The sequence below is a fragment of the Caulobacter endophyticus genome, from assembly GCF_003116815.1.
Taxonomy (GTDB): domain Bacteria; phylum Pseudomonadota; class Alphaproteobacteria; order Caulobacterales; family Caulobacteraceae; genus Caulobacter; species Caulobacter endophyticus.
This window is the reverse complement of sequence record NZ_QDKQ01000034.1, coordinates 56,618-113,928: the sequence shown is the minus strand read 5'-3', so window position 1 is coordinate 113,928 and position 57,311 is coordinate 56,618. Positions and strand designations below refer to the sequence as shown.

The following is a 57,311-nucleotide window of genomic DNA, read 5'->3' as shown; positions in this document are numbered from 1 at the left end:
TTCCTCGGAGGCGTTCGAGTCGACAGCTTAGGGCGGGTCGGCGGCGCGACCAAACACGGGTTTCCCGCTACCGTTGACTTACCCCGGGTCACGACGAAAACCATGTTATCCGAGCGGCCGCGAAGACGGTGCGCAGGGAGGATCGGATGACTGAAGCCGCCGCCGTCGACTTCGCCCGCATGCCCACGCTGGGGGACGTCGCCCGCTATCACGCGCAGGAGCGGCCTGACGCCGTGGCCTTCGCGTTCGAGGGCCGCGAGACCCGCTTCGAAGAGCTCGACCGTCACACCAACCAGGTGGCGCGGGCCCTGATCGCCGAAGGGCTGAAGCCGGGCGACCGCATCGCCTATGTCGGCAAGAACAGCGACCTCTATTTCGAGATGCTGCTGGGGGCGGCCAAGGCCGGGGTGGTCACCGCCCCGATCGGCTGGCGCCTGGCGCCGGCCGAGATCGCCTACATCGTCGCCGACACCGAGGCGAAGATGGTGTTCGTCGGCCCCGAGCTGGTCGATCACGTGGGCGAGGTGTCCAAGTTGCTGGACGGCCCGCGCCCGCCGGTGGTGGCCATGGAGGCGGGCGGCCCGGCCGACCTGCCGCTGTTCACCGCCTGGCGCGACGCGCAGGACGATGCCGACCCCGCCACGCCGCTGAAGTCGTCGGACGTGGTTTTGCAGCTCTACACCTCGGGCACCACCGGCAAGCCCAAGGGCGCGATGCTTACCCACGACAACCTGCTGGCCATGCGCAAGGCCGCCGCCGAGCGCGAGCCGATGGACTGGAACGTCTGGGGTCCCGACGACGTCAGCCTGGTGGCCATGCCCGTGGCCCATATCGGCGGCACCGGCTGGGGCCTCGTGGGCCTGTTCAACGGGGCCAAGGGCGTGGTGGCGCGCGAATTCGATCCGACCAAGGTGCTGGACTTCATCGAGCACGACCGGGTGTCGAAGATGTTCCTCGTGCCCGCCGCCCTGCAGATCGTCGTGCGGCTGCCGAGGGCGCGGCAGATCGACTATTCGCGCCTTAGCTACATCCTCTATGGCGCCGCGCCCATTCCTCTGGACCTGCTGCGCGAGAGCATCGAGGTGTTCGGCTGCGGCTTCGTCCAGCAGTACGGCATGACCGAGACCACGGGTACGGTGGTCTACCTGCCGCCCGAGGACCACGACCCGGCTGGCAACAAGCGCATGCGATCGGCCGGCCTGCCGATGCCGGGCGTCGAACTGCGCATCCTCGACGAGGCCGGCGGCGTTCTACCCGCGAACACCGTCGGAGAGATCGCCGTGCGCAGCGGTTCCAACATGGCCGGCTACTGGAAGCTGGACGCGGCCACCGCCGCGACCATCGACGCCGACGGCTGGCTGCGCACCGGCGACGCCGGCTATCTCGACGAGGACGGCTATCTCTTCATCCACGACCGGGTGAAGGACATGATCGTCTCCGGCGGCGAGAACATCTATCCGGCCGAGGTGGAGAGCGCCGTCTACGGCCATCCGCACGTGGCCGAGGTGGCGGTGATCGGCGTGCCCGACGACAAGTGGGGCGAGGCGGTCAAGGCGGTGGTCGCGCCCCGGCCCGGCGTCACGCCCGATCCCGACGACATCATCGCCTTCGCCCGTACGCGGATCGCGCACTTCAAGGCTCCCAAGAGCGTGGACTTCGTCGAGGCCTTGCCGCGCAACGCCTCGGGCAAGATCCTGCGCCGCCAGCTGCGCGAGCCCTATTGGGTCGGGCGCGAACGACGGGTGAACTGATGGCCGATCCCCTCTCGCGCGCCGCCGCGCGACTGCTGACGCCGGACGGGGGACCGGCGATCGACTTCTCCGCCCCCGCGGGCGCCCCGGCCCTGACCTCGCCGGACTCGGTGTCGTGGCGGGTGTTCAAGAACCCGGTGTCGCTGTTCGTCGGCGGCGTCACCGCGGTGATCCTCGAGCTGGCCGAACCGCGGGTGCGCTCTGGCGTCTGGGATCATTCCAGCTTCAAAGCGCAGCCGCTCAAGCGCCTCAAGCGCACGGGGCTGGCGGCGATGGTCACGGTCTACGGCCCGCGCGAGACGGCCGAGAAGATGATCGCCGGCGTGGTGCGGATGCACGGCCACGTGACGGGAGAGACCCCGGCGGGCGTCGCCTACCAGGCCAACGACCCGGTGCTGCTCGACTGGGTGCAGGCGACGGCCAGCTTCGGTTTCATCGAGGCCTATCACGCCTACGCCCACGCCCTGACCCCGGCCGAGCGCGACGCCGCCTTCGCCGAGGCCGCGCCGGGGGCCAGGCTCTATGGGGCGACCGGCGCGCCGACTTCGCAGGCCGAGTGGAAGCGGCAGCTGACCCTGATGCTGCCCAGCCTGGAGCCGTCGGAGATCGTCTTCGAGTTCCTGGAGATCATGAGGGCCACGCCGCTGCTGCCGGGGCCGCTGCGCCTGATCCAGAAGCCGCTGGTGCGGGCGGCGGTCGAGATCGTGCCGATCGAGGTGCGGGCGCGGCTGGGCCTGGGCGAGGCCTGGGCGCTGAACGGCGTCGAACGAGGGCTGGTGCGGCTGGCCGGCGCCGCCGCCGACAAGGCGCCGATCAAGGGCTCGCCGGCCGTGGAGGCCACGCGCCGCATGGGCCTGCCGGCCGACTATCTCTATCGGCGAAGGGCGGTCTGAGATGGCGCCCTTTAGGCGAGTTTCCTTGTATGTGCTCGTTTAAGGTGTATTCTGGTTCGGCGAAACCCAGAGAGGGCGCGATGGCCGAACGCAGGGCGATCTACAGAGTCGATGAAGCGCGTATCTGGACGGTGAAGACCAATCCGCTGGGCCTGAGCATCGCCGTGGCCGGCGCGGCGTCGACGCCGAAATGGAGCGAGTTCGAGCTCACGCCGGCGGTGTACGTAATGCCGCCCGCCGACGGCATCTACGACATCTTCTGGACCGGCCTGCCGCCGGACGAGATCGTGCCCGAAGTCCTCACGCCGGTGGAGTTCGCGTGGACCTGGATCGGTTTCCCCGAGACCCATCTCAAGGGGGTGCGGGTGCACAGCGACACGAACGTCGTCGAGGCGCTGCTGGACCATTCGCGCGAGCCGGCCTGAAAGGGCGCGGCGATCCCATCGGATCGCCTCTGACCCAGATCGAAGGGACCTCGTCCGTCGGACGGGGTCCTTTTGCGTTGACCGGTGTAGGATCACGTCGGGGCCGGGCGTCCTTGGGGGGAACCGCGAGGAGGAAGAGCCATGAGGAAACTGATCGTCGGGGCGTTCGTCAGCCTGGACGGGGTGATGCAGGCGCCGGGCGGACCCGAGGAGGATCCCACGGGCGGCTTTCGGTTCGGCGGCTGGATCGTGCCCTATTCCGACCCGGTGCTGGGCGGGGCGATCATGGCGCAGTTCGAAAAGCCCTTCGACCTGCTGCTGGGCCGCAGGACCTACGACATCTTCGCCGCCCACTGGCCCTACCAGGACCCGGAAGACCCGATCGCCAAGCGCTTCGGCGCGGCGACCAAGCATGTGGCCACCCGCTATCCCGAGCGGACGCTGCCCTGGGAGAACAGCCGCATCCTGGGTCCCGACGCGGTCGAGGGCGTGCGGCGGATGAAGGATGAGGATGGTCCCGACCTTCTGACCCAGGGTTCGACCAACCTGCTGCACGCCCTGCTGGCCGCCGGCCTGGTCGACGAGATGAACCTGTTCGTCTTCCCGGTGGTGCTGGGCGGCGGCAAGCGCCTGTTCGCCACCGCCGGTGCGCCCGGGGCCTGGACCCTGACCGGCTCGATCCTCACCGATCCCGGGGTGGTGGCCAACCGCTACGTTCGCGCGGGCGAGGTGGAGACCGGCTCGTTCCTGCTGCCCGATCCCAGCGAGGCCGAGCTGAAACGCCGCGCCGAATGGGCGGCCGAGGGCTAGGCGCCGCTCAGGCCAAGCCGACGGGCGTCAGGATGGCGGCGGCGGGATCGCGTCCCTTGCCCGAAGCAGCGATCGTAAAGGCGCCGCGAAGGCGGATATCGGCCGAGGACGAGCCGACCATCACCTCGACCTTGCCCGCCTCGATCCGCCAGCCGTCCGGGCTCCAGATCGCCAGCTGGGCGGCGGACAGGGTGAAGGTCACGCGCCGCTTCTCGCCGGGCTTCAGGGTCACGCGGACGAAGCCGCGCAGCTCCTTCACAGGCCGGGCGACGCTGGCGAGCGGATCGCGCACATAGAGCTGGACCACCTCGTCGGCCTCGAGCGCGCCTGTATTGGTCAGCGTCATCGACACCTTCACCGCGCCGGTCGGGGCGATGCTCTCGCGGTCCAGAGCCAGGTCCGAGTAGGCGAAGGCCGCGTAGCTGAGGCCATGGCCGAAGGGAAACAGCGGGCCGATGTCGACGTCGTGGTAGCGGACGGTGTCCTTGGCGAGATCCGGATCGGCCGGGCGTCCGGTGGGGACATGAGCGTAGTAGGTCGGCGACTGGCCCGTGGCGCGCGGAAAGCCGACGGGCAGGCGGCCGCCGGGCGCTGACTTGCCGAACAGGATGTCGGCCAGGGCTGGACCGGCCTCGACGCCGAGGAACCAGGTGGCCAGCACCGCGGGGGCCTTTTCCAGCACCTCCGGCGCGACCAGCGGGCGGCCCGACGGCAGCAGCACGACCACTGGCTTTCCGGTCGCCAGCACCGCGCGGGCCAGGGCGCCCTGCGCGCCGGGCAGGGAAAGGTCGGAGCGGCTGCGGGACTCGCCGCTGTGGTCGAAATCTTCGCCGACCATCAGCAGCACGAGGTCGGCGGCCCTGGCGGCCTCGACGGCGGCGGGGATCCCCGTCTCGTCGTCGCTGCGCGGGCCGGCGCCGGCGACATGGACGATCTCGGTCCCGGCCGGGGCCGCGGCCTTCAGCGCCGGCAGCAGAGGGGCGACGTCGGCGACCTGGCCGCGCGCCTTCCACGAGCCGAGCTGCGAGAGGCTGTCGGTCGCCAGGGCGCCGACGACGGCGATCTTCCTGGCGGTCGGCGCGATGGGCAGCAGGCCGCCATCGTTCTTCAGCAGCACCACGGCCTTGCGCGCGGCCTCGCGGGCGATGGCGCGATGCTCGGGGCCGGCGAAGATGGTCTTCTCGCGCTCGGGGTCGCCGAAGCGATACGGATCGTCGAATAGGCCAAGCCGCATCTTGGCGGTCAGGATCCGGGTCACCGCCTGGTCGAGCAGCGGCAGCAGGGACGGATCCTGCGCGATCGCGGTCTTCAGGTGAGCGGCGTAGACGCCGCTGGCCATATCCATGTCGACCCCGGCCTTCAGCGCCAAGGCGGCGGCCTGGACCGGGGTTTCGGCGACGCCGTGATTGATCAGTTCCAGGATGGCGTTCCAGTCGCTGACCACCAGGCCCGGCCAGGTCCACTGGGTCTTGAGCACGCCGCGCACGAGGGCGGCGTTGGCGGTGGTGGGCTCGCCGTTGAGGTCGTTGAAGGCGGTCATCATCGTGCCGGCGCCCGCTTTGGCGGCAGCATGAAAGGGCGGCAGATAGACCTCGTTCAGCGTACGGTCCGACAGCTCGGCGCTGTCGTAGTCGCGCCCGCCGGCCGCCGCGCCATAAGCCCCGAAGTGCTTGGCGCAGGCCAGGATGGAGTCTTTTCCGGCCAGCCCCTCGCCCTGGAAGCCGCGCACCTGGGCCGCAGCCATGACCGATCCGAGATAGGGATCCTCGCCGGCCCCCTCGACGATGCGGCCCCAGCGTGGGTCGCGGGCTATGTCGACCATCGGCGCGAAGGTCCAGTGCAGGCCGCTGACGGCGGTCTCCACGGCCGCCATGCGGGCGGTGGCGCGGACAATCTCCGGATCGAAGGTCGCGGCCATGGCCAGGGGCACGGGGTAGAGGGTGCGGAAACCGTGCACCACGTCGATGGCGAACAGCAGCGGGATCTTCAGCCGCGACTCCTCGACGGCCGTGCGCTGCAGTTCGCGCAGGAAAGCCGCGCCGGCCACGTGCAGGTAGGAGCCGACGCCGCCCTTGCGGACGAGGTCGAGGGCGGTCGCGTCGATCTTGGAATTGAGCGCCTTCTGGCGGCCGCCGGCCGGCTGGTGGGTCTGGCCGATCTTCTCGTCCAGGGTCATTTGCCTGAGGAGGTCGCGAACGCGGGCGTCCTGGCCGGCGGCGAGCGCAGGCAGGACGGGGGCCAGGCCAAGGGCGGCTCCGGCGGCCAGTAGCGCGCGGCGGTCGATCAGCGGTCCCTGGCCCATGGCATCCTTCTCCCTTCGATCGTCGTGCGCGGTCGTTAGGCGGGGAGAGCACTATGGTTTGACAACGCTGTCAACGCTTGGTTGTCCAAACCGTCCTCGCGAGCGAAAGTCCTCCTTAACCGGCCGGGCCGAGGGTGCGGCCGATAGAACGAGGCATGCGGACCATGAAAGCGATGTTCCAGGATGGCGCGCAGTGATCGTCGCCGTGCTGCAGGCCCGGATGAGCTCGACCCGCCTGCCGGGGAAGGTGCTGGCCGACGTCGCCGGGGCGCCGATGGTGCTGCGCCAGGTCGAGCGCCTGCGCCGCGCAGCCTCGATCGACCGGCTGATCATGGCGACCTCTAACGAGGCCAGCGACGATCCCCTGGCCCGGGCGGTGGAGGCGGCGGGCGTGGAGGTGTTTCGCGGCGCGCTCAACGACGTGCTGGGCCGGTTCGCCGGCGCGGTGGCGGGTCTGGCGGACGAGGACCTGATGCTGCGGCTGACGGCCGACTGCCCGCTGGCCGATCCGGTGCTGATCGAGGCGCTGATCGCCAGGCACAAGGCCGGCGGCGTCGACTACTCGGCCACCACCCTGCCGCACCGGACCTATCCGATCGGGCTGGACGCCGAGATTCTGAGCGCCGGCCTGCTGCGGTTGATGGCGCGGGAGGCGAACGATCCCTACGAGCGCGAGCATGTCACGCCCTTCGTCTATCGCCGGCCTGAACGCTTCGGCCTTGGCGGCCTGACCCAGGACCGCGACGAGAGCCAGGTGCGATGGACGGTCGACCTGCCGTCGGATCTCGCATTCGTGCGGGCGGTCTATGAAGCGCTTTATCCGCGAAAGCCCGCCTTCACCTCGGGCGACATCCGGGCGCTGGTGCGCGGCCGGCCGGACCTCGCCGCCCTGGGCGACCTGCCGCGGATCTAGGCTGCGGGAACGCCCGACAGGTCGAAGCCCTTGGCGATCAGGCGCTCGCGGGCGGCGTCTCGGGCCGCCCCGCGCCATTCGCTTTCCAGCAGGCCCAGGCCGATCACGTCCAGCGGCTCGCCGCCCTTGACCACGTGGTTGCGGAACACCGCCTCACGCGTGAAGCCGAAGCCCTCGTGCAGGCGCCAGACGGCCTTGTTGCTCTCGATGACCTCGCACCACAGCTTGGTCAGGCCCAGCACGCCGAAGACGTGCTCGATCACCCAGTATTCGACGAAGCTGCCGACGCCCAGGCCGCGCACGGACGGATCGGCCAGGTAGTAGGCCCAGGCGCAGCGGCTGTTCTTCAGGTCGATGTCGGCGAGATTGGCCAGGCCCACCGGATGGCCGTCCAGCTCGATGATCCAGTAGCGTACGGCCGGATTGGTCCCCAGGCGGGAGAACCAGGCGGCATGCTCGCCCTCCGAGATCAGGTGGTCGCTGTACATGTAGGGAGCGACGGCGTCGGAGTTGCGCCATTCCAGCAGCCGCTCCTGATCGTGCGCCGCAACGGCGCGCAGAGTGACTATGGGCATGACAGGGAGGTCTCGACGCGTGGCTGGCTTACACGCGGGTCAGTGTCAGGTTGTCGTCGCGCGATTGTTTCCGAAACGAGGCGAAATCAGGGCGAGAAACCGATCGGCCGTGCGCTGGGCTCCTTGGCCGTCGCAGACCTTCGCGGCGGCGAGGGACATGGTCCGCCAGGCTCCGGGGGCGTCGGCCAGGGTCGCGAAGGCGTGTCGCAGGTCTTCTGGGGCCAGGGGCTCGGCGTTCAGCGACCGGTGGGCGCCCAGCGCCGACAGCGCCTGGGCCGCCTCGCGCTGGTTGTCGGCCAGCACCAGCGAGATGGCAGGCAGGGCCAGCACGCAGCGCTCCCAGCTGCTGGAGCCGGCCGCGCCGATGGCGAGGTCCGCCCGGGCGGTCAGGGCCGGCATGTCGCGGCTGTCGACGTGCAGGGTCAGGCGCGGATCGACCGCGGCGATTTCACGCAAGGCCGACAGGCTGGGCGCCTGGCCGCCGACCACGACCTCGAGGCGCCGCTCGCCGAGCACCGGCAGCAGCGCGCGGACGGTCGCGGCGGTGATCCCGCCGACGTCGGTCAGGCCCAGAGAGACCAGCACCCGCTCGATCCGCGTCGTGGCCGCGCGGCGGACCAGGGCCTTGTCGCGCAGTGCGGCGAAGGCGGGCGACAGGGCGGCGTTGTCCGGACCGAGCAGCAACTCGGTGTGCGGCGGAAGCAAACCGTCGTAGTCGCTGGCCTGGCGGGCGACGCCGGCGTCGAGCAGAAGGTCCGCGGCCAGCGGCCGGTCGGCCAGGTCGTCGACGACGAGGGCGGGGCGGCCGGCGGCGATCTGGCGATGATCCTCGGCGTCGAGATCGTAGTGGTCGAACACCAGGGCGTCGTAGTCGGTTGCGAGAGCGGCCGCGCCAGCGATCAGGTCGTCGGCTTCGAAGGTCCCGGCGCAGATGGCGCGAGAGGCGAAGGTCTCGGAAAGGGTGGTTACGGCGGGCGGACCGGCGAAGGCGAACCCTACGCCCCTGGCCTCAAGCGCCCGCGCCAGATTGAGGCTGCGCATGAAGTGGCCGCCGCCGACGCTGGGGCCGGCGTTGACGACGAAGAGGATGCGTTCTCCAGCCATGCACCGGGCCTAGCACAGGCCAGGATGGCGGGCGAGCGGCGGTCAGGCCTGGGCCTGGTGCTCCACGTGGCCGTCCAGGACCTCTGTGCGCGAGAACACCTCTTCCTGGCCGTCGAGCAGCAGCTCCTCGGCGGCGACATGGTCGCGTTCGGCGTCGGCCAGCACCTGCCGCAGGGCCTCGACTTCGGTGTCGGCCTCGACGAGCACGCTGCGCAACGGGGCGTGGCTCTCGCCCAGCCGGATTTCGATGCGCCATTGAGCGGACATGGTCGGGTCTCCCTTCAGCCAGACTGATAACGCAAGCGGCCGTCACAGGTTCGCCCGATGAGGGGCGAGGCGTTGCGCGATGCGCCCCGGTCGGCGAGGTTGCCGGCCGCGACAAAGTCGGAAGGGATTCTATGGATCGGCGCGAAGCTTCGCTTGAAGGGATCAGCCGTCGCGGACTGATGGCCGGGGCGGCGGGCCTGGCCGGGCTGGCGGTGGCCGGCCGGTCGGCGGCGCAGGTGCGAGGGTCCGAGCGGGTCGAGGCGCTGATCGCCAGGATGACCATCGACGAGAAGGCCGGCCAGCTGTCGTGCTACGCCGACATGATCCGCCCGCCGGTGGGCGACATGAACCCGGCGATCAACCTGCGCAACACCCAGCAACTGCTGGCCGAGACGCGCGCGGGCAAGATCGGCACGCTGATGAACGGCGTCGGCGTCGAGGGGGCCTTGCTGGCCCAGACGGCGGCGGTGGAGCATTCGCGCCTGGGCATCCCGCTGCTGCTGGCCGCCGACGTCATCCACGGCTTCAAGACCGTCTACCCGATCCCGCTGGCCGAGGCCGCCAGCTTCGACCCGCCGCTGGCCTATCGCACCGCTCGCGCGGCGGCCGAGGAGGCCACGGCCCACGGCCTGCACTGGACCTTCGCGCCGATGGTCGACGTGGCCCGCGACGAGCGCTGGGGCCGGGTGGCCGAGGGCTCGGGCGAGGACGTGTTCCTGGGGGAAGCATTGGCCCAGGCCCGGGTGCGCGGCTTCCAGGGCCCGAACCTGAAGGCGGCGGACTCGATGCTGGCCTGCGCCAAGCACTTCGCCGCCTACGGCGCGGTGGCGGCCGGCATGGACTACAACACCGTCGAGCTGTCGGAAGCTACGCTGCGCGAGGTGCACCTGCCCCCGTTCCAGGCCGCTTTCGAGGCCGGATGCCTGACGGTCATGTCGGCCTTCAACGACATCAACGGCGTGCCGGCCACGGCCAACAGGCGCCTGCTGACCGACCTGCTGCGCACAGAGTGGGGCTTCAGGGGCGTGGTCATCTCCGACTACACCGCCGACCAGGAACTGGTGGCCCACGGCTACGCCGCCGACGATCGCGACGCCGCGCGCCTGGCGATCCTGGCGGGCGTCGACATCAGCATGCAGAGCGGGCTCTACAGCCGCTACCTGCCCGAACTGGTCAAGAGCGGCGCGGTGCCGATGACGGTGGTCGACCAGGCCGTGCGCCGGGTGCTGATGCTGAAGGAGGCCATCGGCCTGTTCGACCAGCCGTTCCGCTCGATCGACCCCAAGGTCCAGGCCGCCCGCACGGCGACGCCGGCCATGCGCGCGCTCTCCCGTGAGGCCGGCGCGGCCTCGATCGTGCTGCTGAAGAACGACGGCGCCCTGCTGCCGCTGCCGCGCGCGGGCAAGCGCATCGCCCTGATCGGGCCGTTCGCCGACGACCGCGACAACATCCTGGGGCCTTGGGCCTTCTTCGGCGACAAGGGCCTGGGCGTGGATCTGGCCACCGGCTTCCGCCAGGCCATGGCCGATCCCAACCTGCTGCAGACCGTCAAGGGCAGCGATGTCGAGAGCTCGATCCCCGGCGGCATCGAGGCCGCCGTCGCCGCCGCCAGGGCCGCCGACATCGTCGTGCTGGCGATCGGCGAGGGCCAGAACATGTCGGGCGAGGCGCAGTCGCGCACCGAGATCGGCATTCCCAAGCCGCAGATGATGCTGGCCGAGGCGGTGGCCGCCGTCGGTCGTCCCACCGTCGCGCTGCTGCGCCACGGCCGCGCCCTCGTCCTGGACGGCGCGGTGAAGAACGCCCCGGCGATCCTGGCGACCTGGTTCCTGGGCACCGAGACCGGCCACGCGGTGGCCGACGTGGTGTTCGGGGCGGTGAACCCGTCGGGGCGCCTGCCGGTCAGCTTTCCCTATGAGAGCGGCCAGCAACCCTATGCCTACAATCACCGCACCACGGGCCGCCCCGCCCCGGCCGACAGCGAGATCCAGGAATACAAGGCTCGCTGGCGCACGGTGAAGAACGAGGCGCTGTATCCGTTCGGCTACGGCCTGGCCTACACCACCTTTTCCCTGTCGAACCTGAAGCTGTCGTCGCCGACCCTGGCCTGGAACGGCAAGCTGCAGGTCAGCGCCCGGGTGACCAACACCGGCAAGCGCGAGGGGGTGCACGTGGTGCAGCTCTACACCCGCGACCGGGTGGCCAGCCGCACGCGGCCGGTGCGCGAGCTCAAGCGCTTCCTGCGGGTCGGCCTGAAGCCCGGCGAGAGCCGCGACATCACCTTCGAACTGGAGCGCGGCAGCCTGACCTTCTTCGGCGAGGGCGATCGCTGGACCGCCGAGCCGGGCGTGTTCGACGTCTGGGTGGCGAGCAGCGCCGTGGGCGGGCTGAACGCGCAGTTCACGCTGCTGGGGGCGTAGGCCGCGCGTCCTTCTCCCCTTGCGGGAGAAGGTGTCGGCGAAAGCCGACGGATGAGGGGTCTCTCAGATGCCGGACGCCGCGTCTGCTCGATCCGCCTTCGCGGCGGCGCCGGTCATCGACCCCTCACCCGACCTCGCTGCGCGAGGCCACCCTCTCCGGCAAGGGGAGAGGGGGATCGGTTTCGAACAACCCCCGCACCCAGTCGTTGACGTAGCCGTCGATCACCAGGTGCACGCGGTCTTCCATCCCGTGGTTGGCGACGCTGTGGGGGTCGGTGAGCTTGAGGTACCAGGCGCTGCCGGCCTCCATGACCACGCGAACGCCGTTGAGGCGGAAATCGACGTCCGGATTGGTCACCACCGGCACGTGGAAGCGCACAAGCTGCGAGCCGGCGTCGAGGTCTTCGTCGTAGTGGGTCTTGATCACCGAGCCGGGGGCCAGCTTCATCAGCCGTACGCTGGTGGCCTGGAACGGGAAGGCGGCGATCACCTCGCGGAAATAGGGGCAAGGGGCCAGGAACGGCGTGTCCTCGAACACCGTCGCGCCGGGGTCGGAATAGATCATCATCACCGGATGGGTCGCGCCCGCCTGGGCGCGCAGGGGGATGACGCTCCAGTCGCCTTCGTAGTTCTGGGTGACGAAGTGGGCGATCCAGTCGGCTCCGGCGGTGAGGGCCGCAAGGTCGGCGCGCAGGCGGGCCGGGTCGAAGGCGAGCGGCAGCTTCAGGCGGTCTGGAAATCCCATCGCCTGAGCCTATTGTGCCGCCCTTCAACCGACAAGGGCCGGGGGCGGGCATGCAACTTCAGGCGGACGGGGCGCTGGATCTTGATAGGCTGCTGGCGCGCCTGGCCGACGACGCGCCGGCCTGCGCGGCCCTGGCCGATCACTTCCGCGACGAGGATTTCACGGTGGCCGCCGAGGCGGTCGCGGCGGGCTGGGGCCTGTCGCCGGACGGGCTGGGCGAGCGCCTGGCCGGGCGCCCGGTGCTGCGCCGCCAGGCCGCGCCGCCGGCCGGCTGGCTGCCGATCGCCGTCCTGCCCGCCGAGGACGCCGTCGACTGGGCCTTTTTCGGCGCGCGGCGGCTGACCGAATCGTTCTTCGCCGACAGCATCGAGGCCGTGCGCTTTTCGCCGCTGAACCGGCTGCTGCGCCTGCGCACGCCGCTGGCGGCGCTGGACGGGCTGGCGGGACCGACGCCGGACGGCCTGGTCTTCCACATGTCGCGCTGCGGCTCGACTCTGCTGGGCCGGATGCTGGGCGCGCCGACGGCAGCGACCGTGCTGTCGGAGGCCGCGCCGATCGACCAGGTGGTGCGCGCCGACCTGCCCCTGGCGAAGAAGGTCGCTCTGCTGCGCGGCGTGACAGCGGCGCTGGGCCGGGCGCGGGGCGCGGGCGACGAGCGATTGTTCCTCAAGCTCGACTGCTGGCACGCGATGGCCTTCGAACTCTTCCGCGAGGCGTTCGCCGATGCGCCCTGGATCCATCTCTACCGGGCGCCGGAGGAGGTGCTGGTCTCGCATGCCCGCTCGATCGGCATGCAGATGGTTCCGCAGGCGGTGGGGCCGGCCGTGTTCGGCCTGGCCGCGCCGCTGGTTCCCGACGCCGATTACCAGGCCGCGGTGCTGGCGGCGATCGGCGAGGCGATGCTGGCGGCGTTCGCGGCCGACGGCGGGGGGCTGCTGGTGAACTACGACGCCTTGCCGGGCGCGGCGGCCGGGCGGGTGCTGCCGCATTTCGGCTGGAGCCCGGATGCGACGGAGGCGCAGGCGATGGCGGCGGCGGCGCTGATCGACGCCAAGGCGCCGGGGCAGGCGTTCCGGCCGGACGGGGCGGGGAAGCGGGCGGCGGTCGATCCGGCGATCCGCGGGGCCTGCGAGGACCGGCTGGACGGCCTGCACCGGCGGCTGGAGGCGGCCGGGGCGGAACGAATCTGATTGTCGGGGAGATAAGGGTGGAAGGGGCGCATCTGGGATTGGGGGGTGATGCGCCCCTTCCGGTCGCGGCGTGTCCGGGGGGATGCCGCCGCGATCAGCCCCGCACCGTCGCGCGGGGATCGTAGAGGGGAGGGGGCTTGCCCCCTCCCCGATAGGTCAGGACCCCTTGCCGGGGGCTTGGGGAGCGCCGCCGCCGAGGACCTTGTAGAGGGTGACCAGGTTGCTGGCCCGGGCCAGGCGCGCGTTGATCAGGCCCTGCTGGGCCGAATACTGCGTGCGCTGGGCGTCGAGCAGGACGAGCGAGCTGTCCACGCCGCGGTCGTAGCGCAGCTTGGTCAGGCGCGTGGTGTCGGCGGCCGCGGCGGCCAGGCGTTCCTGGGCGGCCAGGCGGTCGCCGATGGTCGCCTGGGTGGCCAGGGCGTCGGCCACTTCGCGGAACGCCGTCTGCACGGCCTTCTCGTAGTTGGCCACGGCGATCTTCTGGCCGGCCTTGGCGCTGTCGAGCCCGGCCTTGTTGGCCCCGCCGGCGAAGATCGGCACGCTGATGCTCGGCGCGAAGCTCCAGGCCTTGGTGCCGCTCTTGAACAGGCCGTCCAGATCGGCGCTGGCGCTGCCGTACGAACCGGTCAGGCTGATGCGCGGGAAGAAGGCCGCGCGGGCCGAGCCGATGTTGGCGTTGGCGCCCATCAGCGTGTGCTCGGCCGCCAGCACGTCGGGACGACGGGTCAGCACGTCCGAGGCCACGCCCGCCGGCAGATCGGGAAGGATCTGGGCGGTGATCAGGCCGCCGGCCGGCAGCAGATCGGCCGGAACCTCGGCGCCGACCAGCAGGCGCAGAGCGTTCTTGTCGCGCTCGACCTGGGCCGAGTAGGTCGCGACGTCCGAACGGGCGGTCTCGGCCAGGGTCTGCGAGGTGCGCAGGTCCAGCTGCGAGGCCGCGCCGACGTCGAACTGGCGCTGGGCCAGGGCGAGGCTGTCTTCACGGCTCTTCAGCGTGTCCCTGGCCAGGGCCAGCAGGTCCTGGTCGGCGGCCAGGGTCAGCCAGGCGTTGGCGGTCTCGGCGATCAGGCTGATCTGGGTCGCCCGGGCGGTCTGCTCGGTGGCCAGGTAGCTGTTGAGCGCCTGGTCCTTCAGGCTGCGCACGCGGCCGAAGATGTCGAGCTCATACGAGGTGATCCCGACATTGGCGTTGTAGTTTTCGATCTCGAGCGCGCCGGTGCCGCCGATGGCCGAGCCGAAGCCCGAGGCCGCCGTCGGGGTCTCGCTCTTGGTGCCCGACAGCGTGCCATTGACGGTGGGCAGCAGGGCCGCGCGCTGGATGCGGTAGGTGGCGCGGGCCTGCTCGATGTTGAGCACCGCGACCCGAAGGTCGCGGTTGTTGGCCAGGGCCAGGTCGATGGTCCCCGCCAGGCGGGGGTCTTCGAACACCTGCTTCCAGGCGAGGTCGCCGGCCGAGGCCGTCTGGCCGTTGGCCGAAGCCGTGGGCCAGGTCGTGGCGACCGGCAGGGCCGGTCGCTCGTACTTGGGGGCCATGGTGCAGGCGGCCAAGGGGCCCGTGAGCGCGCTGGCCGCCAGCAGGGTGAGGGTGAGGTTACGAAGCATCTCAGTGGCTCTCGGCCGGAGCGGCGGGGGCCTCGTCGTGGTGACGGGGCTTGGGCTTGAAGATCCGTTCGACGATCACGAAGAACAGCGGGACGAAGAAGATCGCCAGGATGGTCGCCGACAGCATGCCGCCGATGACGCCCGTGCCGATCGCGTGCTGGCTGCCCGAACCAGCCCCGTTGGAGATCGCGAGCGGCAGAACGCCGAAGACGAAGGCCAGCGAGGTCATGATGATCGGACGCAGACGGATGCGGACGGCTTCCAGCGTGGCTTCCACAAGGTCGCCGGTGCGCTCGAAGATCTCCTTGGCGAACTCGACGATCAGGATGGCGTTCTTGGCCGCCAGGCCCATGGTCGTCAGCAGGCCCACCTGGAAGTAGATGTCGTTCGACAGGCCGCGCAGGGTGGTCGCCAGCAGGGCGCCGACGATGCCGAGCGGGATGACCATGATGACCGACAGCGGGATCGACCAGCTCTCGTAGAGGGCCGCCAGCAGCAGGAACACCACCAGGATCGAGATCGCGTAGAGAGCCGGAGCCTGGTTGCCCGCTTCACGTTCCTGGGCCGACAGGCCGGTCCATTCGAAGCCGATGCCGGCCGGCAACTGGGCGGCGATCTTCTCCATGGCCGCCATCGCGTCGCCCGAGCTCTTGCCCGGGGCCGGAGCGCCCTGGATGTTCATCGACGACAGGCCGTTGTAGCGCTCCAGGCGCGGCGAGCCGTAGACCCAGCGGGTCGTGGCGAAGGCCGAGAAGGGCACCATCTGGCCGCTGCTGTTGCGGACGTACCAGTTGTTCAGGTCTTCGGGCTTCATGCGGTAGGGCGCGTCGGCCTGCATGTAGACCTTCTTCACCCGGCCGCGATCGATGAAGTCGTTGACGTACGAACCGCCCCACGCGGCGCTGAGCGCGGCGTTGATGTCGGCCGTGGTCAGGCCCATCGAGCCGGCCTTGGCCTGGTCGATGTCGATCTTCAGCTGCGGGGTGTCTTCCTGGCCGTTGGGACGCACGCCGACCAGGTTGGGATCCTGGCCAGCCATGCCAAGGACCTGGTTGCGGGCCGCGGTGAGGGCGTCATGGCCCACGCCGCCGATGTCCTGCAGCTGGAAGTCGAAGCCCGACGAGGTGCCCAGTTCCGGCACGGCCGGCGGCACGACGGCGAACACCATCGCATCGCGGATCTGCAGGAACTTGCCCATGGCGCGGCCGGCGACGGCCGGGGCCTTCAGATTGGCGGCCTTGCGCTCGTCGAAGTCCTTCAGGCGGACGAAGGCGAGACCGGCGTTCTGGCCGGCGCCGCTGAAGCTGAAGCCCGAGACGGTGAACACCGACTGCACGGCTTCCTTCTCTTCGTCCATGAAGTGGCTGCGGACCTGGTCGAGGACGCCCAGGGTGCGTTCCTCGGTGGCGCCCGGCGGCAGCTGGACGAGGGTGATCATGATCCCCTGGTCTTCTTCCGGCAGGAAGGCGCTGGGCAGGCGGACGAACAGCAGGCCCATGACCAGGATGATGACGCCGTAGATGGCCATCCAGCGGACACTGCGGCCGAGGATCTTGCGGACCCCGCCCTGATAGCGTCCCGAGACGTCGTTGAAGCTGCGGTTGAACCAGTTGAAGAAGCGGTTGAAGAAGTTGATCACCGCACCGAGCGCGCCCGGATGATCGGTGCGCAGAGCCTCGCCGTGGGCGCGGTCATGCGGCTTCAGCATGGTGGCGCAGAGGGCCGGCGTCAGCACCAGGGCGACCACGACCGACAGCATCATCGCCGAGACGATGGTGATCGAGAATTGGCGGTAGATGACGCCTTGCGAGCCGCTGAAGAAGGCCATCGGCACGAACACCGCCGACAGCACCAGGGCGATGCCGATCAGGGCGCCGGTGATCTCGCCCATCGACTTGCGGGTGGCCTCGACCGGAGAGAGACCCTCTTCGCTCATCACCCGCTCGACGTTCTCGACCACGACGATGGCGTCGTCGACGAGCAGGCCGATGGCCAGCACGAGGCCGAACATGGTCAGGGTGTTGATGGAGTAGCCGAAGGCCGCGAGGATGCCGAAGGTGCCCAGGAGGACGACCGGGACGGCGATGGTCGGGATCAGGGTCGCGCGCCAGTTCTGCAGGAACAGGAACATGACGATGAAGACCAGGATGATGGCTTCCACCAGCGTCTTGATCACTTCGTGGATCGACAGCTCCACGAACGGCGTGGAGTCGTAGGGCACCACGTACTTGTAGCCGGCCGGGAAGCTCTTCTCGAGCGTGGCCATCTGCTCCTTGACCGCCTTGGCGGTGTCCAGGGCGTTGGCGCCCGGGGCCAGGCGGATGGCCAGACCCGCGGCCGGACGGCCGTTGAACTTCGCGGTCGAGACGTAGCTTTCGGCGCCCAGCTCGACGCGGGCGACGTCGCGCAGGCGGACCAGAGCCCCGCCCGTGCTGTTCTTGACGATGATGTTCTCGAACTCTTCAGGCGTCTGCAGGCGCGACTGGGCCGTGATCGTCGCGTTCAGGCCCGTGCCCGGCAGGTTGGGCGTGCCGCCCAGCTGGCCGGCCGAGACCTGGGCGTTCTGGGCCTGGATGGCCGCCGACACGTCCGAAGGCGTCAGGCTGTAGGACGACAGCTTGTTCGGGTCGAGCCAGATGCGCATGGCGTACTGGGCGCCGAACAGCTGCACTTCGCCGACGCCGTCGACACGGCTCAGCGGGTCCTGGATGTTGGACGCGATGTAGTCGGCCAGGTCGGTGTTGGTGGTCTTGTCGCTCTCCGAATAGAGGCCGACGACCATCATGAAGTTACGGGCCGACTTGGCGACCGTCAGGCCTTGCTGCTGCACTTCCTGCGGCAGCAGGGCGGTGGCGGTCTGCAGCTTGTTCTGGACCTGCACCTGGGCGATGTCGATGTCGGTGCCGGCCTTGAAGGTCAGGGTGACCGTGGCCGAGCCCGAGCTGTCGCTGGTCGACGACATGTAATCCAGGCCGTCGAGGCCCTTCATCTTCTGTTCGATGACCTGGGTGACGCTGTCCTCGACCGTCTTGGCCGAGGCGCCCGGATAGTTGGCGGAGACCGAGACCTGCGGCAGGGCGATCTCGGGATACTGGGCGATCGGCAGCGTGCGGATGGCCAGGGCCCCCGCCAGCATGATCACGATCGCGACGACCCATGCGAAGATGGGTCTGTCGATGAAGAAACGGGACAGCATTGTGGGCCGGCCTTAGCGTTGAGCGGTGATGACGGCGGCCTTCACGGGCGCGCCAGGACGGACCTTCTGCAGGCCTTCGACGATGACCTTGTCGCCGACCTTCAGGCCGGAGGTGACCAGCCACTTGTCGCCGACCGTCTGGCCGACGGTGATCGGACGGATCTCGGCCATGTCCTTGGCGCCGACGACGGTGACCGTGGCGTTGCCCTTCGGGTCGCGGCTGACGCCGGCCTGCGGGATCAGCACGCCGTTGGAGGCCACGCCCTTGCCGAGGGTGGCGCGGACGTACATGCCCGGCAGCAGCGTGCCGTTGGGGTTGTCGAAGGTGGCGCGCAGGCCGAACGAGCCGGTGGTCTGGTCGACGGTGACGTCGGCGAACTCCAGGCGGCCCTGGGTCGGGTAGGTCGAGCCGTCTTCCAGCTTCAGGCTGACCTGGGCCGAACCCGAGCGGCCCAGCTGGCCGCCGGCCAGGTCGCGCTGCAACTGCAGCAGCTCGGCCGACGACTGGGTCAGGTCGACATAGATCTTGTCGAGGTTCTGGATGGTGGCCAGGGCCGTGGTCTGGGTGGCGGTGACCAGGGCGCCGGGGGTGACCGAGCTCTTGCCGATGCGGCCCGAGATCGGGGCGACCACGCGGGTCCAGCCCAGGTTGATCCGGGCGGTCTCGACGGCGGCCTTCTGGGCGGCGACGTTCGCCTGGGCCTGCTGGGCGGCGGCCTGGGCGTCGTCGTTGTCCTGCTTGGAGACGGCGTTGACGGCGACCAGCTCCTTGTAGCGGTCGGCCTTCAGCTTGGCGGCGGTGTAGGTCGCCTGGGCCTGGGCCAGGCCCGCCTGGGCGCTGTTGACCGCCGCCTGGAAGGTCGCCGGCTCGATCTGGTAGAGCGGCTGGCCGGCGCGGACGTAGGAGCCTTCCTGGAACAGGCGGGCCTTGACGATGCCGCCGACCTGCGGACGCACTTCCGAGACCAGATAGGCCGAGGTGCGGCCCTGCAGTTCGCTGGTCAGGGTCACCGGCTCGGTCTTCACGACCACCACGCCCACGGGCGTGGGACCGCCCGCGCCCATGCCGCCAGCGGCTCCGCCCTTGCCTTGCCCGCAGGCGGCGAGGGTGAGCGAGACAGCCGCCAGAAGAACCGCCGAAGCGGCGAGCGGACGTTTGATAGCCATGGATATCCCCGGAGCGACAGGCTGCCGCAGGGGGGGAGGTCCCCTTGACGACGCGCCTATGATGAACAATTTGAGAATGAACGTTCATTCTCAATTGCGCTGGACATAGGCCCGGGGTAAGGCGAAGTCAACACCCCGTCCTGTCGGCGAAGTTGACCTGACGGAAATGTAATGGAGAACGGGACCGCTCGATGGTCGACGTGAGTTCAAGCGCCAAGCCGACGCCCGAGGCGCGGCGGCAACAGATTCTGGATGCGGCCTGCGACGTCGTGCGCCAGGCCGGCTTCCATGGCGCCAGCATGGCCGAGATCGCCAAGGCCGCGGGCCTCAGCGTGGGCCAGATCTATCGCTACTTCGAGAACAAGGAAGCCATGGTCGCGGCGATCGTCGCCCAGGACCTGGCCGAGATGCGCGAGAAGTTCGCCGAGCTGGAAAGCCGGCCGGGCACGCTGCTCGACGCCATGCTCGACCACATCGATGAGGCGGTCAGCAAGTGCTACGACCCGCGCCGCGCGCCGCTGGTGCTGGAGGTGATGGCCGAGGCCTCGCGCAATCCCAAGGTCGCCGCCATCGTCCGCGCCGCCGACGACCAGGAGCGCGCCCTGGCCAGCCAGATGCTGGCGCGCAGCCGCAAGCCCGAATGGAGCGAGGCCGAGTTCGCCGCCCGCACCGAGCTGATCGGCGCGATGTTCGACGGCCTGGTCATCCGCAGCGTCAACCACCCCGAGCAGGATCGCCAGGCCATGGCCACGGTGATGAAGTCGGTCCTGACCTGCCTTCTGGGGTAGGTGGCGTCCTAGGAGATCCAGAGGGACAGGTGGCCCGCGATCTTCCAGGCGCCATCGCGGCTCTTCCGCAGCAGCACCAAGCCGCCGGCAGCCGCCAAAGGCGCATGGCCTTCCGAAAAGTAGGCAAGCGCTTCAGTTCCGTCGGGCGACACGACCGGCCGACTGATCGTATGTAGCGCGCGGGTGAAGCGTCCAACGCCGTCGGCCGGGGCGACGGCGGCGTAGGAGGCGCCCAGCAAGGCGCCGCGTGCGCCAGCGTCCAGGCGGACTTCGTCGCACGCCGTCGCAGAGACGTGGCGTGCCGCCATGAAGGCCTTGATGGCCGCTGCCGAGGGCGGCTTCACGACCGCGCCGGTCTCTCGTGAGCGCCAGCCGTCCGTGGCGAAGCTGGCGCCGTGCCGTTCCGCGATCTGCCTGACGAACTGTCCGGCGCCCTTCCCGGCCGAGGCTTCGTCGAGGGCGGTCTTCTCCGGCGGTGAGCGGCTGAAGACGTCTTCCAGCAACACCCTGGCAGCGGCGCAGGCGCCCGACGACCGCTCGGCGGTATGGGCGGGCTGGGACAGGCCAAGGGTCAGTCCGGCGACAGCGACGGCAAGGGAGGAAGCAAGACGCATCATACGTGTAGATTACACGTGTAGCTCGATTGCGCCAGTCTCGGCTTATGGCACCAGGTACCGTCGCAGCGACGGCACGGCGACGGCCAGTTCGTCCGTCACGATCTTGGCGAAGTAGTCGGCGCCGTCGCGGCCCAGGTGGGTGTAGTCGAACGACAGCTTGGCCTGCCCCATCGGCTCGACGGCGGCGTTGTTTTGCTGGGCTGGGGCAGGGGTCGCGCCGGGCGCGGCCGGAACCGTCGGCTGGGCGCTGATAGTGGTTCCGGTTTTCGCGGCGGCCAGCACTTCGGGCGGCGGCGGCATCTGGGCGAAGCGCGTGGCCTGCGCCGCGCCCATGGCCTGGACGGCGGCGTAGGATTTCCCGTGCAGGTCGACCAGCGGCGTCCTGGTCTCGGCCGCGACCTTGCGGGTCGCCTCGGCCCAGGGGCCAAGATCGTCGATCAGCTTGCCGCCCTCGAACTGTCGGCGGGTCAGGGGCGTGACCAGCACCGGCTTGCCGCCGGCGGCGCGCACCTCCTCGACATAGCGTTTCAGGTTGGCCGGGTACTCGGTGGCCAGGTCGGTCGAGCGGCCCGGCTTGCCCGGCTGGTCGTTGTGGCCGAACTGGATCAGCACATAGGTGTCGGCAAAGCCGCCCGAGCCGATCTCCTTCATGGCCAGCCGCCACGAGCCCTCGGTGCGGTAGTTGCCGCTGGAGCGCCCGCCGCGCGCCAGGTTGATGCAGGCGACGAACGAGGTGACATGCTGGCCGCAGAAGCTGGGGCCCCAGCCGCCGATCACGGCCGTGGTCGAGTCGCCGATCAGCACGATCTTCACGGCCTTGAACATCGGCGGTTCGGCTTCGGGGGCGGCGGCCTGCGCGTGTGCGGCCATCGGGGCGGCGACGAGCGCGGCGGCGAGGAGGAGGGGTTTGAACACGGTCAAGGCTCCAGGCCATGAGGATGCTCCCCCTGTGGGGGAGCTGTCGCGGAGCGACTGAGGGGGGAGTGACTGCGAAGCTGGCCGGATCTGCGGAAGCTGAAAACGGCCCCCCTCCGGCGCTTCGCGCCACCTCCCCCCAGAGGGGGAGGATCTTTTTGTTAGCGCCTAGTCCAGCGCCCGGTACTTGAAGTTCCGGAACCGGGCCGAGCCCTTGCCGGCCGCGTAGATCCCCGGCTTCAGCATCAGGAAGCCCCCGCGCACGTTGTGGTGGTAGCCGCTGACCTCCATGCCGCGGTCGAACCGCTTCCAGGTCTTGCCGCCGTCTCCCGAGGTGTGGAAGGCGACGATGTGGCGGTTGTTGCGCAGGCGCATGAGCATCTTCGTCCCATGCGGATTGGCCGGCCGCCCACGCTCGATGCCGTACTGGTGGGTGACGAAGTTCTTAGCGTCGAACCCCAAGCCGCAATAGAGCTGGCGGTCGTAGAACAGGATCAGGCCAGCCCTCGTCTCAGGATCGATCTCGACCTCGCACTCGATCTCGTAGGCCTGGTCGCCGTTGACGAAGATCAGCGGCGAGCCCGTCGACGGGGCCTCACCGGCGCCCTTCAGCGTGAGCACGCCGTTCGCGCGGCTGATGCGGTCCTGCTCGCCCGGCTTGGGGTCGAAGAAGTTCCACTGCACGCCGTACTTGTCGGTCGAGAAGTCGTCCGACAGCGCCATGCCGTGCTGCACGGCCTTGCCGCCTTTCGGTTTCTTGATGGGCTTGGCCAGGTCGCCGCCGCCGATGTCGAACCAGCCGTCCTTGGTCCAGGTCACCGGGGCCAGCAGGGTCTGGCGGCCGAGCGTCCAGAAGCCGTTCTCGTAGCCGTGATAGACGGTCCACCATTCGCCGCCCGAGCCCTCGACCAGGGTGGCGTGGCCGCGCGACCACCACTTCTCGGCGTTGTCGACGGTGCGCACCAGCGGGTTCCTGGGATGGTTCTCCCACGGGCCGCCCAGCGACCTGGCGCGCGCGGCGATCACCATGTGGCCGGTCGGCGGGCCGGCCGTGCCGCCCACGGCGGTGATCATGTAGAACCAGTCCCCCTTCTTCATGACCTTGGGGCCTTCGGGCGAGAAGCCCTCGACGTCCCAGTCGTCCGGATAGCGCCAGGGGTCGTAGACGTGCTCGGGCTTGCCGACCGTCGACAGGCCGTCGGGCGCCAGCTTGATGCGGTCGCCGCCCGAGAGGAACAGCCAGCGCTCGCCGTTCTCGTCGACGATGTGGCCGGGATCGATGTAGCCGGGCAGCTTCAGGTCGATCGGCTCGGACCACGGGCCTTCGATCCTGTCGGCCCAGATCACGTAGCTGGTGTTGTTCCTGGGGAACTTGGCCGGGATGTAGAGGTAGTAGCGACCCTCGTGCTTGCACAGCTCAGGCGCCCAGACCGAGCCGATGTTGGTCTTCAGGGCCGGCCCCACCGGCGCCCAGTTCACGAGGTCCTTCGAATGCCAGATCAAGAGGCCCGGATAGGCGTCGAACGACGAATGGGTCATGTAGTAGTCGTCGCCGTCCTTGAGGATCGACGGGTCGGGCCGGTCGCCGGCCAGGATCGGATTGAGGAAGGTTCCGTCGCCCAGGTCGGCCTTGCGCTGGCCTTCGACGCCCTTGGTCCAGGTAGGCCCGGACTTGGGCTTGGCGGGCAGGGACCCGACGCCTTCGGCCGTAGCGGCTGAGGGCAGGGCGGCGGCGGCCGCTCCAGTCAGTAGGGAGCCCCCAGTCAGCAACAGGGCTCCGCGTCGGCTGAGGTCGGCCATCGATATTCCTTCCCGGGTACTGTCCGCGCGAACTGACGCCGCGTCGGCTTGTTACCGGTCACTTAAGCGACGGATCGCCGCCTTGTCTACCGGTGTCATCGCCCATTTTCCGACGATAACGCTGTCAGAAGCGTCGGCAAAAGAAAACGCCCGGGAGCGGGGCGCCCGGGCGTTTCCTGGATCTGGGAACCTCCCCCTGTGGGGGGAGGTGTCGCCGAAGGCGACGGTGGGGAGACGTTTTCAGCCGCCTAGGCGCTGGCCTTCTTCCCCCACCGACCGCTTCGTGGTCGCCTTCCCCACAGGGGGAGGTTCTTTGAGGGTCACCCCTCCATCGCTTCCAGTTCCTTGCCGCGGGTCTCGTGGATCAGCTTCTGGACGAGGAAGAACGAGACCACGGCGCTGGCCGCGTAGAAGCCGTAGGTCGCCGACAGGCTCATCTTGGCCATGGCCGGGAAGCTGAACGAGATCGCGAAATTGGCCATCCACTGGGCGAAGCCGGCGACAGCCAGGGCCGAACCGCGCATCTGGTTGGGGAACATCTCGCCCAGCATCACCCACATGACCGGACCCCAGGAGAGGTTGAAGAAGATCACGTAGAGGTTGGCGGCGACCAGGGCGATCGGGCCGACGCTGCCGTCCAGGTGCAGGGCGCCGTTGACGGTGGTGGCGGTCGAGAAGCACCAGGTCAGGATGCCCAGGGTCACGGCCATGCCGGCCGAGCCGATCAACAGCAGCGGCTTGCGGCCGATGCGGTCGATCAGGGCGATGGCGGCCAGGCACGCCAGGATCGACAGGGCGCCCGACAGGATGTTGATCTTCAGGCTGTCGTCCTCGGTGAAGCCCACCGACTGCCACAGCACCGAGCCGTAGTAGAAGACGATGTTGATGCCGACGAACTGCTGGAAGATGGCCAGGACCAGGCCGGCCCACAGGATCGGACGGATCTTCCTGGTCACCGGGTCGAGCAGGTCGGAGAACTTCGGCTTGTGGTCGGCGCTCAGCGAGGCGCGGATCTCGGCGACCTTGGCCGCGCCCGTGCCGGGGCCGAACAGGCGCGAGAGGATGGCCTCGGCCTTGGCGTCCTGACCCTTGGCCACGAGGTAGCGCGGGCTTTCCGGGATGGTCAGCAGGGCGAAGAAGAACACGCCGGCCGGGATCACCTGCATCCAGAACATCCAGCGCCAGGCTGGCAGGCCCAGCCAGAAGTCGGCGGTCGAGCTGCCGGCGGTGTGGGCCAGCACGTAGTTGGCCACGAACGCGCCGGTCAGGCCGGTGATGATCATGATCTGCTGCACCGACGACAGGCGGCCGCGGATGTTCGCCGGGGTCACTTCCGAGATGTAGACCGGGCACAGCACGCTCGCGGCGCCGACGCCCAGGCCGCCGATCAGGCGGAAGATCACGAAGATGGTCGAGGTGTGGGCCGCGCCCGTGCCCAGGGCGCTGATCACGAACAGCAGGGCCGAGATGATCATCACGGTGCGGCGGCCCCAGACGTCGGCCAGGCGGCCGGCGGCGAAGGCGCCGATGGCGCAGCCGATGAGGATGGCCGCCACGTTCAGGCCGGTGCCGAACTCGGTCAGCTTGAAAGCGCTGTTGAGGCCTTCCTGCGTGCCGTTGATGACGCCGCTGTCGTAGCCGAACATGAAGCCGCCGATGGTGGCCACGGCCACGATGGCGGCGACGAAGGCCATGTTCACCTTAGCGCCGTCGGCGCTCATGCCGGCGCTCGGCCCGGCGCTGGAAACTGATGCCACTGGAGTCCTCCCCGATGGCCCCCTTGGAGGGCCTGATTTGATCCCTAACGCGCCCCCGAAAGGGACCCTGTTGCCGGCGACCTTAATGTTACCGGTATCAGCGCGCAAGCGGCCGTTTTTGCGGGATTCCGCCATGACCGCCGTCGCTTCGTCGGGCCGATAGTGTCAGGTCCGGCGGCGCTCGCAAGAGGCGATGGCAACGTTGTCATCGGGTGGGCTAAGCACAGGGTGGGCGAGCGGGTTCACCCGTTGCGCCGGCGCCACGCTCGGCGGCGCCACTGCAACATTGCCGAAAAGAAATTTGCCCCGGAAAGCCGGCCGCGCTTTACCGCTGGAGGTCGAGACCAGCGCGGACCGTCCGCTCGCGGCGCCTCGACGAGCCTGCCTCGGGGGACGCGCCTTGCGCCTGAAGACCATCCTTTTCTCCGCCGCCGCCATCGTCGCGACGCCCTGCCTGGCCCTGGCCCAGACGGCCGCCCAGACGGCCGCCCAGACGACCGCTCAGGCGCCCGCCCAGGGCGGTCCGGCCGCCGCCCCGAAGACTGCGCCGGCCGCCGTCGAGGGCGTGACCGTCACCGGCGACAGCACGGCCATGCGCAGTTCGATCGACCGCCGCAGCTACAGCGTCTCAAACGACCTGTCGGCCCGCACCGGCTCGATCGCCGACGCCCTGCGCAACATCCCCTCGGTCGAGGTCGACGTGCAGGGCAATGTCAGCCTGCGTGGCGACAGCAACGTCACCATCCTCATCGACGGCAAGCCGTCGGGCATGTTCAACGGCGACGGCCGCGGCGACGCCCTGCAGGCCATGCCGGCCGACCAGATCGACCGCGTCGAGGTGATGACCAACCCGTCGGCCGCCTTCCGTCCCGACGGCACGGCCGGGATCATCAACCTGGTCACCAAGCAGACCCGCAAGCCGGGCGCCACCGGCACGCTGCGGGCCAACGCCAGCACCGACGGCCGCTACAACGGCGGCGTCAGCGGCAACTACGTCAACGGCAAGCTGACCCTGTCGGGCGACGCCGGCTTCCGCCACGAACAGCAGAAGGCCTGGCAGTCGATCGAGCGGCGGACCTACATCGGCGCCAGCAGCCAGGACGGCGCCTTCGAGAACGAAGGCGACATGGTCAACCTGCGGGGCGGCGTCGACTACGACCTCACGCCCAAGGACCGCCTGAGCGGCGAGGTTCGCCACCGCCGCATGCGGTTCGACACCACGGGCGAGGAAAGCTACGTCAACAGCGGCCTGGTCTACGACTATGTGCGATCCACCGACGCGGCGATGAAGCGCGACAACACCGGCGTCAGCGCCGACTGGCGTCACCAGTTCAAGGGCGCCGAGCACCAGCTGACCGCGCACCTGGAGTACGAGCAGACCGACTTCTCGCGCGACGCCGACGCCATCAACGATTACCCCGCCGGCAGCGACCTGTATGAGCGGTTCGGCTTTGGCGCCAAGCAGAAGCGCAGCAACTTCAAGACCGACTACGTCCGGCCGGGCGTCGCGGGCGGCACGCTGAAGACCGGTCTCGATTTCGAGTGGGTGCGGAACGACTACGACAACCACGCCGCCCGGGGCGACTCCTGGAGCACGCTGTCGGTCGATGTCGCGCGCACCAACCGCTTCCTGTTCGACCAGGACGTCTATGCCGGCTACGTCACCTACGAGAAGGCGTTCGGCGACTTCACCGCCCAGGGCGGCCTGCGCGCCGAGCAGGTGCAGATCAACGGCGACCAGGTTACCGGAGGCCAGACCTTCGAGAACGACTACTTCAAGGTCTATCCGAGCCTGCACCTGGGCTACACGATCAGCGAGAACAACAGCCTCAAGGGCAGCTACAGCCGCCGTGTCCAGCGCCCGCAGGTGCAGGACCTCAACCCCTATCCGGTGTATCAGGACCCTCAGAACTATCGGGCCGGCAACCCCTTCCTCAAGCCGCAGGTCACCGACTCGTTCGAGCTGGGCTGGCAGTACCGCAAGGGGCCGGCCTACTATCTGGCCACGGCCTACTACCGCACCAGCGACGGCGTGGTGACCGATGTGGTCCGTGACCAGGGCGGCGGCGTGCTGATGACCACGCGCGAAAACCTCGGCAACAGCCGCAACGGCGGCCTGGAACTGGTGGCCAACGGCCGCCTGACGCCGAAGATCACCTACAACGTCAGCGCCAACGCCTTCTGGAACGAGATCGACGCCACCAACCTCGGCTTCTCCGGCAAGCGTTCGGCCACCGCCCTGTCGGGCCGCGCCAACCTGAACTGGCAGGCCACCCCTAAGGACTTCTTCCAGATCAACGCCTTCACCTCGGGCAAGCGCCTGACGCCGCAGGGCCATCGCGAGCCGTTCCAGATGGTCAATCTGGGCTATCGCCGGAAGGTCAACGACAAGCTGTCGTTCGTCGTCACCGTGCAGGACGCCCTGGACAGCTTCGAGGACAAGGCTGTCACCGACACCGCGACCCTCAAGGACGTGACCCTGCGCACGGCCAATGTGCGGGCGGTGTTCTTCGGCTTCACCTGGAACTTCGGCGGCGGCAAGCCACGTCCGGAACAGTTCGACTTCGGCTCGGGCGCGGTCGGGGGGTGATCGCCTGAAGACCCTCCCCCTGAAGGGGGAGGTGGCCCGAAGGGCCGGAGGGGGAAGCGGCCTCTGAGCGCCGAAACAACTTCCCCTTCAGTCGCTCCGCGACAGCTCCCCCTTCAGGGGGAGCATCTCGTTAAAGCCACCCGGCCTTCTTGAACCGGTGGCGCAGCACCAGGCAGACCACCACGATCAAGCCCAGGACCAGCGGATAGCCGAACGTCCACTTCAGTTCCGGCATGTGCTCGAAGTTCATGCCGTAGACGCCGGCGACGGCGGTGGGCACGGCCAGGATGGCGGCCCAGGCGGCCAGCTGGCGGGTGATGACGCCCTGGCGCTGCTGCTCCAGCAGCGAGCTGACCTCAAACACCGAATTGAGCACCTCGCCCAGGCCCGCGATCAGCAGGTCGACGCGGGCGATGTGGTCGCGGATGTCGCGGAAATAGGGCTTCACCTCCGCGTCGATGCACGGCGTCTCGTGGTGCTCCAGATAGCCTGCGACCTGGGCCATGGGGCCGAGCAGCCGCAGGAACTTGGTCAGTTCGCGGCGCAGGGTGAACAGGCGCGTGATCTCGGCGCGGCTGAGGAAGGCGTCCAGCGCCCGCCGCTCCATTTCCGCCAGCTCCTCCTCGATGGCGTCGACCACCGGCAGGTAGCCGTCGACGATGAAGTCGAGCACCGCATGCAGCACGTAGTCGCCGCCGTGGGCCAGCAGGGCGGGCGAAGCCTCCAGGTGGGCGCGCAGCTCCAGGTGGGCCCGCGCCGAGCCGTGGCGCACGCTGATCAGGAAGCGGGGACCCACGAAGATGTCGGTCTCGCCGAAGACGATGCGGCCTTCGACCATCTGGGCGGTCTTGGCGACGACGAACAGCTGGCCGCCATAGACGTCGACCTTGGGCATCTGCCGCGCGTGCAGGGCGTCCTCGACGGCCAGCGGGTGCAGCTCGAACCGCTCCTGCAGGACGCGCAGTTCCGCCTCGCTGGGATCCACGAGGCCGATCCACAGAAACTCGCCGTCGCGCGGCGCCAGGCTTTCCGGATCGTCGAGCCGGATCTCCCGCGCACGCTTTCCGTCGACATAGGCATAGGCGGCGACGACGCTCATGAGCGCTCCTGAGTTGCAGGTCCGCAGATGGCGTGAAGGCGCGGTGAGAGCAAGGGAGCAACGCGGGGTCTAGAGCAGCGGCACGCCCCGTATCAGCGACAGCGTGTAGGTCTTGAACGGATCGTCCGGGCCGTCGGGCGCATGGAACAGCAGCATCTCGCCGGCGGGATTGCGGTAGGTGCGGACATAGCCGTCCTGGCTGTTTCGCGCGGTGCGCAGGGTGAAGCCAGGCGCCTTGGCCAGCAGGGCTGCGAGTTCGGGCTCGTGGAGTCCGTAGGTCGAGATCGAGCATTCTTCGGCCGGGCCGGTGGGAAGCTTGCCGGTGCGGGTCTTCAGCCGCCATTCGGGGGCCCCGGCGATGATCCAGCCGACACCCGTGACCTTGGGATTGGCGCGCGCGTTCGGCGTGCGGGCGACACGCTGGGCCGTCGCCTGCGGGCCCGCCGCCGGGCAATAGTCCCAGAGCCGCGACAGGAACAGCGCTTCGGGCGAGACGGCGGGCGGCGAGGGCGGGCCGGTCCGCACCACGTACTCGATGACCAGGGCCGGCGCCGAGCCAGGAGCGATCGGCGGCAGGTCGCGCCAAAGCACATAGTAGGCGTTGGCCGACCCCGCGATGCGGAAGACGTCGACCTTGACGCCGTCGGCCATCACGCGCTCCTGCGCGACCGAGCGGGCGGCGTGCTGCAGGACCCCGGCGAACAGCGCATGGTCCTCGTCCGAGGTCATCTGAACCTTACAGCGAATCTCGCGTCGGCCATCGCGCTCGGTGGTGCGGATATTGGCCAGGGCCACCCAGCCGTCCGGGCTCTCATAGACCCAGTGGGTGTCGCTCCTGGTCAGGGCGGCGGCGGGGACCAGGTCGTCGGGCGCGGCGTGAGACGCTTCCAGAAGCTTGATGGACAGGTTCGGTCGCCTGGCGCCCGTGGCCTCCAAGGCGCGGACGACGTCGGCCTCAGAGGCCGGATCGCGGGGGCAGATCCGATGAAGCTCGGCCGCGATCTTCGCGCTCTCGATGCCCAGGTTCTCCGGCTCGGCCGCGGCGCTGGACGCCATGCAGAGCAGCATGGCGCCCGCGATAGCTGATTTGAACGTCAAGGATCCCCCTCCAGTTGCCGTCGCATAGCATCCGGCGAGGGGCGGCGGAAGTTGCGGTAAAGGGTCAGGCCCGCTCCAGCGTCACCAGCACCAAGTCGTTCTGGCGCAGGGCGAAGTCGACCTTCGCCACGCCGTCCTTGCCGACGGTGATCGTGCGATCGATCTCGGGCTTGTCGGCGGTGAGGGCCTGGAGCTTGTCGATCTGGTCGGCGGTAAGCTTCTGCGGCATGCCTAGTTCGATATAGGCCGTGTAGGCATCGTTGGCGCGGAAGCCGGTGCGCCGGGTCTTCAGGCTATAGCGGCCGGGCTTCAGGCCGGCGACGCTCAGGGCCGCGCCGGGCGCGTCGGCTGCGGGCTGGACCTTGGTGAAGTAGGAGCGGTTGCTGGTCGGCTGCACAGGCTGGGTGAAGTCCCAGACCAGGGCCGCGATCTTGCCGCCGTCCACCGAGGCCAGGACGCTATTATCCGTAGACGGAACTTCCTTGCCACGCAGCGCCGCCAGGTACTTGTAGGCGAACCACGAGGGTTTGCGGACACCCTCCGGATTCATCAGGCCAAAGCCGCCCTGGAACGGCGCGGTGGGCGGGCCGGGCTCTTCGAAGAGATCGCTGTAGGTCCAGTAGCTCATGCCCTGCACGATGCCTTTGACGCCCTTCAGCTTGGCCAGGATGTAGGCGGCGCTGTGATAGCTGTCGTGCACCGGGTCGCGCGGCGTGTAGCTGGTGCTCCATTCGGTGAAGTAGAGCGGCAGGCCGGGGAAGGCCGAGGCCTCGATCTCGGCGCGCACCTTGCGCACGTCGCCGATGACGGCGTCGGGATTGGCCGACAGCTTGGTGTCTTCCTTGCCGTTCTCGTCGAGGAAGCCGCCCTCGACGCCGTAGGTGTGGGTGGTGACGAAGTCGACCGCCGCGCCCTTGGCCTTGCAATAGGCCAGGAATTCCGGAACCCAGGCCGCGCCGGCCGTGGCCGGACCGCCGACCCGCAAGGTGGGGTCGATCGCCTTGATGGTCTTGGACGTGAGGGCGTAGAGGTCGAAATAGACCTTTTGATCCGCCTTCTCCCAGAAGCCGTCGAGATTGGGCTCGTTCCAGACCTCGAAGAACCAGGTGCGCACCTCGGCCTCGCCGTAGCGCTTGCGCAGGTGCGTCACGAAGGCGTCGATCAGGTGCGCCCATGGCGTAAACTGCGGGTGGGAGGTGTTGCCCTTCCACCAGAAGATCGTCAGGTCCGAGGTCTTCATGGCCTCGGGCGTGAAACCCAGTTCGATGAAGGGCTTGAGGCCCATGGCCAGCAGGTGGTCGTAGAGCTGGTCGAGCTTCGTCCAGTCGTAGACAATCTTGCCGTCGGGACCCTTCTTCACCGTGCCCAGCACGTCGTGGAAGATGGCGTGGAAGCGGATGTAACGGAACTTCAGCTCGTCGGACGCCGTCTTCAGCTGGGCCAGGCTGTCCTCGCGCAGCAGGGTGCCGGGATAGTCCGAGCCGATGGAGAGGTCGAAGAAGCGGTCGACGGGCGCCGTCGCCTTGGCGAGGTCGAGCGCGATGACGCGCTTCTGCTCCGCGGCGAAGGCGGGCAGGGCAGGCAGCGCTGTCAGGCTGGCGATCGTGGCCATCAGGCGGCGGCGCGAGAACATCTGGGAGCTTCCTTTCCTTTCCCCTCGCGGAGGGGAGTGTGAGAACCTCGTCCTTCGACAAGCTCAGGATGAGGTTCGCGACCTGATCGGCGGTTCAGAAGGACCTCACCCTGAGCTCGTCGAAGGGCGAGGTCCGCAGCGCGGCTTCTAGTGATTGTGCCTGGGCAGCTTGGACGCCAGGTCCTGGTACTTCACCGCGAACTCCAGCACGCCGCCGGTATCGAGCTGGCCGGCATGGGCGCGGTAGATCTCCTGCCAGGGGGTCATGGTCGCCGGCACGGCGGGGATCCCCTCCTTGCGGCGCTCGGCGATCACGGCCTCGTCCACCAGGGCGTCGCAGCGACCGGTGTTGATGTCGATGCGGATCGTATCACCGGTGCGCAGCCATGAGAGGCCGCCGCCCACCGCGCTCTCGGGCGAGGCGTTGAGGATCGAGGGACTGTCGGCGGTGCCCGACTGGCGCCCGTCGCCCAGGGTGGGCAGGCTCATGATCCCCTTCTTCAGGAGGTGGTCCGGCGGCTGCATGTTGACCACCTCGGCCGAGCCGGGCCAGCCGATCGGACCCGCGCCGCGGATCACCAGGATGCAGCTCTCGTCGATGTCCAGGGCCGGGTCGTTGATGCGGGCGTGATAGTCGTCGGAGCCATCGAAGACGATGGCGCGGGCCTCGAACACGCCTTCCTGGCCCGGCTTGGACAGGTAGCGCTCGCGGAAGTCGGCGCCGATGACGCTGGCCTTCATGATCGCGAAGTCGAACAGGTTGCCGCGCAAAACGAGGAAACCCGCCTTTTCAGCCAGAGGCTCGGCATAGGGGAAGATCACCTCGCGATCGCTGGTTTCGCGGCCCTGCAGGTTCTCGCCCATGGTCTTGCCGGTGACGGTCAGCACGTCGCCGTGCAGGCGGCCCTGCTGCAGAAGCTCCCACAGCACCGCCGGCGCGCCGCCGGCCCGGTGGAAGCGCTCGCCCAGATACTTGCCGGCCGGCTGCATGTTGACGATCAGCGGAATGTCGTAGGCCGCCCGCCAGTCGTCGGCCGTGATCTCCAGGCCGGCATGCCGCGCCATGGCCGCGATATGGGGCTGGGCGTTGGTCGAGCCGCCGGCGGCCGCCACCAGGGCGATGGCGTTCTCGAAGGCCTTCTTCGTCAGAATATCGAGCGGTTTGACGTCCTCATAGGCGAGATCCACGATCCGCTGACCGGTGCGATAGGCCATCTGGCCGCGCTCGCGGTAGGGGGCGGGGATCGCCGCGCAGCCGGTCAGCGACAGGCCCAGGGCTTCTGCGACCGCGTTCATGGTCGAGGCCGTGCCCATGGTGTTGCAGTGGCCCGCCGAGGGGGCCGAGGAGGCCGCGCGCTCGATGAACTCGTTCTCGTCGATCTCGCCGGCCGCCAGCTTGCGGCGCGAGCGCCAGATCACCGTGCCCGAACCGACCAGCTCGCCCTCGTGCCAGCCGTCCAGCATGGGGCCGCCGGAGAGCACGATGGCGGGGATGTTGACCGTGGTGGCGGCCATGATGCCGGCCGGGGTGGTCTTGTCGCAGCCGGTGGTCAGGACGACGGCGTCGATCGGATAGCCGTGCAGGGTCTCCACCAGGCCCAGATAGGACAGGTTTCGGTCCAGCGCCGCGGTCGGGCGACGGCAGTTCTCGAAGATCGGGTGGACCGGGAACTCCATCGGAATGCCGCCGGCGTCGCGGATCCCGTCGCGGATCCGGGTGACCAGGTCCAGATGGATGCGGTTGCACGGCGATATGTCGCTGCCGGTCTGGGCGATGCCGATGATCGGCTTGCCGCTGCGCAGTTCCTCCGGGGTGATCCCGTAGTTCATGAAGCGCTCCAGATAGAGCGCGGTCATGTCGATGTGGTCGGGGTTGTCGAACCAGTCGCGCGAGCGGAACCGGCGGGGCGTTCTATTGGCCAAGGTCAAGGCGCACCTCGTATTGCGGCTGGCCGGCGACGTCGACGGGCAGGGCGAACAGGCCCCCGCACAGCGGCGCGGCGGCGAGCTGCTCGTCGCTCAGCCCCTTGCGGGCGGTGGTGAAGTAGAGGGTCTTCAGGTCCGGTCCGCCAAAACACGGCTTGGTGACGTTGATGGCCGGCAGCTCGACGCGCTGGACGATCTGGCCCTCCGGCGAGATGCGGACGGCGCCGCGGCCGCCCCACAGGGCCGTCCAGACGAAGCCTTCGGCGTCGACCACAGAGCCGTCGGGCCAGGCGTCGTCGATGGTCAGGCGGAAGAACTCGCGCTTGTTGGAAAGCGCGCCGTCGGCCCCGATGTCGAACGCCCAGATCACCTTTCCGAGCGTGTCGGTGTGGTAGAAGGTCTTGCCGTCGGGCGAGACGGCCGGGCCGTTGGTGATGCAGATGCCGGCGTCGTGCCGGGTCAGCGAGCCGTCGGCTTCCAGCCGGTAGAGCGCGCCGCTGTCGGCCTCTTCGGCGTCGTGCATGGTGCCGAGCCACAAGCGGCCCTGTGCATCGACCGTGGAGTCGTTGGGGCGGTTGTCGAGGCCCGCGTCCTCGATCTCGGAAATGAAGGTGAAGCCCAGCTCCGGCGTGAAGTGATGCAGGCCGCTCTTGAGGCCGGCGACGAAGCCGCCCCCGACGCGCGGGGCGACGAAGGTCACCTGGTCGGGCGCATCCCAGCTGGCGGTCTCGCCCGTGGCGGGGGCGTAGCGGTGGACCTTGTGGCCCTTGATGTCGACGAACCAGACGGCGTCGCCATGCCAGATCGGCCCCTCGCCGAGCGTGGCCTTCAGGTCCCAGACGCAGGTGGGTTGGACGGTCATGTTTCCTCCTCGAGCCCTCCCCCTTGATGGGGAGGGTTGGATGGGGGCGACCTACGCTGGTGGCGGCTGAACCGCCGCTTCACCCCCATCCCCGACCCTTCCCCCATCGAAAGGGAAGGGAGTGGTTCACGTCAACGCCAGCCGGCGTCGATCCAGTATTCGTGGCCGGTGCAGAGATTGCCGTCGTCCGAGGCCAGGAACAGCACCAGCGAGGCGACGTTGGCCGGCAGGATGCGGCCCTTCAGGCATTGGGCCTTGACGATCTCGGCCTCGCCCTCCGGCGTGTACCACTTCTCCTGGCGCTTGGTCTTGACGTTGCCGGGCACCACGCAGGTGACACGGATGTCGTCGGGGCCCAGCTCGCGGGCCAGGGCGCGGGTCATGCCCTCGATGCCGGCCTTGGCGGTTTCGTACAGCACCAGCTCTTCGAGACCCAGGTGCCAGCTGATCGAGCCGAAGTTGATGATCGCGCCGCCGCCGCGCTGCTTCATGCCCGGGGCCGCGGCCTGGGCGCAGAACAGCATGTGGCGCAGGTTCACGTTCATGCGGTTGTCCCAGTAGGCCGGGGTCACCTCGGCCAGGCTGTGACGGTCGTCGTTGCCGGCGTTGTTGACCAGCACGTCAATGGGGCCGATTTCGGCGAAGAAGGCCTTCACCGCGTCGAGGTCGGTCAGGTCGATCGGCTTGAACACCGGCTTGATGGCCGAGCCGGCGAGCTCGGCGACCAGGCTTTCCGAATCCTCGACGGCGATGTCGACGAAGATCACCTCGGCGCCCTGGTTGGCGAAGGCGGTGGTCAGGCCGGCGCCGATGCCGGAGCCGCCGCCGGTGACGACGACGCGCTTGCCCTTGAGGCTGGGATAGATGGCTGAGGACATGCGCTTACGCCTGGACTTGGAAGGTGAGGATCACAGCAGGCCGCGGCCGGCCAGATTGCGGATCAGGGCCGAGATGCCGAAGGTCCAGGGCCTGGCTTGGTCGCAGGTGGTCACTTCGTTCTCGAGCACGCCGAGCTTCGGGGTGGAGACGCGGACGCGGTCGCCGACCTTGTGGGTGAAGCCCTGGCCGGCGGTGTCGCGGTCCTGGATCGGCGCGAACATGGTGCCCAGGAACAGCACGAAGCCGTCCGGATACTGATGCTGCTTGCCGTAGGCCTGGCCGGCCAGAACGGCGGGATCGCGGCTGATCAGGCTCATGTTCGACTTGCCGTCGAGCACGAAGTTGTCGCGGCCGGTGATCTTCAGCTCGACCTCGGCGGTGCGCACGTCGTCCAGCGAGAACGAGGCGTCGAACAGGCGGAAGAACGGACCGATCGAGCAGGAGGCGTTGTTGTCCTTGGCCTTGCTGAGCAGCAGGGCCGAGCGGCCCTCGAAGTCGCGCAGGTTGACGTCGTTGCCCAGCGAAGCGCCGCGGATCTCGCCCTTGCCGTCGCACAGCAGCACGACCTCCGGCTCGGGGTTGTTCCAGTGGCTGTCGCTGCGGACGCCGACCTGGTCGCCCCAGCCCATCGACGACAGCGTCGGGCCCTTGGTGAAGATCTCGGCGTCGGGGCCGATAGCCACTTCCAGGTACTGCGACCACAGGCCGTCGGCGACCAGCGCGTCTTTCAGGCGCGCGGCGCCCTCCGAACCGGGTTCGACGCTCCTGAGATCGCCGCCCATGCGCTCGGACAGCTGCTGGCGGATTTCCAGGGCCTTGGCGGCGTCGCCGCGGGCGCGCTCCTCGATCACCCGCTCCAGGGTCGAGACGGCGAAGGTGACGCCGGCGGCCTTCAGGCACTGCAGGTCGACGGGGGCCAGCAGCTTGGCGGGCGCATTGCCCTGCGGATCATCCCAGACCGGTCGCAGGTCAAGCTGCTCGAGCGGACCCTTGTCCTCGCCGCGCGGGATCGCGTCGCCCGGGCCGTAGGCGTTCATCAGGTCGGCGAGCGTGGGGGCGATCTTGCTGAGGTCCTCGACGTGGCCGCCGCGGATCAGCACGGGGGTCGGACCCTGTCCGAAGTCGATGCGGCCCAGAAGGGTCGCTTCCCGCCAGTCCTCGGGAAGGTATTGCGTCACGCCCACCGCGTTTTCTCCCTTTCGCGCAGGCCGGATCAGTCGCCCCGCCGCCACGCTTCGTAACTCTCCGTCTTGTTAGCGCTAACATGTGGAGGGGCGCAAGGGAGTTGTCTGACAACTCGAAACTCACGTCTGCCAAGCCCAGGTTGCGCCGCGCGAGTTCGCCTCTTCCAAGGGGAAAGGCGTTTCTAGGGGGTGCAGCGCCTACTGCGGCGCGGGTCCGGTCGAATCTCGCACGATCAGCGTATGCGGGTGCATCAGCTGGCGTGGTTCGCCCGTGCCGTCGCGGTGGCGGCGGATCTCTTCCAGCACCAGGTCGACGGCGGCGCGGGCCATGGCGGCGATGGGCTGGTGAACGGTGGTCAGGGCCGGCCAGATGTTGGCGGCGATCGAGGTGTCGTCGAAGCCGACGATCGATACGTCGCCCGGCACGTCCAGGCCCAGGCGATGGGCCAGGCCCGCCGTGGCGGCGGCCATGTCGTCGTTGGCGGCGAAGATGGCGGTCGGCCGCTCCTTGACGTTCAGCAGCCGTTCGGCCGCCTCCAGGCCGGAGCGGTAGGTGAAGTAGCCCTGCTCGACGCGGACGTCCTCCTGGGGAATCCCCGCCGCCTTCAGGGCGGTCATGAAGCCGTCCATCCGCTGCTGGCTGACCGTCTGGTTGGGGTGGCCCTTGATGAAGCCGAAGCGCTTGTGGCCGAGCGCCAGCAGGTGCTGGGTCAGTTCGAAGGCGGCCGCTTCGTTGTCGATGCGGATGGTGGCCATGTCGCTGCTGGCCGTGCCGGGCGCGACGGCCACGGCGGCCGCGCCGGCGGCCTTCACCTCGGCCAGCACGGTCTGGGATTCGCACAGCGGCGGCGGCAGGATCAAACCATCGACGCCGGTCTTCAGCAGGCGGGCCAAGGTGGCGCCGGCCAGTTCCGGCTCGGCGCACTTCTCGATGACGATCTGCGAGCCGGTGCGGCTGCTCTCGTCCAGCGCCCCCACCAGGAACTCCGAAAGGTAGCCGGTCGAAGGGTTGTCGTAGAGCAGGCCGATGCGGAACGGGGCGCTGCCGGCCAGGCTGCGGGCGGCCGGGTTGGGAGCGTAGTTGAGTTCGGCGATCGCCTGCTCGACCAGCGCCCGGGTCTCTTCCTTGACGGTGGCCTCGCGGTTGATGACCCGCGAGACGGTCATCGGCGAGACGCCCGCGCGCGCGGCGACGTCGCGGATCGTGGCGCTCTGGCTGCTGCGCCGCCGCGTGCGCTCGGTGCGTTCGTTCATACTCGGAAGTCCGTCCCTTTTGGGCGAGTCTAGACCGTTTCTCGCGCCAGGGGGAAGCGGGGCCTTGGTCGAGGCGGCTCGTCGGGGGTAGGGAAGGGGGCATGAACAACCTGTCCACGCCCCTCGGCGCCGTCATTCTCTGCGGCGGCGGCTCGACCCGGATGGGCCAGGACAAGGCGTTGCTGGACTGGGGCGGCGTGCGCGCGGTCGATCGCGTGGCGGCGCTGGCGCGAGCGGCCGGGGCGGTCGAGGTGCTGACCGCCGGGCGCGACTACGGCCTGGATTGGGTTCCTGATCCCGAGGAGGGCGCGGGACCGGTCGGCGGCGTGCTGGCCGGGGCGGCGGCGCTGAGGGCGCGGGGATGCGTTCGGGCGCTGGTGCTGGCGGTCGATGCGCCGACCCTGACGGTGGACGACCTGGCGCCGCTGCTGGCGGCGGAGACGGGGGCGACCTTCGACGCCTCGCCGGCGCCTATGGTGCTGCCGTTGGATGCTCTGCCGGAAGGGGCGCTGCCCGGCTGGCCGCTGCGGCGGCTGGTCGAGCGGGCGGGGCTGGCGGTGCTGCCGTGCCCGGGCGAGGCGAAGGCGCGGATCCTGGGGGCCAATACGCCCGAGGAGCGTGATCGGCTCGATCCGCGTCCCAAGTCCCGAAAATAAAGTCATCGCCCGACTTGTTCGGGCGACCCAAGCGGGGCGTCAGGATGCGGCTGGTTCAGCTTGGAGCGCCCGCATGGAGCGGGCGATGACTCTTGAAAAAGGGGCTTGGATGAAGAGCATCCGCCTCAGTAGACGTCGCGCCGGTACCGCCCCTGGTCGGCCAGGTCCTCCAGCGCCCCCGCACCCAGGATCTCACCAAGCGCCGCGTGGACCTCGCGCGACATGCCTTCCAGCGAGCCGCAGACATAGATCGCCGCGCCGTTCGCCACCCAGGCGCGGACCTCGTCGGTCGCTGCTCGCAGGCGGTGCTGGACGTAGACCTTGTCGGCCTGGTCGCGGGAGAAGGCCAGATCCAGGCGCGCGAGCACGCCGGAAGCGACCCAGGCCTCGATCTCGTCCTGATGGAAGAAGTCGTGGGCCGAAGAGCGCTCGCCGAACACCAGCCAGTTCTGCTTGCGGGAGAGCGTCTCGCGGGCCTTCAGGTGGCTGCGCAGGCCCGCCAGGCCCGTGCCGGCGCCGATCAGGATCATCGGCCGGCCGTCTTCGGGAGCGTGGAAGCTGCGGTTGGAGCGCACCCGGCCGGCGATCTCGGCGCCGACGGCGGCGTGCTCGACCAGCCAGCCCGAGCCCAGGCCCGGCTTGCCGTCGGCGCGGCGCATCAGGCGCACGACCAGTTCTACCCCGCCGTCGGCCGGCAGGGAGGCGATCGAGTATTCGCGGTGCGGCAGGGCGGGCAGGGCGTCGACCAGCGCCTGGGGCGCGGTTCCGGCCAGCGCCTTGATGGCCGCGTCCTCGTGCGGCAGGCGTCGCCAGGACAGGACCTCGCCCAGGGTGGCGGCCTCGTCGGCCTTCACCGGCGCGTCGGCGCCCAGCGACAGGCGCGAGAGCAGGTCGGCCACCTCGGCCGGGGCGTTGCGCGGGCCGATCTCGACGATGTCGCCGGCCTGCCAGGTCGCGCCGCCGTCCAGTGGCTCGAGTCGAATGTGGAAGGCGCCTTCGCCGGCCGAGCCGGGGTTGAGCAGGCGGCGGTCGGTCAGTTTCCAGCGGCCGTAGGCGGGGCGACTCCAGTCGGGGGCGTCGGTGGAGCCGGTCAGCACCGAAAGCTGCGACTGCCAGTGGCGCAGGGCGGCGGATTCGCCGTCGTCGACCTCGACGGTGTCGAACAGGCGCGACCCGCCGTTGCGGGCGAGCCAGGCGTCCAGGCTGCGACCGAAGGCGCAGTACTGGGCGTAGGTGGAGTCGCCCAGCGCCAGCACGGCGTAGGACAGCTTCGCCAGGTCCGGTTCGGTCGCCATCACGTCGCGGATGAAGCGGCGGGCGTTGTCGGGCGCGTCGCCCTCGCCGGTGGTGCTGACGATGAAGAGGGCGCGGCCGCAAAGGTCGGCCGGCTCGACGGCGGCCAGTTCGCGCAGGCGCACCGGCAGATTGGCGGCCTGCAGCGCCTTGGCGGTGGCCATGGCCAGCTCCTCGGCGAAACCGGTCTGGCTGGCGAAGGCCACCAGCACCGGCTCGCCGGCGCCGGACGCCAGGGCGGCCTCCTCGCGGCGGGCCTTTCTCCTGCGCAGGGCGACCTTCAGGGCGATCCCGGCGCACAGCAGGACGTAGAGGCCGACGACGATGGCGGCCAGGGCCAGGCGACGCGCGTCCGGCGGCAGGCTGGAGAGCAGTTCGGTCATTCGTCGAGCATCGCCTGCAGGGCCGGCGACAAGCGTTCCTGCAAGCCGCCCGGTCCGCGCGTGACCACCAGGGCCGGCAGCTTCCGGGCCGTGGCGAACGCGATCGCCGCGTCGGGTCCCATCACGGTCAGGGCCGTGGCCAGGGCGTCGGCGGTCATGCATTCGGGATGGATGACGGTGACGCTGACCACGCCGGCGTCGCAAGGCGCGCCCAAGGCGGGATCCAGCGTATGGGCGTAGCGCTTGCCCGCGTGATCGAAGAAGCGGCGGTAGTCGCCCGAGGTGGCCACCGACAGGCCGTGCAGGGCCAGCAGCGTGCGCGGCGAGGTCTCGTCGTTGGCGCCGGCAAGCGGGGGGCGCTCCAGCTCGACCCACCAGGGCTGGCCATCGGGCTTGGCGCCCGTGCCGCGCAGTTCGCCGCCGACCTCGACGAGGTAGGAGCGCACGCCGGACCGGTCGAGGGCGCGCGCGGCCTCGTCGACGCCGAAGCCCTTGGCTATGCCGTTGAGATCGATCTGGAGCCCTCCCGGCTGAAAGAGCGCATCGCCGTCCAGCGTCACGCGGCGCCAGCCCATGGGCGTGCGGGCGGCGTCCAGCGCCTCGGCGCTGGGCGGTTCGCCCGAGAAGGGACGGGGGCCAAAGCCCCAGAGGTCTGTGACCGCGCCCAGGGTCGGATCGAAGGCGCCGTCGCTGCCTTCGGCCACCTCGAGCGCGCGGCGCAGCACGGCCGCGAAGCCGGCGGGCAGAACGGTCCAGCTGCCGGCCGCGGAGCGGTTGAAGCGGGAGAGCGCCGACATCGGCTCCCAGGCGCTCATTTCGGCGACCACCTTGTCGAGCGCGCGCTGGACCATGGCGGTCATGGCGGCAAGGTCGGTGGTGACGGGCAGCACCGCCTTGACCGACCAGGTGGTGCCCATGGTGTCGCCATCGAATTCGCGCACGACCCCGCCCGCCGGCCGGGCCGGCGGTTCGCTGAGCATGGGAACGAGGACGCGGGTCATGGGGGTCTTTCAAGCTCCTCCCCGTGAGCGGGGGAGGGGGACCGCGAAGCGGTTGGGGGGGGCGGCGGCGCGCAGCGCGCTCCGTCCCTCGCCCCCTCCGTCACGGCGCTGATAGCGCCGCGCCACCTCCCCCGTTGGCACGGGGGAGGAGCTGGGTCGTCAGATTACGGACGCTGGGCTTCCAGGGTCGCGGTGTAGCTGGCCGAGAAGCCGTTGCCGGCCAGGGCCGTCGGAGCCGGGGGCTGACCGCCCGGAGCGCCGCCGCCCGGACCACCTTGGCCGCCGGGGCCGCCCGGAGGGCCGCCCATGCCGCCGCGACCGGTTTCGCCGGTGCGGACGCTGGCGTTCAGCCAGTACATGCCGGCTTCCGGCAGGGTGAACTTCGCCGCGCCGTCCGGGCCGGTCTTGACCTTGATCTCGCCCGGCGAGGCGCGATAGCGCGAGGCGCCCGGCACGATCGTCACTTCCAGGCCGGCGGCGGGCTTGCCGTCGATCAGGAACTTGAAGGTCGCCGCTTCCGTGGCCACCACGTCGTTGGGGTGGGTGACGGGAACCAGCTCCAGGCCCTTGCCGGTCGGCTTCAGGACGGTGTCGGTCGGCGCGCCGCGCGTGACGAAGGTTTCGTTGCGGTTGAAGCTCTTGATCGTCTTCAGGTCGGCGGCGCCCGCCGGAACCTGCTTGGCGAAGTCGTCGGCCGAACCCCGGAAGCGCTTCACTTCGCCGTTCTCGGTCCAGCTGGCCATCACGCTGCTGGAGGCGGTGCCGATCTTGTAGGTGCCGGGCTTGGCCAGCTCGACGTCGAACACCGAGCGGTACTGGCCGGTCGAGGCGTTCTTCAGCGGCTCGGTCGTGCCGTCCGGGGTGGTGATGACCACGCCGTCCACGCGCATGGCGCGATGGTCGGGATAGAACAGCTCGTTGGAGATGGCAGCATCGACGGTCACCCACGAGCCTTCGCCCGACAGCACGGTGGCCGAGGGCACGAACCAGGCGCGGTGGGCGTGGGCCGCGAGCGGAAGGGTCAGGGCGACGGTGGCCGCCGTGAGGGCGAGAAGGCGCTTGCGAAGGGTCATGGCGTTTCTCTCTTGCTTATTTGACGGTGACCGAGACGGCGCCGAGCTCGGCCGTCCCCTTGGCGGAGGCGGTCTTGCCGGGCTTGCCCCAGGTGAAGGGAACGCGCACCGCCTCGTGGCCGCCGACTTCGCGGGCGGCTTCGACCACCAGGGTGTAGGCGCCCGGCTTCAGCTTCGACAGCTGGCTCTTGGCGCCGCTGAAGGTCAGCTTCTGCGGGCCCGGGGCGCGCGTGGCCGACGAGATGCCGTCGGCGGGGAAGCTCATGGTGCGGCCGGCCTTGCGCCACCACTGGCGCATGTCCTTCAGCCACTTCTCGCCCTTGTCCTCCTTGGAGTCCGGATCGTACCAGACGGCCAGGGTGGCGGCGGCGGTGGCGTCGGGCGCCTCGACCCAGATGGCCACATAGGGTTTGTGGTACTCGGCCACCGAAAGGCGCGGGATCTCGACGGTGACGTTGAGGTCGGCGGCCATCGCCGGAGCGCCGACGGCGGCGCCGGCGAAGGTCAGCAGGGAGACGGTGCGCTTCACGGAAGGCGGCCTTTCTCTAGAGGTGGACGAACAGGATGATGATCAGGAGCGGAATGGCCAGGCCCGCGGCGGTGAGCGGCCAGGTCATCGGCCGCCCGCGGGCGTGGAACTGAAGCAGGATCAGGCCGGTGACCGTGAAGATCACGCAGGCGCCGGCGAAGATGTCGATGAACCAGCTCCAGGCCTTGCCGGTGTTGCGGCCCTTGTGCAGGTCGTTGAGCAGGCTGATAGAGCCGCGGGTGGTCTTTTCGTGCTCGACGGCGCCGGTCTCGCGGTCGATGGCGATCCAGGCGTCGCCGCCGGGGCGGGTCAGGGCCAGGTAGACCTCGGCGTCGGACCATTCGCCGACGCGGCGGGCGATGTCGGCGTCGACGGCCTTGTCGAGCCAGGTCTCGACCTTGATCGGCAGGGGGCGCTTGCCCTCGGTCGGGCCCGAAGCCAGCTCGGCGATCAGCTCGGGCGGCAGGGTCGCCTTCCTGCTGACGACCTTGGGCTCGGCCTCGATCGAGCCGGCGTGGTTGAGGGTGAAGCCGGTGATGGCGAACAGGAGCATGCCCACCAGGCTGATCGCCGCGCTGATCCAGTGCCACTGGTGCAGCTGCTTCAGCCAGAAGGAGCGGCGGTTCTGTTCGGCGGCGGCTTTCACGGTGCTTTCGGTAAGGCGAGCTTCACTGCCGCCGTCCATACTTGAGAGCGACTTGCAATTACAAGAGCCGATCGCGATCCGGCCTCGCTTGGAAACATTTGGTCACGGATCGGTTCAGAGCGCATGGCCTATCAGCTGCATTATTGGCCGGGCATCCAGGGCCGCGGCGAATTCGTCCGCCTGGCGCTCGAAGCGGCCGGAGCGGACTATGTGGACGTCGCCCGCCAGGACCCGGACGAGGGCGGGGGCGAGGACGCCCTGATGGACGATCTGGCAGAGTTGGGCGGCCCGCGCGCGGCCTTCGCGCCGCCGTTCCTGGTCGACGGCGATCTGGTCATCGGCCAGACGGCCAGCATCCTGCTGTACCTGGGGCCAAGGCACGATCTCGCGCCAGCCGCCGAGAGCGGGCGGCTGTGGGTCAACCAACTGCAGCTGACCATCGCCGACCTGGTGACCGAGGCCCACGACACCCACCATCCGATCGGCATGGGTCTCTACTACGAGGACCAGAAGGACGAGGCCGCGCGGCGCAGCGAGGAGTTCCGCCAGCAGCGGATTCCCAAGTTCATGGGCTGGTTCGAGCGGGCCCTGGCCGGCGGCGACGCCTGGCTGGCCGGGGGCGCGGTCTCCTATGCCGACCTGTCGCTGTTCCAGGCGGTGGAGGGGCTGCGATACGCCTTCCCGCACGCCATGGCGCGGCTGGAGCCGGACATTCCAAAGGTCGTCGCCCTGCGCGACCGGGTGGCGGACCTGCCGAGGATCGCGGCCTATCTGGCTTCGGCGCGGCGGATCCCGTTCAACGAGATGGGCATCTTCCGGCGCTATCCGGAGCTGGATCCGGAGTAGGGCTCGCTCCTCCCTCCGTAAAATCCCCGCGAAAGCGGGGACCCAGGCTTTTTCTGAAACGTGTGGTGCTCGACGATAAAACTCCTGGGTCCCCGCTTTCGCGGGGATTTTACGGGTTGGGGAGAGGCGGAGGCGCGCCAAGCTGCTATGCCTCCCCTCCATGGCCAAGCTCGACGACACCTATGATCCGCTGACCCCCGTTCCGGCCGACCGCCGGGTGTTCGGGACGCGTGATGCGTTTTCGCTGTGGTTCAGCCTGGGCATCGGCCTCCTGGTGCTGCAGGCCGGGGCGTTCCTGGTTCCGGGTCTTAGTCTTGGCATGGCGCTGGCGACGATCGTCACCGGCTCGGTGCTGGGCGCGCTGCTGCTGGCGGCGGCCGGGGTGGTCGGGGCCGACACCGGGCTTTCTGCCATGGGCGCTCTGCGGCTGGCGCTGGGAGCGCGGGGGGCGGCGGTTCCGGCTGTGCTGAACGCGGTGCAACTGGTCGGCTGGGGCGCGTTCGAGATCATCGCCATGCGCGACGCCGCCGACGCCCTGGCCAGGCAGACCTTCGGCCTCTCGAATCCGCTGGCCTGGACGGTGCTGTTCGGCGTGCTGGCGACGTGGCTCGCCTTCATGGGGCCGGTGTCGTTCGTGCGGCGTTTTCTGCGCGCCTGGGGCCTGTGGCTGCTGCTGGGCGGAGCCGGATGGCTGACATGGCGGCTGCTGTCGCAGCACGACCTGGCGGCGCTATTCGCCAAGGCCGGGACGGGCGAGATGAGCTTCGGCGCGGGCGTCGACCTGGTCGTGGCCATGCCGCTGTCATGGCTGCCGCTGATCGCCGACTACACGCGCTTTGGCCGATCGCCGGGCCGCATGTTCCGAGGCAGCGCAGCCGGCTACCTGCTGGCCAACATCTGGTTCATGGGGCTGGGCGCCTGCTACGCCCTGGCCGCCGGAGGCGGGGAGGGGCTGCTGCTGACCGCCCTGGCGGCGGCGGGCGGCGGGATCGCCCTCTTGCTGATCGTCGTCGATGAGACCGACAACGCCTTCGCCGACATCCATTCGGCCGCCGTCTCGACGGCCACCCTGGCGCCGGTGCGGCCGGCCTACCTGGCCCTGGCCTTCGGGGTGCTGTGCACCCTGATCGCCCTTCTGGCGCCGCTTGCCCGCTACGAAGGCTTCCTGCTGCTGATCGGTTCGGTGTTCGCGCCGCTGTTCGGCGTACTGCTGACCGACCATTTCGTCGTGCGTCGCCGCCGCGCCGAAATCGCCGGCGCCTTCGCCTGGGGCCTGAACCTGCCGGGCCTGGTGGCCTGGGCGGCGGGTATCGGCGCCTATCAGGGCTTCAGCCGGCTGGCGCCGCAATGGGGCGCGACCCTGCCGGCGCTGGCGGTCGCGGCCCTGGCCTATCTTTGCCTGCGGTTGATCTGGCGGCCGGCGAGGGGCTGAACGACCGGCGTCGTGATAACGCTGTCCGGTCAAGTTGGTCTCGACAAGCTGGCCCTAACAAAAGAAACATCCAGGCTTCTCGCCGCGAGGGGACGTTCGCGGGCTGCATTGGGGTCGTTTCTTGAAAGCGCTTTTCTTCTCGGTCTCGCTTCTGTCGCTGGTCGGCGGCGCCGCTCTCGCCCAGGACTACCTGCCGCAACCGGCCGCCCCGACGCCGCCGATCATCGCCCCGCAGGACGTGGCCTATCCGGGCGTGCTGAAGCTCTACGTCGACGCCACCGACCTTGAGCGCAAGATCTTCGACATCAAGCTGACCCTTCCGGTCGCCAAGCCTGGCCCGATGACCCTGTACTATCCGCAGTGGGTTCCGGGCGGACACTCGCCGCGCAACGACATCGACAAGCTGGCGGGTCTCGTCATCACCGCGGGCGGCAGGACGATCCCGTGGAAGCGCGACGTGGTCGAGGTCAACGCCTTCCACATCGACGTGCCGGCCGGCGTGACCGAGCTGAACGTCGCCTACAAGTTCCTGTCGCCGGTCGAGACCAAGGTCGGCCGCATGGTCATGACCCCGGACATGCTGAACCTGCAGTGGCTGCAGATGACCATGTACCCGGCCGGTCACTTCACCCGCCGCATCACCATCGAGCCGACCGTCAGGCTGCCGGAAGGCTTCCAGTTCGCCTCGGCCCTGGAAGTGGCCAAGACCGAAGGCCAGGTCACCAGCTTCAAGCCCACCACGGTCGAGACCCTGGTCGACTCGCCGATGTTCGCCGGCCGTTACTTCAAGTCGGTCGAGCTGGATCCGGGCGGCCCTGCGCCCGTGCGCCTGAACATGGTCGCCGACAAGCCGGAACTGCTGGACTACAAGCCCGAGCAACTGCAGGCCCACAAGAACCTCGTGCAGCAGGCCTACAAGCTGTACGGCTCGCACCACTACGATCACTACGACTTCCTGGTCGCCCTGTCGGACCAGATCGGCGGCATCGGCCTAGAGCATCACCGGTCGAGCGAGAACCGCGTCGCGCCCAAGTACTTCACCGACTGGGACAAGTCGTACGTCGGCCGCGACCTGCTGCCCCACGAGTTCACCCACTCGTGGAACGGCAAGTTCCGCCGCGGCGCGGACCTGTGGACCCCGACCCTCAACACCCCGATGCGCGACAGCCTGATGTGGGTCTACGAAGGCCAGACCCAGTACTGGGGCTATGTGCTGTCGTCGCGCTCGGGCCTGCTCAACAAGGAGCAGACGCTCGACGCCATCGCCATGACGGCGGCCGCGTACGACAACCGTCGCGGCCGCGACTGGCGTCCGGTGCAGGACACCACCAACGACCCGATCATCGCCAACCGCAAGCCGCTGTCGTGGCTCTCCTACCAGCGTAGCGAGGACTATTACTCCGAAGGCCAGCTGGTGTGGCTCGACGCCGACACGCTGATCCGCGAGAAGACGAACGGCAAGAAGTCGCTCGACGACTTCGCCAAGGCCTTCTTCGGCATCGCCGACGGCTCCTACGTGTCGCACACCTACACCTTCGACGACGTGGTGGCGGCGCTGAACGGCGTGGTCGCCTACGACTGGGCCAGCTTCCTGAAGGACCGCATCGAGGGCGTGAACCCCAAGGCCCCGCTCGATGGCCTGACGCGCGGCGGCTACAAGCTGGTCTATACCGACACCCCGACCGACTACTTCAAGGTTTCCGAGACGCGGGCCAAGAACACCAACCTGGCCTATTCGATCGGCCTGACGGTGGGGTCGGACGCGGTGCTGACCGACGTGCAGTGGGACGGTCCCGCCTTCAGGGCCGGCCTGACCCAGGGCCTGACCATCGTGGCCGTCAACGGCGACACCTACGACGCCGAAAAGCTGAAGGCGGCCGTCAAGGCCACGGCCAAGGACGTTCCAGTCGAGCTGCTGGTCAAGGAAGGCACGCGCTACCGCACCGTGAAGCTCGATTACAGCGGCGGCCTGCGCTACCCGCGCCTGGAGCGCGTCGCCGGCACGCCGGCGCGCCTGGACGACATCCTGGCCGCCCGCAAGTAAGCATAGAGCCGTCCGGCGCCCGGGGCCGCGAGGCGCCGGACGGCTTTTCTTCGACATGCGGCCAAGTCTGCCTCTGGGGGCCGCATGTCCGATTCCACGAAGTTCGATCGTCGCCAGCTGTTGGTCGGCGCCACCGCCGCCGCCGTCTCGACGGCCCTGCCGGCCATCGCGGCCCCGAAAGGTGAGGCGACCAAGCTCTACGCTCTGTTCGACGCCTTCTTCGACGAAGACCTCACCGAAAGCCCCGAGCAGGCCACCAATCTGGGCCTCGACAACGGCGCTCACGCCGGCGCGCGCACGAAGCTGGGCGACCGCTCGATCGCCGCCTGGATCAAGGAGCGCCGCGAGCCGGCCCAGCGTCTGGCGCGGCTGAAGGCGATCGACCGCAAGGCGCTCTCGGGCGACGACGCCGTCAACTACGACACCGCCGCCTACTATTATGGCGCGCGCGACAAGGCCTCGGGCTTCGACTACGGCTCGGTGTCGCGGCCGTTCGTGGTGACCCAGTTCTACGGCGGCTATTCGTCGGTCCCCAGCTTCCTGGACAACAAGCACGAGGTGAAATCGGCCGCCGACGCCGACAGCTACCTGGCCCGCATGGCCGGTTTCGCCGGCGTGCTCGACCAGGAGAGCGAGCGGGTGCGGGCCGACGCGGCCAAGGGCGTGATCCCGTCGGACTTCATTCTCGACAAGGCCATCGGCCAGCTGAAGCAGTTCCGCGCCCTGCCGCCGGAAAAGAACGTCCTGGTCGCCTCGATGGCCCGCCGCGCCAAGGCCTATGGCGCCTACGACGCCAAGGCCGGCGCCCTGCTGGAAAGCGCGATCCATCCTGCGCTGGACCGCCAGATCGAGACCCTGACCGCCGTCCGCGCCAAGGCCGTGCACGAGGCGGGCATGAACCGCTTCAAGGACGGCGACGCCTTCTACGCCGCGCTGCTGCGCATCTACACCACCACCGAAAAGACCCCCGACGAGGTGCATCGCCTGGGCCTGGAGGAGGGCGCGCAGATCCAGGCGCGGATGGACGAGATCCTCAGGAAGCGCGGCTTCACCCAGGGCTCGGTCGGCCAGCGCATGGCGGCCCTGAAGGACCTGCCGGGCGAGAGCTATCCGAACACCGACGAGGGCCGGGCCCAAATCCTGGCCTACTGCAACCGCCTGATCGCAGAGATGCAGCCCAAGCTCCCCCAATGGTTCGGCATCACGCCGAAGATCCCGGTCGAGGTGCGCCGCATCCCGCCCTATACCGAGAACGGCTCATCGGGCGGCTATTACGAGCGGCCGCCGCTGGACGGCTCGCGTCCGGGCGCCTTCTACATCAACCTGCGCGACACGGCCGAGCGCCCCCGCTACGCCCTGCCGACCCTGACCTATCACGAGGCCGCGCCGGGCCATCACTTCCAGCTGGCCCTGACCGCCGAGGGCAGCCTGCCGCGCCTGCGCCAGAACATGTTCTTCTCGGCCAACACCGAGGGCTGGGCGCTCTATGCCGAGCAGGTGGCCATGGAGATGGGCCTCTACGGGACCGACGACCTGGGCCTGCTGGGCATGTACCAGGCGCGCCTGTTCCGCGCCTCGCGCTGCGTGGTCGACACCGGAATCCACGCCAAGGGCTGGAGCCGCGAGAAGGCCATCGCCTACATGGTCGAGACCGGCGGCGACGACGAGGGCCGCATCACCCGCGAGGTCGAGCGCTACTGCGCCAACCCGGCCCAGGCCTGCTCCTACAAGGTGGGCCATACCGTCTGGGCGGCCCTGCGCGAGCGCACCAAGGCCCGCCTCGGCGCCAGGTTCGACATCCGCAAGTACCACGACACCGCCCTGCTGGTCGGCCCGACGCCGCTGACCGTGCTGGAGAGCGTGGTCGACGCCTGGCAGGGGTGAGGGCGCTCTGAACTGAGTTCCTGATTTGTTCGCGTAGTGTGAAGGGCGCTCCGGTTCTTGGCCGGAGCGCCTTTTGCATTGGGGCGACGCCATGAGCTATCTCCATCGATACGTGATTGTCTCCCGTGGGAGACATGCTGTATGATCGAGGTTCGTGAGACCGAGGTCTTCCGGCGCTGGATGGCGGACCTACGCGATGCCGTGGCTAAGGCCAGGATCGCCGCGCGCATTCGCCAGCTGGCCTTCGGCCTTGCTGGTGACGCGCGGCCGGTAGGCGAGGGTGTCAGCGAACTGCGCGTCCATGTCGGCCCTGGCTATCGGGTCTATGTGGTGCGACGAGGCGAGGCGCTGGTTGTCGTGTTGTGCGCCGGCGACAAGGATACGCAAGGCCGCGATATCACGCGGGCCAAGGCGTTGGCGCGTGAATTGCCGGACGATGGAGGAAGGGCATGAGCATCGAAACCCAGCCGTTCGATCCGGCGGTCTATGTCGAAACCCCCGAGGCAGCCGCCGCCTATCTGGACGAGGCCCTGGCCACCGGCGACGCGGCCTTCATCGCCGATGCGCTGGGCGTTCTGGCGCGGGCCAAGGGCATGACCGAGGTGGCCGAGGCGGCGGGGTTGGGGCGTCAAAGCCTCTACAAAGCGCTGGCGGCCGAGGGCAATCCGCGTTTCGACACCGTGCTGAAGGTGGTGAGCGCGCTCGGCTTGCGCCTTTCTACGGCCCCGGTGAAGTAAACGAAAGTGACCGGTAACATTAGGGCTTGAGTGGTCTGACAAGCTCTCCCATAGTGTCAGGCAAGACGGCGCGAAGCCGCCGTGACAGACGCTGGGGAAACGCAAGGATGACCACCACCCTGACTCGCCGCACGCTGGGCGTAAGCTTGGCCGCTCTCGGCGCCGCCATGGCCCCCGTGGTCCGCGCCGCGCCGAAGGCGGCGGGTGGCAAGGCGCTCTACAAGGATGCTTCCCAGCCGGTGGACGCGCGGGTCAAGGACCTGCTGTCGCGGATGACCCTGGAGGAGAAGGCCGCCCAGCTGATCGGCATCTGGCTGACCAAGGCGGCGATCCAGACTCCGGGCGGCGACTTCTCGCCCGAGACGGCCAGCAAGAATTTTCCCAACGGCCTTGGCCAGATTTCGCGGCCGACCGATCGCCGGGGTCTCAAGCCCGCGACAGAGGTCAACGCCGCCGCCGGGGCCGAGGACGGTTCGGTGGGCCGCAACGCCCCGCAGACCGCCCGCTACGTCAACGCCGCCCAGAAGTGGGCGATGGAAAGCACGCGCCTTGGCATCCCGATGCTGATGCACGACGAGGCCCTGCACGGCTACGTCGCGCGCGATGCGACCAGCTTCCCGCAATCGATCGCCCTGGCCTCGACCTTCGATCCGGACCTCGTCGAGCAGGTGTTCTCCGTCGCCGCCAGGGAGATGCGCGCCCGGGGCTCCAACATCGCGCTCGCCCCCGTGGTCGACGTGGCCCGCGACCCGCGCTGGGGCCGCATCGAGGAGACCTATGGCGAAGACCCGCACGTCTGCGCCGAGATGGGCCTGGCCGCCATCCGCGGCTTCCAGGGCAAGACCCTGCCGCTAGCGCCCGACAAGGTGTTCGTCACCCTCAAGCACATGACCGGCCACGGCCAGCCCGAGAACGGCACCAATGTGGGCCCCGCCCAGATCGCCGAGCGCACCCTGCGCGAGAACTTCTTCCCGCCGTTCGAACGGGCGGTGAAGGAGCTGCCCGTGCGCTCGGTCATGCCCAGCTACAACGAGATCGACGGGGTGCCCTCGCACGCCAACCGCTGGCTGCTGACCGACATCCTGCGCGGCGAGTGGGGCTTCGAGGGCGCGACGATGAGCGACTACTTCGCCATCAAGGAGATCATCACCCGCCACAAGCTGACCGACCAGCTGGCCGACACGGCGGTGATGGCGATGAACGCCGGCGTCGACGTCGAGCTGCCTGACGGCGAGGCCTATGTGCTGCTGCCCCAACTGGTGCGCTCGGGGCGCATCCCCGAGGCCGCCGTCGACGCCGCCGTGGCGCGGGTGCTGAAGATCAAGTTCGAGGGCGGGCTGTTCGAAAATCCGTATGCGGATGAAAAGGCCGCCGACGCCAAGACCGCCACGCCGCAAGCCGTCGCCCTGGCGCGCGAGGCCGCCCGCAAGGCGGTGGTGCTGCTGAAGAACGACAAGGGCCTGCTGCCGCTGGACGGCAAGAAGATCAAGCGCCTGGCCCTGCTTGGCACGCACGCCAAGGACACCCCGATCGGCGGCTATTCCGACGAGCCTCGCCACGTGGTCTCGGTGCTGGAGGGCCTGACCGCCGAGGCCAAGGCGCAGGGCTTCGCCCTGGACTATGCCGAGGCCGTGCGGATCACCGAAAAGCGCGTCTGGGCCGCCGACGAGGTCAAGCTGGTCGACCCGGCCGTGAACGCCAGACTGATCGCCGAGGCCGTCGAGGTGGCCAAAAAGGCCGACGTCGTGGTCATGGTGCTGGGCGACAACGAGCAGACCAGCCGCGAGGCCTGGGCCGACAACCATCTGGGCGACCGCGACGACCTGGATCTGGTCGGCCAGCAGAACGACCTGGCGCGCGCCATCTTCGCCCTGGGCAAGCCCACCGTGGTGCTGCTGCTGAACGGCCGTCCGCTGTCGGTGAACCTGCTGGCCGAGAAGGCCGACGCCCTCGTCGAGGGCTGGTACCTGGGCCAGGAGACCGGCAACGCCGCCGCCGACGTGCTGTTCGGCCGGGCCAATCCGGGCGGCAAGCTGCCGGTCAGCATCGCCCGCGATGTGGGCCAACTGCCGATCTACTACAACCGCAAGCCCACGGCCCGCCGCGGCTATCTGTTCGACCGCGCCACCAGCCCGCTCTATCCGTTCGGTTTCGGCCTGTCCTACACCAGCTTCGACATCTCGGGCCCGCGTCTTTCCAAGGCCCGGATCGGCCAGGGCGAGAGCACGACGGTGTCGGTCGAGGTGACCAACACCGGCAAGGTCGCCGGCGACGAGGTGGTGCAGCTCTACGTCCACGACGAGGCCGCCTCGGTGACCCGTCCGGTGCTGGAGCTGAAGCACTTCAAGCGCGTCACCCTGGCCCCCGGCGAGAAGAAGACGGTGACCTTCGAGGTGAAGCCGTCGGATCTGTGGATGTGGAACCTCGAGATGAAGCGCGTGGTCGAGCCGGGTGATTTCTCGATCCTGGTCGGGCCGAACTCGGTGGATCTGAAGTCGGCGAAGCTGACGGTGGCTTAGCGATGCGCCCCCTGAAGGGGGAGCTGTCGCGAAGCGACCGAGGGGGAAGTCGTTGCGAGGTCGGCAAAGACCTTGGAAGCTGAAAACGGCCCCCCTCCGGCCCGCTGGGCCACCTCTCCCAGAGGGGGAGGATCTGGAGCTAGGGAGTGACTGACATGCGCCGCGTCGCGCCGATCCTGCTGGCCGCCTTGATAGCCACGCCCGCCGCCGCGCAGGGACCGCTGCTCAACGGCCTGTTCGCCGATCATGCGGTGGTGCAGCGCGACCGGCCTGTGCCGGTGTTCGGCGCGGCCAGGCCCGGCGAAGCGGTGACCGTCACCCTCGGCGGCAGGAGCGCCACGGCAAAGGCGGGCGTGGACGGCGCCTGGCGCGTCGACCTGCCGGCGATGACGGCCGGCGGGCCTTACACGCTGGAGGCCAAGGCGGCCTCGGGCGCCGTGCAGACCGTCAGCGACGTGCTGGTCGGCGACGTGTGGCTGTGTTCGGGCCAGTCGAACATGGAACTGCCGGTCGAGCGCGGCAACAACAGCTGGTCGGAGATCCGGTCGGCCAATGACGACGGCCTGCGCATGGCCTATGTCGACCACGCCGACAGCCGCTCGCCGCGCGCCGAGTTCCTGAAAGCTCCCTCGTGGAAGGCGGCCAGGCCCGACGCCGTCGGGTCGTTCTCGGCCGCCTGCTACTACATGGCCCGCGAACTGCGGAAGACCGACAAGACGCCGCTGGGCCTCGTCCACGCCTCGTGGGGCGGTTCGGCTATCGAGGCCTGGCTCAGCCCGGCCGCCCTGCGCAGGGCCGGCGACTACGACAACGACATCGCCACTCTGCAGCTGTCGCTGAAAGACCGTCCGGCCGCGGACCGCCGCTGGGGCGAGACGATCAAGGCCTGGTGGAGCCTGCGCCACAACGGCGCGGCCGGCGGGCCGTGGGCTGGCGACGGCGTCTGGACCCCCGCGCCTCAGGGGCTGGGCGTCTGGGAAAGCTGGGGCGTGCCGGTCCTGGCCGACTTCAACGGCATGGTCTGGTTCGATGCGTCGGTCACCCTGACGGCGGCGCAGGCGAAAGGCGCGGCCAGCCTCGAGATCGGCATGGTCGACGAGGTCGACACCACCTTCGTCAACGGCGTCGGGGTCGGCTCGACCTCGGGGGCGGGCACGGTGCGGGTCTATCCAGTGGCGGCCGGGACGCTGAAGGCCGGCGCCAATCGCATCGTCGTCTCGGCGCTCGACACCTACGCCAACGGCGGCCTGTACGGCGAGGCCGCCCGCGCCCTGGTGCTGGCCGACGGGACGCGGATCCCGCTGACGACCTGGCGCTATCAGGTGGAGCCGAAGGAAACCGGCGAGCCGCCGCGTGCGCCATGGGACACGCTGTCGGGCGTCTCTACGCTTTACAACGGCATGCTGGCGCCGATGGGGCCTTACGCCTTCAAGGGCTTCGCCTGGTACCAGGGCGAGAGCAACACCGGTCGACCGCAGACCTACCAGGCGCTGCTGCGCGAACTGCTGGCCGAGCGCCGCACGGGACAGGCGGCCGACATGCCGGCCCTGGTCGTGCAACTGGCCAACTACGGCAAGCCGCAGCTGGCGCCCGAAGACTCCTGGTGGGCCCAGGTGCGCGAGGCCCAGCGCCTGGCCGTCGCCAAGGACGGTCACGCGGCCCTGGCCGTCATCACAGACATCGGCGACCCGTCCGATATCCACCCGACCAACAAGCAGGACGTCGGCAAGCGCCTGGCCCGGGGCGCGCGCCGCCTGGCGGGCCAGGCGGTGACCACCGGTCCGTCGCCGGTCTCGGCGCGTCGCATCGGCGATACGGTCGAGGTCCGCTTCGAGCAGGTGGCCGAGCGCCTGGCGACGCGGGGCTCCGACAAGGCCATCGGCTTCGAGCTGTGCGACGCGGCCGCCTGCCGCTTCGCCGACGCCCAGGTCGAGGGCGACAAGGCGGTGATCGCCATCCCCGCCGGCCTGAACCCGACCAAGGCGCGGTTAGCCTGGGCCGACGCGCCGACCTTCAATGTGTTCGACATGGCCGGCCTGCCGGTGGGGCCGTTCGAGATCGTGGTGGCCCCGTGAGCAAGGGCGTCACGGGCCTGCGCACCGCCGTCTCGGCCCTGGCGCTGGCCGCAGCCGTGGCGGCCGCGGCGGCGCTGGCGGCGCCCACCGCCGCGCGTTCGGCCGAGCCGGCGGCCGTTTCCGAAAGGCCCGTGGCTGGCGGCTTTTCGCTGATCCAGGGTGGCAAGCCCGCGCGGGTCGAGGCCGACGTGACCGACTGGCCGGGCGTGCTGCGCGCGGTGCAAGGCCTGCGCGGCGACCTGTCCAAGCTGGCGGGCGGCGGGCAGCCGCCCAAGGACGCGCCCGTGGTCATTGTCGGCACATTGGGCAAGAGCGCGCAGATCGACGCCTTGGTCGCCTCGGGCAGGCTGGACGTCTCGGCGCTGAAAGGCCGCTGGGAGGGCTTCGTCCAGCAGGTGGTCGAGAACCCGCGCCCCGGCGTCGCCCGCGCCCTAGTCATCGCCGGCGCCGACAAGCGCGGGACGATCTTCGGCGCCTACGATCTGGCCGAACGGGCAGGCGTCTCGCCCTGGACCTGGTGGGCCGACGTGCCCGTGCCGGTGCGCCGCGATCTGTCGGTGGCGCCCGGCGCCAACCTGCAGGCGCCGAAGGTCAAGTACCGCGGCATCTTCCTCAATGACGAGAACCCGGCCCTCTACGGCTGGGCCAACGCCACGTTCGGCGGCTTCAACCACGCCTTCTACGAGCGGGTCTACGAGCTCGTGCTGCGGCTGAAGGGCGACTATCTGTGGCCGGCCATGTGGGGCAAGGCGCTTTATGACGACGACCCGCTGAACGCGGTGCTGGCCGACGAGATGGGCGTGGTGATCGGAACCTCGCACCACGAGCCGATGATGCGGGCCCACGTGGAGTGGGAGCGCCATGGCCAGGGGCCGTGGGACTATTCGAAGAACCCTGACGCCCTGCGCCGCTTCTGGCGCGAGGGCGTCGAGCGGATGGGCGCCAACGAAAGCCTGGTCACCGTCGGCATGCGCGGCGACGGCGACGAGCCGATGACGCAGGGCACCGCCACCCAGCTCTTGGAGACGATCGTCGCCGACCAGCGCAAGATCATCGGCGAGGTCACTGGCAAGGACCCGTCGGCGACCCCGCAGGTCTGGGCGCTCTACAAGGAGGTGCAGGACTATTACGACGCCGGGATGCGCGTGCCCGACGACGTGACCCTGCTGTTCGCCGACGACAACTGGGGCAACATCCGCAGGCTGCCCAAACCCGGCGAGACGCGGCCGGGCGGCTACGGCGTCTACTACCACTTCGACTATGTGGGCGGGCCGCGGAACTACAAGTGGCTCAACACCAACCAGATCGAACGCACCTGGGAGCAGATGAAGCGCGCCGACGACCACGGCGCCGACCGGCTGTGGATCGTCAATGTCGGCGACCTCAAGCCGATGGAGCTGCCGACAGAGTTCTTCCTCGACCTGGCCTGGAACCCGGGCGCCATGCCGGTCGGGAAGCTGTCGACCTACACCCGCGACTGGGCGGCCGCGCAGTTCGGCCCCGAGCATGCGGGCGAGATCGCGGCGCTGCTGGACGGCTACACCCGGCTGAACGCCCGGCGGAAGCCCGAGCTGATCGATGGGGCGACCTTCAGCCTGGTCAATTTCGGCGAGGCCGAGCGTGTGGAGGCCGAATGGGCCGAGCTTGAGCGTCGCGCGGACGCGATGCGCAAGGCGCTGCCCAAGTCCCAGGAGGACGCCTTCTTCCAACTGGTCTGGTTTCCGATCATGGCCAGCGCAAACCACACCCGGCTCTACATCGCCGTTGGCCGCAACCGGCTCCATGCGGCGCAGGGGCGGTCGTCGGCCGCCGCCGAGGCCGACAAGGCCCGGGCCTTGTTCGCCCGCGACGTCGAGCTGACCCGCCAGTTCCACGAGGACCTGGCCGGCGGCAAGTGGCGCCACATGATGAGCCAGACCCATATCGGCTACACCGGCTGGCAGCAGCCGGAGGCGAACGTCCTGCCCGCGCTGGCGAGCGCACCGGCCAGGGAAGGCTTCGGCGTCGCCGTCGAAGGGCGCGAGGCTCCGGTGGGCGAGGGCGAGGCGACGTTGCCGCGGCTGCACCGCTGGGGCGCGCAGAGCCGCTGGATCGATGTCTTCGCGCGCGGCGCGGCCAGCCCCGATTTCGCGGTGAAGACGGGCGCGCCCTGGCTGAAGACCGCCCTGACGTCGTCGGGCGCGGACACGCGGGTCGCGCTGTCGGTCGACTGGGCGCGGGCGCCCAAGGGACTAAGCCGGGTTCCGGTGCGGATCGTCGGCGACGGCCGCGAGGTGGTGTTGACGGCGGTGGTCGACAATCCGGCCCGCAAGCCGGCCCGGGGCGCCTTCGTCGAGGCGGGACAGCCGTTGGCCATCGAGGCCGAGCATCACGCCAGGGCGACGGCCGCTGATGGCGTTGCCTGGACGGTCATTCCCAACCTGGGCCGCAC

The 57,311-nt window shown here is 69.4% G+C and carries 44 protein-coding genes (1 of these 44 cut by a window edge); 19 read left to right on the top strand and 25 right to left on the bottom strand.

Annotated elements, in window-relative coordinates; all coding sequences use genetic code 11:
* Positions 1-146: 146 nt before the first annotated feature.
* The 4 genes from DDF67_RS09265 (at position 147) to DDF67_RS09250 (ending at position 3,879) form a co-directional block, all read left to right on the top strand.
* Positions 147-1,751: a fatty acid--CoA ligase gene (locus DDF67_RS09265; RefSeq protein WP_109100600.1), complete on the top strand. Its 1,605-nt coding sequence runs from the start codon at positions 147-149 to the stop codon at positions 1,749-1,751.
* A complete protein-coding gene (locus DDF67_RS09260; protein ID WP_109100599.1) occupies positions 1,751-2,644 on the top strand; it encodes an oxygenase MpaB family protein in 894 nt (297 codons plus the stop codon). Before DDF67_RS09265 ends, DDF67_RS09260 begins: the two co-directional genes overlap by 1 nt.
* 80 nt (positions 2,645-2,724) lie before the next feature.
* Complete coding sequence (locus DDF67_RS09255) at positions 2,725-3,069, top strand: hypothetical protein (RefSeq protein WP_109100598.1); 345 nt, start codon at positions 2,725-2,727, stop codon at positions 3,067-3,069.
* Positions 3,070-3,210: 141 nt separating this feature from the next.
* Complete coding sequence (locus DDF67_RS09250) at positions 3,211-3,879, top strand: dihydrofolate reductase family protein (RefSeq protein ID WP_109100597.1); 669 nt, start codon at positions 3,211-3,213, stop codon at positions 3,877-3,879.
* A 7-nt stretch (positions 3,880-3,886) separates the two neighbouring features.
* Here DDF67_RS09250 and bglX read toward each other — a convergent pair whose 3' ends face one another.
* Complete coding sequence (gene bglX / locus DDF67_RS09245) at positions 3,887-6,181, bottom strand: beta-glucosidase BglX (protein WP_109100596.1); 2,295 nt, start codon at positions 6,179-6,181, stop codon at positions 3,887-3,889.
* 193 nt (positions 6,182-6,374) lie between these two features.
* Here bglX and DDF67_RS09240 point away from each other — a divergent pair, with 193 nt between their 5' ends.
* Positions 6,375-7,094, top strand: a complete 720-nt coding sequence (locus DDF67_RS09240; RefSeq protein WP_109100595.1) for a cytidylyltransferase domain-containing protein — start codon at positions 6,375-6,377, stop codon at positions 7,092-7,094.
* Here DDF67_RS09240 and pseH read toward each other — a convergent pair.
* From pseH to DDF67_RS09225, 3 genes are read right to left on the bottom strand one after another with little or no spacing between them, the layout of a single operon-like run.
* On the bottom strand, positions 7,091-7,669 hold the full coding sequence (gene pseH / locus DDF67_RS09235; RefSeq protein ID WP_109100594.1) for a UDP-4-amino-4,6-dideoxy-N-acetyl-beta-L-altrosamine N-acetyltransferase: 579 nt from the start codon (positions 7,667-7,669) through the stop codon (positions 7,091-7,093). The genes DDF67_RS09240 and pseH overlap by 4 nt on opposite strands.
* Positions 7,670-7,714: 45 nt before the next feature.
* Positions 7,715-8,773 (bottom strand): UDP-2,4-diacetamido-2,4,6-trideoxy-beta-L-altropyranose hydrolase, encoded by a 1,059-nt coding sequence (gene pseG / locus DDF67_RS09230; protein ID WP_109100593.1) that lies wholly within the window; start codon positions 8,771-8,773, stop codon positions 7,715-7,717.
* Between the two features lie 42 nt (positions 8,774-8,815).
* The gene (locus DDF67_RS09225) at positions 8,816-9,040 is read right to left on the bottom strand and encodes a hypothetical protein (protein ID WP_109100592.1); all 225 of its coding nucleotides are present in this window, start codon (positions 9,038-9,040) and stop codon (positions 8,816-8,818) included.
* 131 nt (positions 9,041-9,171) lie between these two features.
* Here DDF67_RS09225 and DDF67_RS09220 point away from each other — a divergent pair, with 131 nt between their 5' ends.
* Positions 9,172-11,460, top strand: a complete 2,289-nt coding sequence (locus tag DDF67_RS09220) for a glycoside hydrolase family 3 N-terminal domain-containing protein (RefSeq protein WP_109100591.1) — start codon at positions 9,172-9,174, stop codon at positions 11,458-11,460.
* Positions 11,461-11,584: 124 nt separating this feature from the next.
* Here the strand turns inward: DDF67_RS09220 and DDF67_RS09215 are convergent, their stop codons facing one another.
* Positions 11,585-12,205 carry an aspartyl/asparaginyl beta-hydroxylase domain-containing protein gene (locus DDF67_RS09215; protein ID WP_109100590.1) on the bottom strand — a complete coding sequence of 207 codons (621 nt, stop codon included), beginning with the start codon at positions 12,203-12,205 and terminating at the stop codon, positions 11,585-11,587.
* A gap of 50 nt (positions 12,206-12,255) precedes the next feature.
* Here DDF67_RS09215 and DDF67_RS09210 point away from each other — a divergent pair, with 50 nt between their 5' ends.
* Positions 12,256-13,395, top strand: a complete 1,140-nt coding sequence (locus tag DDF67_RS09210) for an aspartyl beta-hydroxylase (RefSeq protein ID WP_109100589.1) — start codon at positions 12,256-12,258, stop codon at positions 13,393-13,395.
* Between the two features lie 156 nt (positions 13,396-13,551).
* Here DDF67_RS09210 and DDF67_RS09205 read toward each other — a convergent pair whose 3' ends face one another.
* The 3 genes from DDF67_RS09205 to DDF67_RS09195 are packed head-to-tail and all read right to left on the bottom strand — an operon-like array spanning position 13,552 to position 19,360.
* A complete protein-coding gene (locus tag DDF67_RS09205; protein WP_109100588.1) occupies positions 13,552-14,997 on the bottom strand; it encodes an efflux transporter outer membrane subunit in 1,446 nt (481 codons plus the stop codon).
* A 1-nt stretch (position 14,998) separates the two neighbouring features.
* Positions 14,999-18,193 carry an efflux RND transporter permease subunit gene (locus DDF67_RS09200; protein ID WP_109100587.1) on the bottom strand — a complete coding sequence of 1,065 codons (3,195 nt, stop codon included), beginning with the start codon at positions 18,191-18,193 and terminating at the stop codon, positions 14,999-15,001.
* Positions 18,194-18,205: 12 nt separating this feature from the next.
* Complete coding sequence (locus tag DDF67_RS09195) at positions 18,206-19,360, bottom strand: efflux RND transporter periplasmic adaptor subunit (protein ID WP_109100586.1); 1,155 nt, start codon at positions 19,358-19,360, stop codon at positions 18,206-18,208.
* Positions 19,361-19,551: 191 nt separating this feature from the next.
* Between DDF67_RS09195 and DDF67_RS09190 the strand changes: the two genes are divergently transcribed.
* Complete coding sequence (locus tag DDF67_RS09190; protein ID WP_109100585.1) at positions 19,552-20,148, top strand: TetR/AcrR family transcriptional regulator; 597 nt, start codon at positions 19,552-19,554, stop codon at positions 20,146-20,148.
* 8 nt (positions 20,149-20,156) lie between these two features.
* On the opposite strand, the gene DDF67_RS09185 is transcribed toward DDF67_RS09190, so the two are convergent.
* The 4 genes from DDF67_RS09185 to DDF67_RS09170 all read right to left on the bottom strand — a co-directional run bounded on the left by DDF67_RS09185 (position 20,157) and on the right by DDF67_RS09170 (position 25,237).
* On the bottom strand, positions 20,157-20,762 hold the full coding sequence (locus DDF67_RS09185) for a hypothetical protein (protein WP_146197984.1): 606 nt from the start codon (positions 20,760-20,762) through the stop codon (positions 20,157-20,159).
* 45 nt (positions 20,763-20,807) lie between these two features.
* Positions 20,808-21,680 (bottom strand): rhamnogalacturonan acetylesterase, encoded by an 873-nt coding sequence (locus tag DDF67_RS09180; protein WP_233247592.1) that lies wholly within the window; start codon positions 21,678-21,680, stop codon positions 20,808-20,810.
* Positions 21,681-21,848: 168 nt separating this feature from the next.
* Positions 21,849-23,480: a family 43 glycosylhydrolase gene (locus tag DDF67_RS09175; protein WP_109100583.1), complete on the bottom strand. Its 1,632-nt coding sequence runs from the start codon at positions 23,478-23,480 to the stop codon at positions 21,849-21,851.
* Positions 23,481-23,800: 320 nt separating this feature from the next.
* On the bottom strand, positions 23,801-25,237 hold the full coding sequence (locus DDF67_RS09170) for a sugar porter family MFS transporter (protein ID WP_109100582.1): 1,437 nt from the start codon (positions 25,235-25,237) through the stop codon (positions 23,801-23,803).
* A gap of 400 nt (positions 25,238-25,637) precedes the next feature.
* Here DDF67_RS09170 and DDF67_RS09165 point away from each other — a divergent pair, with 400 nt between their 5' ends.
* Positions 25,638-27,827: an outer membrane beta-barrel family protein gene (locus DDF67_RS09165; protein ID WP_109100581.1), complete on the top strand. Its 2,190-nt coding sequence runs from the start codon at positions 25,638-25,640 to the stop codon at positions 27,825-27,827.
* Between the two features lie 130 nt (positions 27,828-27,957).
* Here DDF67_RS09165 and DDF67_RS09160 read toward each other — a convergent pair whose 3' ends face one another.
* The 8 genes from DDF67_RS09160 to DDF67_RS09125 form a co-directional block, all read right to left on the bottom strand.
* Positions 27,958-28,926, bottom strand: a complete 969-nt coding sequence (locus tag DDF67_RS09160) for a magnesium and cobalt transport protein CorA (protein ID WP_109100580.1) — start codon at positions 28,924-28,926, stop codon at positions 27,958-27,960.
* Positions 28,927-28,995: 69 nt separating this feature from the next.
* Entirely contained in the window at positions 28,996-30,024 is a 1,029-nt protein-coding gene (locus DDF67_RS09155) for a hypothetical protein (protein WP_146197983.1), read from the bottom strand.
* A gap of 64 nt (positions 30,025-30,088) precedes the next feature.
* Entirely contained in the window at positions 30,089-31,636 is a 1,548-nt protein-coding gene (locus tag DDF67_RS09150) for a GH39 family glycosyl hydrolase (RefSeq protein ID WP_109100772.1), read from the bottom strand.
* Between the two features lie 168 nt (positions 31,637-31,804).
* Entirely contained in the window at positions 31,805-33,580 is a 1,776-nt protein-coding gene (gene xylD / locus DDF67_RS09145) for a xylonate dehydratase XylD (RefSeq protein ID WP_109100771.1), read from the bottom strand.
* Complete coding sequence (gene xylC / locus DDF67_RS09140; RefSeq protein WP_109100578.1) at positions 33,570-34,445, bottom strand: D-xylonolactone lactonase; 876 nt, start codon at positions 34,443-34,445, stop codon at positions 33,570-33,572. The genes xylD and xylC overlap by 11 nt, the downstream gene beginning before the upstream one ends.
* Positions 34,446-34,576: 131 nt before the next feature.
* Positions 34,577-35,323, bottom strand: a complete 747-nt coding sequence (gene xylB / locus DDF67_RS09135; protein ID WP_109100577.1) for a D-xylose 1-dehydrogenase — start codon at positions 35,321-35,323, stop codon at positions 34,577-34,579.
* Positions 35,324-35,353: 30 nt separating this feature from the next.
* Positions 35,354-36,508, bottom strand: a complete 1,155-nt coding sequence (locus DDF67_RS09130; protein ID WP_109100576.1) for a fumarylacetoacetate hydrolase family protein — start codon at positions 36,506-36,508, stop codon at positions 35,354-35,356.
* A 198-nt stretch (positions 36,509-36,706) separates the two neighbouring features.
* Positions 36,707-37,762 (bottom strand): LacI family DNA-binding transcriptional regulator, encoded by a 1,056-nt coding sequence (locus tag DDF67_RS09125; protein WP_109100575.1) that lies wholly within the window; start codon positions 37,760-37,762, stop codon positions 36,707-36,709.
* A gap of 101 nt (positions 37,763-37,863) precedes the next feature.
* Between DDF67_RS09125 and mobA the strand changes: the two genes are divergently transcribed.
* Positions 37,864-38,418 carry a molybdenum cofactor guanylyltransferase gene (gene mobA, locus DDF67_RS09120; protein ID WP_109100574.1) on the top strand — a complete coding sequence of 185 codons (555 nt, stop codon included), beginning with the start codon at positions 37,864-37,866 and terminating at the stop codon, positions 38,416-38,418.
* Between the two features lie 125 nt (positions 38,419-38,543).
* On the opposite strand, the gene DDF67_RS09115 is transcribed toward mobA, so the two are convergent.
* The 5 genes from DDF67_RS09115 to DDF67_RS09095 form a co-directional block, all read right to left on the bottom strand.
* Complete coding sequence (locus DDF67_RS09115; protein WP_109100573.1) at positions 38,544-40,094, bottom strand: flavodoxin domain-containing protein; 1,551 nt, start codon at positions 40,092-40,094, stop codon at positions 38,544-38,546.
* Positions 40,091-41,095, bottom strand: coding sequence for an FAD:protein FMN transferase (locus tag DDF67_RS09110; protein WP_109100572.1), 1,005 nt, complete (start codon positions 41,093-41,095; stop codon positions 40,091-40,093). Before DDF67_RS09110 ends, DDF67_RS09115 begins: the two co-directional genes overlap by 4 nt.
* A gap of 164 nt (positions 41,096-41,259) precedes the next feature.
* Positions 41,260-42,168, bottom strand: a complete 909-nt coding sequence (locus tag DDF67_RS09105; RefSeq protein WP_109100571.1) for a DUF4198 domain-containing protein — start codon at positions 42,166-42,168, stop codon at positions 41,260-41,262.
* Between the two features lie 16 nt (positions 42,169-42,184).
* Positions 42,185-42,697, bottom strand: a complete 513-nt coding sequence (locus tag DDF67_RS09100; protein ID WP_109100570.1) for a DUF2271 domain-containing protein — start codon at positions 42,695-42,697, stop codon at positions 42,185-42,187.
* 16 nt (positions 42,698-42,713) lie between these two features.
* The gene (locus DDF67_RS09095; RefSeq protein WP_109100770.1) at positions 42,714-43,343 is read right to left on the bottom strand and encodes a PepSY-associated TM helix domain-containing protein; all 630 of its coding nucleotides are present in this window, start codon (positions 43,341-43,343) and stop codon (positions 42,714-42,716) included.
* A gap of 123 nt (positions 43,344-43,466) precedes the next feature.
* Here DDF67_RS09095 and DDF67_RS09090 point away from each other — a divergent pair, with 123 nt between their 5' ends.
* The 9 genes from DDF67_RS09090 to DDF67_RS09050 form a co-directional block, all read left to right on the top strand.
* Positions 43,467-44,189: a glutathione S-transferase gene (locus tag DDF67_RS09090; protein ID WP_109100569.1), complete on the top strand. Its 723-nt coding sequence runs from the start codon at positions 43,467-43,469 to the stop codon at positions 44,187-44,189.
* 160 nt (positions 44,190-44,349) lie between these two features.
* Positions 44,350-45,621 (top strand): putative hydroxymethylpyrimidine transporter CytX, encoded by a 1,272-nt coding sequence (gene cytX, locus DDF67_RS09085; protein ID WP_109100568.1) that lies wholly within the window; start codon positions 44,350-44,352, stop codon positions 45,619-45,621.
* A gap of 121 nt (positions 45,622-45,742) precedes the next feature.
* On the top strand, positions 45,743-47,665 hold the full coding sequence (locus DDF67_RS09080) for a M61 family metallopeptidase (protein ID WP_109100567.1): 1,923 nt from the start codon (positions 45,743-45,745) through the stop codon (positions 47,663-47,665).
* Between the two features lie 84 nt (positions 47,666-47,749).
* Positions 47,750-49,549, top strand: coding sequence for a DUF885 domain-containing protein (locus DDF67_RS09075; RefSeq protein ID WP_109100566.1), 1,800 nt, complete (start codon positions 47,750-47,752; stop codon positions 49,547-49,549).
* 141 nt (positions 49,550-49,690) lie between these two features.
* Positions 49,691-50,002 (top strand): type II toxin-antitoxin system RelE/ParE family toxin, encoded by a 312-nt coding sequence (locus tag DDF67_RS09070; protein WP_109100565.1) that lies wholly within the window; start codon positions 49,691-49,693, stop codon positions 50,000-50,002.
* Positions 49,999-50,286 (top strand): addiction module antidote protein, encoded by a 288-nt coding sequence (locus tag DDF67_RS09065; RefSeq protein WP_109100564.1) that lies wholly within the window; start codon positions 49,999-50,001, stop codon positions 50,284-50,286. The genes DDF67_RS09070 and DDF67_RS09065 overlap by 4 nt, the downstream gene beginning before the upstream one ends.
* A gap of 107 nt (positions 50,287-50,393) precedes the next feature.
* A complete protein-coding gene (locus DDF67_RS09060; RefSeq protein ID WP_109100563.1) occupies positions 50,394-52,805 on the top strand; it encodes a glycoside hydrolase family 3 N-terminal domain-containing protein in 2,412 nt (803 codons plus the stop codon).
* A 155-nt stretch (positions 52,806-52,960) separates the two neighbouring features.
* On the top strand, positions 52,961-54,880 hold the full coding sequence (locus tag DDF67_RS09055; protein WP_109100562.1) for a sialate O-acetylesterase: 1,920 nt from the start codon (positions 52,961-52,963) through the stop codon (positions 54,878-54,880).
* Positions 54,877-57,311, top strand: the 5' portion of a protein-coding gene (locus DDF67_RS09050) for a glycosyl hydrolase 115 family protein (protein WP_233247590.1). 415 nt of this gene lie beyond the right edge of the window; the window shows 2,435 of its 2,850 coding nt (coding positions 1-2,435); it begins with the start codon at positions 54,877-54,879; its stop codon lies beyond the right edge, outside the window. The genes DDF67_RS09055 and DDF67_RS09050 overlap by 4 nt, the downstream gene beginning before the upstream one ends.

What these genes read in the sequence shown, in the direction of transcription:
- DDF67_RS09215 (WP_109100590.1), bottom strand. Translation starts at nt 12,205, where the DNA reads ATGGGATTTCCAGACCGCCTGAAGCTGCCGCTCGCCTTCGACCCGGCC.
- DDF67_RS09125 (WP_109100575.1), bottom strand. Translation starts at nt 37,762, where the DNA reads ATGAACGAACGCACCGAGCGCACGCGGCGGCGCAGCAGCCAGAGCGCC.
- DDF67_RS09090 (WP_109100569.1), top strand. Translation starts at nt 43,467, where the DNA reads ATGGCCTATCAGCTGCATTATTGGCCGGGCATCCAGGGCCGCGGCGAA.
- DDF67_RS09205 (WP_109100588.1), bottom strand. Translation starts at nt 14,997, where the DNA reads ATGCTTCGTAACCTCACCCTCACCCTGCTGGCGGCCAGCGCGCTCACG.
- xylB (WP_109100577.1), bottom strand. Translation starts at nt 35,323, where the DNA reads ATGTCCTCAGCCATCTATCCCAGCCTCAAGGGCAAGCGCGTCGTCGTC.
- cytX (WP_109100568.1), top strand. Translation starts at nt 44,350, where the DNA reads ATGGCCAAGCTCGACGACACCTATGATCCGCTGACCCCCGTTCCGGCC.
- DDF67_RS09260 (WP_109100599.1), top strand. Translation starts at nt 1,751, where the DNA reads ATGGCCGATCCCCTCTCGCGCGCCGCCGCGCGACTGCTGACGCCGGAC.
- DDF67_RS09160 (WP_109100580.1), bottom strand. Translation starts at nt 28,926, where the DNA reads ATGAGCGTCGTCGCCGCCTATGCCTATGTCGACGGAAAGCGTGCGCGG.
- DDF67_RS09075 (WP_109100566.1), top strand. Translation starts at nt 47,750, where the DNA reads ATGTCCGATTCCACGAAGTTCGATCGTCGCCAGCTGTTGGTCGGCGCC.
- DDF67_RS09255 (WP_109100598.1), top strand. Translation starts at nt 2,725, where the DNA reads ATGGCCGAACGCAGGGCGATCTACAGAGTCGATGAAGCGCGTATCTGG.
- DDF67_RS09070 (WP_109100565.1), top strand. Translation starts at nt 49,691, where the DNA reads ATGATCGAGGTTCGTGAGACCGAGGTCTTCCGGCGCTGGATGGCGGAC.
- DDF67_RS09225 (WP_109100592.1), bottom strand. Translation starts at nt 9,040, where the DNA reads ATGTCCGCTCAATGGCGCATCGAAATCCGGCTGGGCGAGAGCCACGCC.
- DDF67_RS09105 (WP_109100571.1), bottom strand. Translation starts at nt 42,168, where the DNA reads ATGACCCTTCGCAAGCGCCTTCTCGCCCTCACGGCGGCCACCGTCGCC.
- DDF67_RS09065 (WP_109100564.1), top strand. Translation starts at nt 49,999, where the DNA reads ATGAGCATCGAAACCCAGCCGTTCGATCCGGCGGTCTATGTCGAAACC.
- DDF67_RS09220 (WP_109100591.1), top strand. Translation starts at nt 9,172, where the DNA reads ATGGATCGGCGCGAAGCTTCGCTTGAAGGGATCAGCCGTCGCGGACTG.
- pseH (WP_109100594.1), bottom strand. Translation starts at nt 7,669, where the DNA reads ATGCCCATAGTCACTCTGCGCGCCGTTGCGGCGCACGATCAGGAGCGG.
- DDF67_RS09185 (WP_146197984.1), bottom strand. Translation starts at nt 20,762, where the DNA reads ATGCGTCTTGCTTCCTCCCTTGCCGTCGCTGTCGCCGGACTGACCCTT.
- DDF67_RS09115 (WP_109100573.1), bottom strand. Translation starts at nt 40,094, where the DNA reads ATGACCGAACTGCTCTCCAGCCTGCCGCCGGACGCGCGTCGCCTGGCC.
- DDF67_RS09055 (WP_109100562.1), top strand. Translation starts at nt 52,961, where the DNA reads ATGCGCCGCGTCGCGCCGATCCTGCTGGCCGCCTTGATAGCCACGCCC.
- DDF67_RS09190 (WP_109100585.1), top strand. Translation starts at nt 19,552, where the DNA reads ATGGTCGACGTGAGTTCAAGCGCCAAGCCGACGCCCGAGGCGCGGCGG.
- DDF67_RS09060 (WP_109100563.1), top strand. Translation starts at nt 50,394, where the DNA reads ATGACCACCACCCTGACTCGCCGCACGCTGGGCGTAAGCTTGGCCGCT.
- DDF67_RS09175 (WP_109100583.1), bottom strand. Translation starts at nt 23,480, where the DNA reads ATGGCCGACCTCAGCCGACGCGGAGCCCTGTTGCTGACTGGGGGCTCC.
- mobA (WP_109100574.1), top strand. Translation starts at nt 37,864, where the DNA reads ATGAACAACCTGTCCACGCCCCTCGGCGCCGTCATTCTCTGCGGCGGC.
- pseG (WP_109100593.1), bottom strand. Translation starts at nt 8,773, where the DNA reads ATGGCTGGAGAACGCATCCTCTTCGTCGTCAACGCCGGCCCCAGCGTC.
- DDF67_RS09150 (WP_109100772.1), bottom strand. Translation starts at nt 31,636, where the DNA reads ATGGCCACGATCGCCAGCCTGACAGCGCTGCCTGCCCTGCCCGCCTTC.
- bglX (WP_109100596.1), bottom strand. Translation starts at nt 6,181, where the DNA reads ATGGGCCAGGGACCGCTGATCGACCGCCGCGCGCTACTGGCCGCCGGA.
- xylC (WP_109100578.1), bottom strand. Translation starts at nt 34,445, where the DNA reads ATGACCGTCCAACCCACCTGCGTCTGGGACCTGAAGGCCACGCTCGGC.
- DDF67_RS09250 (WP_109100597.1), top strand. Translation starts at nt 3,211, where the DNA reads ATGAGGAAACTGATCGTCGGGGCGTTCGTCAGCCTGGACGGGGTGATG.
- DDF67_RS09195 (WP_109100586.1), bottom strand. Translation starts at nt 19,360, where the DNA reads ATGGCTATCAAACGTCCGCTCGCCGCTTCGGCGGTTCTTCTGGCGGCT.
- DDF67_RS09210 (WP_109100589.1), top strand. Translation starts at nt 12,256, where the DNA reads ATGCAACTTCAGGCGGACGGGGCGCTGGATCTTGATAGGCTGCTGGCG.
- DDF67_RS09110 (WP_109100572.1), bottom strand. Translation starts at nt 41,095, where the DNA reads ATGACCCGCGTCCTCGTTCCCATGCTCAGCGAACCGCCGGCCCGGCCG.
- DDF67_RS09265 (WP_109100600.1), top strand. Translation starts at nt 147, where the DNA reads ATGACTGAAGCCGCCGCCGTCGACTTCGCCCGCATGCCCACGCTGGGG.
- DDF67_RS09200 (WP_109100587.1), bottom strand. Translation starts at nt 18,193, where the DNA reads ATGCTGTCCCGTTTCTTCATCGACAGACCCATCTTCGCATGGGTCGTC.